The 57,671-nt window shown below is 51.4% G+C and carries 55 protein-coding genes, 2 tRNA genes and 3 rRNA genes (2 of these 60 running past the window's edge); 35 read left to right on the forward strand and 25 right to left on the reverse strand.

Annotated features, from left to right (window positions below; genetic code table 11):
• Together fmt and def are read right to left on the reverse strand one after the other, a co-directional pair.
• On the reverse strand, nt 1-192 hold the 5' portion of the coding sequence (fmt, locus tag HV314_RS02170) for a methionyl-tRNA formyltransferase (RefSeq protein ID WP_016154740.1). The gene continues 756 nt to the left of window position 1, outside the view; only the first 192 of its 948 coding nucleotides appear in the window; its start codon is at nt 190-192; its stop codon lies off the left edge, out of view.
• A gap of 14 nt (nt 193-206) precedes the next feature.
• Nucleotides 207-716, reverse strand: a complete 510-nt coding sequence (gene def / locus HV314_RS02175; protein WP_003031159.1) for a peptide deformylase — start codon at nt 714-716, stop codon at nt 207-209.
• A gap of 129 nt (nt 717-845) precedes the next feature.
• On the opposite strand from def, the gene dprA reads away from it, so the two are divergent.
• From dprA to HV314_RS02205, 6 genes are read left to right on the forward strand one after another with little or no spacing between them, the layout of a single operon-like run.
• Nucleotides 846-1,970, forward strand: coding sequence for a DNA-protecting protein DprA (dprA, locus tag HV314_RS02180; protein ID WP_181547225.1), 1,125 nt, complete (start codon nt 846-848; stop codon nt 1,968-1,970).
• Nucleotides 1,942-2,415 carry a DUF494 family protein Smg gene (gene smg, locus HV314_RS02185; protein WP_003031162.1) on the forward strand — a complete coding sequence of 158 codons (474 nt, stop codon included), beginning with the start codon at nt 1,942-1,944 and terminating at the stop codon, nt 2,413-2,415. The genes dprA and smg overlap by 29 nt, the downstream gene beginning before the upstream one ends.
• A 26-nt stretch (nt 2,416-2,441) precedes the next feature.
• Nucleotides 2,442-2,984 (forward strand): DNA topoisomerase family protein, encoded by a 543-nt coding sequence (locus HV314_RS02190; protein ID WP_016154737.1) that lies wholly within the window; start codon nt 2,442-2,444, stop codon nt 2,982-2,984.
• 4 nt (nt 2,985-2,988) lie between these two features.
• The gene (gene tsaC, locus HV314_RS02195) at nt 2,989-3,561 is read left to right on the forward strand and encodes an L-threonylcarbamoyladenylate synthase type 1 TsaC (protein WP_043018532.1); all 573 of its coding nucleotides are present in this window, start codon (nt 2,989-2,991) and stop codon (nt 3,559-3,561) included.
• Nucleotide 3,562: 1 nt separating this feature from the next.
• Nucleotides 3,563-4,384 (forward strand): shikimate dehydrogenase, encoded by an 822-nt coding sequence (gene aroE, locus HV314_RS02200; protein ID WP_047358920.1) that lies wholly within the window; start codon nt 3,563-3,565, stop codon nt 4,382-4,384.
• Nucleotides 4,381-4,638, forward strand: coding sequence for a DUF1488 domain-containing protein (locus tag HV314_RS02205; protein ID WP_181547227.1), 258 nt, complete (start codon nt 4,381-4,383; stop codon nt 4,636-4,638). Before aroE ends, HV314_RS02205 begins: the two co-directional genes overlap by 4 nt.
• Here the strand turns inward: HV314_RS02205 and HV314_RS02210 are convergent.
• Nucleotides 4,614-5,168: a gamma carbonic anhydrase family protein gene (locus tag HV314_RS02210; protein ID WP_181547229.1), complete on the reverse strand. Its 555-nt coding sequence runs from the start codon at nt 5,166-5,168 to the stop codon at nt 4,614-4,616. The two genes, HV314_RS02205 and HV314_RS02210, sit on opposite strands and share 25 nt — an antisense overlap.
• 469 nt (nt 5,169-5,637) lie before the next feature.
• Between HV314_RS02210 and HV314_RS02215 the strand changes: the two genes are divergently transcribed.
• The 5 genes from HV314_RS02215 (at nt 5,638) to rrf (ending at nt 10,840) form a co-directional block, all read left to right on the forward strand.
• Nucleotides 5,638-7,179, forward strand: a 16S ribosomal RNA gene (locus HV314_RS02215).
• Between the two features lie 71 nt (nt 7,180-7,250).
• Nucleotides 7,251-7,327 (forward strand) — tRNA-Ile (locus HV314_RS02220).
• A 108-nt stretch (nt 7,328-7,435) separates the two neighbouring features.
• Nucleotides 7,436-7,511 (forward strand) — tRNA-Ala (locus tag HV314_RS02225).
• 208 nt (nt 7,512-7,719) lie between these two features.
• Nucleotides 7,720-10,626, forward strand: a 23S ribosomal RNA gene (locus tag HV314_RS02230).
• 98 nt (nt 10,627-10,724) lie between these two features.
• Nucleotides 10,725-10,840 (forward strand): 5S ribosomal RNA (gene rrf / locus HV314_RS02235).
• The 16S, 23S and 5S rRNA genes sit together here with 2 tRNA genes alongside, the layout of an rRNA operon.
• A gap of 85 nt (nt 10,841-10,925) precedes the next feature.
• Here rrf and HV314_RS02240 read toward each other — a convergent pair.
• The 7 genes from HV314_RS02240 to HV314_RS02270 all read right to left on the reverse strand — a co-directional run bounded on the left by HV314_RS02240 (nt 10,926) and on the right by HV314_RS02270 (nt 20,324).
• Nucleotides 10,926-11,684 carry an amino acid ABC transporter ATP-binding protein gene (locus HV314_RS02240; RefSeq protein WP_016154732.1) on the reverse strand — a complete coding sequence of 253 codons (759 nt, stop codon included), beginning with the start codon at nt 11,682-11,684 and terminating at the stop codon, nt 10,926-10,928.
• A gap of 7 nt (nt 11,685-11,691) precedes the next feature.
• Nucleotides 11,692-12,795, reverse strand: a complete 1,104-nt coding sequence (locus HV314_RS02245; RefSeq protein ID WP_181548084.1) for an amino acid ABC transporter permease — start codon at nt 12,793-12,795, stop codon at nt 11,692-11,694.
• Nucleotides 12,796-12,804: 9 nt separating this feature from the next.
• Entirely contained in the window at nt 12,805-13,986 is a 1,182-nt protein-coding gene (locus tag HV314_RS02250; protein WP_049268878.1) for an amino acid ABC transporter permease, read from the reverse strand.
• A gap of 69 nt (nt 13,987-14,055) precedes the next feature.
• Nucleotides 14,056-15,081 carry an amino acid ABC transporter substrate-binding protein gene (locus tag HV314_RS02255; protein ID WP_003025295.1) on the reverse strand — a complete coding sequence of 342 codons (1,026 nt, stop codon included), beginning with the start codon at nt 15,079-15,081 and terminating at the stop codon, nt 14,056-14,058.
• Nucleotides 15,082-15,541: 460 nt separating this feature from the next.
• Nucleotides 15,542-15,763: a lipoprotein gene (locus tag HV314_RS02260; RefSeq protein WP_003025292.1), complete on the reverse strand. Its 222-nt coding sequence runs from the start codon at nt 15,761-15,763 to the stop codon at nt 15,542-15,544.
• 272 nt (nt 15,764-16,035) lie between these two features.
• Entirely contained in the window at nt 16,036-19,149 is a 3,114-nt protein-coding gene (locus HV314_RS02265; RefSeq protein WP_016157598.1) for an efflux RND transporter permease subunit, read from the reverse strand.
• 11 nt (nt 19,150-19,160) lie between these two features.
• On the reverse strand, nt 19,161-20,324 hold the full coding sequence (locus HV314_RS02270) for an efflux RND transporter periplasmic adaptor subunit (RefSeq protein WP_181547231.1): 1,164 nt from the start codon (nt 20,322-20,324) through the stop codon (nt 19,161-19,163).
• A gap of 413 nt (nt 20,325-20,737) precedes the next feature.
• Between HV314_RS02270 and envR the strand changes: the two genes are divergently transcribed.
• The gene (gene envR / locus HV314_RS02275; protein ID WP_181547233.1) at nt 20,738-21,394 is read left to right on the forward strand and encodes an acrEF/envCD operon transcriptional regulator; all 657 of its coding nucleotides are present in this window, start codon (nt 20,738-20,740) and stop codon (nt 21,392-21,394) included.
• A 46-nt stretch (nt 21,395-21,440) separates the two neighbouring features.
• Here the strand turns inward: envR and HV314_RS02280 are convergent, their stop codons facing one another.
• Both HV314_RS02280 and yhdJ read right to left on the reverse strand, forming a co-directional pair.
• Nucleotides 21,441-21,605, reverse strand: a complete 165-nt coding sequence (locus tag HV314_RS02280) for a DUF2556 family protein (RefSeq protein WP_032950338.1) — start codon at nt 21,603-21,605, stop codon at nt 21,441-21,443.
• 82 nt (nt 21,606-21,687) lie between these two features.
• Nucleotides 21,688-22,572, reverse strand: a complete 885-nt coding sequence (gene yhdJ, locus HV314_RS02285; RefSeq protein ID WP_181547235.1) for an adenine-specific DNA-methyltransferase — start codon at nt 22,570-22,572, stop codon at nt 21,688-21,690.
• Between the two features lie 272 nt (nt 22,573-22,844).
• Here yhdJ and HV314_RS02290 point away from each other — a divergent pair, with 272 nt between their 5' ends.
• The 5 genes from HV314_RS02290 to HV314_RS02310 all read left to right on the forward strand — a co-directional run bounded on the left by HV314_RS02290 (nt 22,845) and on the right by HV314_RS02310 (nt 26,751).
• Nucleotides 22,845-24,080 carry a tyrosine-type recombinase/integrase gene (locus tag HV314_RS02290; RefSeq protein ID WP_181547237.1) on the forward strand — a complete coding sequence of 412 codons (1,236 nt, stop codon included), beginning with the start codon at nt 22,845-22,847 and terminating at the stop codon, nt 24,078-24,080.
• Nucleotides 24,081-24,426: 346 nt separating this feature from the next.
• Nucleotides 24,427-24,555: a helix-turn-helix transcriptional regulator gene (locus HV314_RS02295; protein WP_232529611.1), complete on the forward strand. Its 129-nt coding sequence runs from the start codon at nt 24,427-24,429 to the stop codon at nt 24,553-24,555.
• An 8-nt stretch (nt 24,556-24,563) separates the two neighbouring features.
• Complete coding sequence (locus HV314_RS02300; protein ID WP_000754198.1) at nt 24,564-24,845, forward strand: hypothetical protein; 282 nt, start codon at nt 24,564-24,566, stop codon at nt 24,843-24,845.
• The gene (locus HV314_RS02305; protein WP_021530714.1) at nt 24,829-26,517 is read left to right on the forward strand and encodes a VapE domain-containing protein; all 1,689 of its coding nucleotides are present in this window, start codon (nt 24,829-24,831) and stop codon (nt 26,515-26,517) included. Before HV314_RS02300 ends, HV314_RS02305 begins: the two co-directional genes overlap by 17 nt.
• Before the next feature lie 9 nt (nt 26,518-26,526).
• Nucleotides 26,527-26,751 carry a hypothetical protein gene (locus tag HV314_RS02310; RefSeq protein WP_000122089.1) on the forward strand — a complete coding sequence of 75 codons (225 nt, stop codon included), beginning with the start codon at nt 26,527-26,529 and terminating at the stop codon, nt 26,749-26,751.
• A gap of 2 nt (nt 26,752-26,753) precedes the next feature.
• On the opposite strand, the gene HV314_RS02315 is transcribed toward HV314_RS02310, so the two are convergent.
• Nucleotides 26,754-27,083 (reverse strand): hypothetical protein, encoded by a 330-nt coding sequence (locus HV314_RS02315; RefSeq protein ID WP_000052065.1) that lies wholly within the window; start codon nt 27,081-27,083, stop codon nt 26,754-26,756.
• 401 nt (nt 27,084-27,484) lie between these two features.
• Between HV314_RS02315 and HV314_RS02320 the strand changes: the two genes are divergently transcribed.
• The 7 genes from HV314_RS02320 to HV314_RS02350 all read left to right on the forward strand — a co-directional run bounded on the left by HV314_RS02320 (nt 27,485) and on the right by HV314_RS02350 (nt 32,122).
• Nucleotides 27,485-28,369: a hypothetical protein gene (locus HV314_RS02320; protein WP_000217410.1), complete on the forward strand. Its 885-nt coding sequence runs from the start codon at nt 27,485-27,487 to the stop codon at nt 28,367-28,369.
• Nucleotides 28,370-28,371: 2 nt separating this feature from the next.
• Nucleotides 28,372-28,686, forward strand: a complete 315-nt coding sequence (locus HV314_RS02325; RefSeq protein WP_021530713.1) for a hypothetical protein — start codon at nt 28,372-28,374, stop codon at nt 28,684-28,686.
• A 3-nt stretch (nt 28,687-28,689) separates the two neighbouring features.
• On the forward strand, nt 28,690-28,851 hold the full coding sequence (locus tag HV314_RS02330) for a hypothetical protein (protein ID WP_021530712.1): 162 nt from the start codon (nt 28,690-28,692) through the stop codon (nt 28,849-28,851).
• A 215-nt stretch (nt 28,852-29,066) separates the two neighbouring features.
• Complete coding sequence (locus HV314_RS02335) at nt 29,067-29,384, forward strand: hypothetical protein (protein ID WP_021530711.1); 318 nt, start codon at nt 29,067-29,069, stop codon at nt 29,382-29,384.
• A 2-nt stretch (nt 29,385-29,386) separates the two neighbouring features.
• Nucleotides 29,387-29,596 carry a hypothetical protein gene (locus HV314_RS02340; protein ID WP_021530710.1) on the forward strand — a complete coding sequence of 70 codons (210 nt, stop codon included), beginning with the start codon at nt 29,387-29,389 and terminating at the stop codon, nt 29,594-29,596.
• Between the two features lie 9 nt (nt 29,597-29,605).
• On the forward strand, nt 29,606-29,812 hold the full coding sequence (locus HV314_RS02345) for a hypothetical protein (RefSeq protein WP_021530709.1): 207 nt from the start codon (nt 29,606-29,608) through the stop codon (nt 29,810-29,812).
• A 21-nt stretch (nt 29,813-29,833) separates the two neighbouring features.
• Complete coding sequence (locus HV314_RS02350; RefSeq protein ID WP_181547239.1) at nt 29,834-32,122, forward strand: phage tail tape measure protein; 2,289 nt, start codon at nt 29,834-29,836, stop codon at nt 32,120-32,122.
• Between the two features lie 77 nt (nt 32,123-32,199).
• Here the strand turns inward: HV314_RS02350 and fis are convergent, their stop codons facing one another.
• From fis to acuI, 11 genes are all read right to left on the reverse strand, one after another.
• A complete protein-coding gene (gene fis / locus HV314_RS02355) occupies nt 32,200-32,496 on the reverse strand; it encodes a DNA-binding transcriptional regulator Fis (RefSeq protein WP_000462905.1) in 297 nt (98 codons plus the stop codon).
• Between the two features lie 25 nt (nt 32,497-32,521).
• Nucleotides 32,522-33,487 (reverse strand): tRNA dihydrouridine synthase DusB, encoded by a 966-nt coding sequence (gene dusB, locus HV314_RS02360; protein ID WP_003025224.1) that lies wholly within the window; start codon nt 33,485-33,487, stop codon nt 32,522-32,524.
• A gap of 298 nt (nt 33,488-33,785) precedes the next feature.
• Entirely contained in the window at nt 33,786-34,517 is a 732-nt protein-coding gene (locus HV314_RS02365; protein ID WP_239006817.1) for a carbonic anhydrase, read from the reverse strand.
• A gap of 173 nt (nt 34,518-34,690) precedes the next feature.
• Nucleotides 34,691-35,572 carry a 50S ribosomal protein L11 methyltransferase gene (prmA, locus tag HV314_RS02370; protein ID WP_181547243.1) on the reverse strand — a complete coding sequence of 294 codons (882 nt, stop codon included), beginning with the start codon at nt 35,570-35,572 and terminating at the stop codon, nt 34,691-34,693.
• A gap of 12 nt (nt 35,573-35,584) precedes the next feature.
• Nucleotides 35,585-37,036 carry a sodium/pantothenate symporter gene (gene panF / locus HV314_RS02375; protein WP_181547245.1) on the reverse strand — a complete coding sequence of 484 codons (1,452 nt, stop codon included), beginning with the start codon at nt 37,034-37,036 and terminating at the stop codon, nt 35,585-35,587.
• Complete coding sequence (locus HV314_RS02380) at nt 37,026-37,268, reverse strand: YhdT family protein (protein WP_016154721.1); 243 nt, start codon at nt 37,266-37,268, stop codon at nt 37,026-37,028. Before HV314_RS02380 ends, panF begins: the two co-directional genes overlap by 11 nt.
• A gap of 107 nt (nt 37,269-37,375) precedes the next feature.
• Complete coding sequence (gene accC, locus HV314_RS02385; protein WP_003828838.1) at nt 37,376-38,725, reverse strand: acetyl-CoA carboxylase biotin carboxylase subunit; 1,350 nt, start codon at nt 38,723-38,725, stop codon at nt 37,376-37,378.
• Nucleotides 38,726-38,735: 10 nt separating this feature from the next.
• Entirely contained in the window at nt 38,736-39,206 is a 471-nt protein-coding gene (accB, locus tag HV314_RS02390) for an acetyl-CoA carboxylase biotin carboxyl carrier protein (RefSeq protein ID WP_003025210.1), read from the reverse strand.
• 392 nt (nt 39,207-39,598) lie between these two features.
• Nucleotides 39,599-40,198 carry a protein-methionine-sulfoxide reductase heme-binding subunit MsrQ gene (msrQ, locus tag HV314_RS02395; RefSeq protein WP_016157592.1) on the reverse strand — a complete coding sequence of 200 codons (600 nt, stop codon included), beginning with the start codon at nt 40,196-40,198 and terminating at the stop codon, nt 39,599-39,601.
• Complete coding sequence (msrP, locus tag HV314_RS02400; RefSeq protein WP_016157591.1) at nt 40,199-41,203, reverse strand: protein-methionine-sulfoxide reductase catalytic subunit MsrP; 1,005 nt, start codon at nt 41,201-41,203, stop codon at nt 40,199-40,201. It abuts the gene before it with no gap.
• 119 nt (nt 41,204-41,322) lie between these two features.
• Nucleotides 41,323-42,297: an acrylyl-CoA reductase (NADPH) gene (acuI, locus tag HV314_RS02405; RefSeq protein WP_181547247.1), complete on the reverse strand. Its 975-nt coding sequence runs from the start codon at nt 42,295-42,297 to the stop codon at nt 41,323-41,325.
• Nucleotides 42,298-42,522: 225 nt separating this feature from the next.
• Here acuI and csrD point away from each other — a divergent pair, with 225 nt between their 5' ends.
• The 8 genes from csrD to tldD all read left to right on the forward strand — a co-directional run bounded on the left by csrD (nt 42,523) and on the right by tldD (nt 54,957).
• Nucleotides 42,523-44,463 carry an RNase E specificity factor CsrD gene (gene csrD, locus HV314_RS02410; protein ID WP_016154717.1) on the forward strand — a complete coding sequence of 647 codons (1,941 nt, stop codon included), beginning with the start codon at nt 42,523-42,525 and terminating at the stop codon, nt 44,461-44,463.
• A 306-nt stretch (nt 44,464-44,769) separates the two neighbouring features.
• Complete coding sequence (mreB, locus tag HV314_RS02415) at nt 44,770-45,813, forward strand: rod shape-determining protein MreB (protein ID WP_000913396.1); 1,044 nt, start codon at nt 44,770-44,772, stop codon at nt 45,811-45,813.
• Between the two features lie 64 nt (nt 45,814-45,877).
• Nucleotides 45,878-46,900: a rod shape-determining protein MreC gene (gene mreC, locus HV314_RS02420; RefSeq protein ID WP_181547249.1), complete on the forward strand. Its 1,023-nt coding sequence runs from the start codon at nt 45,878-45,880 to the stop codon at nt 46,898-46,900.
• Nucleotides 46,901-47,389 carry a rod shape-determining protein MreD gene (gene mreD / locus HV314_RS02425; RefSeq protein ID WP_003025196.1) on the forward strand — a complete coding sequence of 163 codons (489 nt, stop codon included), beginning with the start codon at nt 46,901-46,903 and terminating at the stop codon, nt 47,387-47,389. It begins immediately after the preceding gene.
• A 7-nt stretch (nt 47,390-47,396) separates the two neighbouring features.
• A complete protein-coding gene (locus HV314_RS02430; RefSeq protein ID WP_181547251.1) occupies nt 47,397-47,990 on the forward strand; it encodes a Maf family protein in 594 nt (197 codons plus the stop codon).
• Nucleotides 47,980-49,449: a ribonuclease G gene (gene rng, locus HV314_RS02435; RefSeq protein ID WP_003828822.1), complete on the forward strand. Its 1,470-nt coding sequence runs from the start codon at nt 47,980-47,982 to the stop codon at nt 49,447-49,449. The genes HV314_RS02430 and rng overlap by 11 nt, the downstream gene beginning before the upstream one ends.
• A gap of 114 nt (nt 49,450-49,563) precedes the next feature.
• Entirely contained in the window at nt 49,564-53,364 is a 3,801-nt protein-coding gene (yhdP, locus tag HV314_RS02440) for an AsmA2 domain-containing protein YhdP (RefSeq protein WP_181547253.1), read from the forward strand.
• A gap of 147 nt (nt 53,365-53,511) precedes the next feature.
• Complete coding sequence (tldD, locus tag HV314_RS02445; protein WP_019077799.1) at nt 53,512-54,957, forward strand: metalloprotease TldD; 1,446 nt, start codon at nt 53,512-53,514, stop codon at nt 54,955-54,957.
• 94 nt (nt 54,958-55,051) lie between these two features.
• On the opposite strand, the gene aaeR is transcribed toward tldD, so the two are convergent.
• Nucleotides 55,052-55,981: an HTH-type transcriptional activator AaeR gene (aaeR, locus tag HV314_RS02450; protein WP_016157586.1), complete on the reverse strand. Its 930-nt coding sequence runs from the start codon at nt 55,979-55,981 to the stop codon at nt 55,052-55,054.
• A 184-nt stretch (nt 55,982-56,165) separates the two neighbouring features.
• Here aaeR and aaeX point away from each other — a divergent pair, with 184 nt between their 5' ends.
• The 3 genes in view from aaeX to aaeB are tightly spaced (at most 7 nt apart) and all read left to right on the forward strand, a layout consistent with a single transcriptional unit that may run on beyond the window.
• Nucleotides 56,166-56,369 (forward strand): p-hydroxybenzoic acid efflux pump operon protein AaeX, encoded by a 204-nt coding sequence (gene aaeX / locus HV314_RS02455; RefSeq protein WP_003025177.1) that lies wholly within the window; start codon nt 56,166-56,168, stop codon nt 56,367-56,369.
• Nucleotides 56,370-56,376: 7 nt separating this feature from the next.
• Nucleotides 56,377-57,309 (forward strand): p-hydroxybenzoic acid efflux pump subunit AaeA, encoded by a 933-nt coding sequence (aaeA, locus tag HV314_RS02460; protein ID WP_016154711.1) that lies wholly within the window; start codon nt 56,377-56,379, stop codon nt 57,307-57,309.
• 5 nt (nt 57,310-57,314) lie between these two features.
• Nucleotides 57,315-57,671 carry the start of a p-hydroxybenzoic acid efflux pump subunit AaeB gene (gene aaeB / locus HV314_RS02465; protein ID WP_047413941.1) on the forward strand. It continues 1,611 nt past the right edge of the window, so the window shows 357 of its 1,968 coding nt (coding positions 1-357); it begins with the start codon at nt 57,315-57,317; its stop codon lies beyond the right edge, outside the window.

A 57,671-nucleotide genomic window follows, 5' to 3' on the forward strand; every position in this document is an offset into this window, starting at 1 on the left:
GAAAACCGGTATCCCTTTTTCTTCCGCCAGCACTTTTACCGGGCTGGGCATCAGCTTTTTACCGCGTCCCGCTGGGCGGTCCGGTTGGGTAAACACGCCAACGACGTTATGTCCAGAAGACAACAGCGCGTCGAGATGACGCGCTGCAAAGTCAGGTGTACCCGCAAAAATAATACGTAGTGAGTCTGACACGTTGATTCTTGTCCTTAAGCTCGGGCGTTCAGGCGGTCGAGTTTTTCAACTTTCTGACGAATGCGTTGTTGCTTCAACGGAGACAGATAATCGATAAACAGTTTACCGACCAGGTGATCCATTTCATGTTGAATGCAGATAGCCAGCAGGCCATCGGCTTCCAGTTCAAAAGATTTGCCGTTGCGATCGAGCGCACGAATTTTTACTTTCTCTGCGCGCGGTACTAACGCACGCTGTTCGGGAATAGACAGGCAGCCTTCTTCAATACCTGTTTCGCCGTCTTTTTCCAGCAGCTCTGGGTTAATGAGTACCAACTGCTCGTCGCGATTTTCAGAGACATCAATAACAATGATGCGCTGATGAATATCGACCTGAGTTGCTGCCAGACCGATACCTTCTTCGGCGTACATCGTCTCGAACATATCATCAACGATACGCTGAATTTCTGCATTCACTTCTTCGACCGGTTTTGCGACTTTGCGAAGGCGCTCGTCCGGAATATGTAACACTTGCAAAACTGACATAGTTATCCAGAGTTGTGTTCAGGAGTTGAAAAGATTATTACCTCTATTCTAGACAAAACCCCCTCTGATTGACAGCATCAGTGACCAATCGCAAAGATTGCCAGGACTGCTTGTGGCAGGGGAACAGGGATGACCAAAATCGAAATTTGGCTACGTTTAGCACAAGTGAATGAACTGTATGGTGATGAGATGGTGCGCGTTGCCCACTGGCTCAATACTCAGCCATGTATTAACAACGTGGTACTTCATCATGCTGGGCTCTCCCCCCGCCAGGCTCGGCGCTTTTTAACCTTTCCAGATCAGACGCTGGAAAAAACGCTGCGCTGGCTTGAACAGCCCAATCACCATTTTGTGGTTGCCGACAGCGAGCATTATCCGGCACAGCTCCGTGCAATTGAGGATTATCCTGGGGTGCTTTTTGTGGCAGGAAATCCCATATGCCTTAGCTCGTTTCAGGTTGCCGTCGTCGGCAGCCGACAGCACTCCTGGTATGGCGAACGCTGGGGGCGGCTGTTTTGTGAAAAGCTGGCAGCATGCGGCGTGACGATCACCAGCGGCCTGGCCCGGGGGATTGATGGTGTGGCGCACAATGCTGCGATAAACCGAGAAAGCACGAGTATTGCGGTGCTGGGAAATGGGCTTGAGACCATTCATCCACGACAGCATGTCAGTCTGGCTAAACGACTGATTGAGGCTGGAGGCGCACTGGTGTCTGAGTTCCCATTAGATACGCTTCCTTTGCCGCGCAATTTTCCCCGACGAAATCGCATTATTAGTGGTCTAAGTAAAGGAGTCCTGGTTGTAGAAGCTGCTCAGCGTAGCGGGTCACTGGTCACTGCGCGTTGTGCACTGGAACAAGGGCGGGAGGTTTTTGCGTTGCCTGGACCGATTGGGAGTCCGGGAAGTGAAGGTCCACATTGGCTTATTCAGCAGGGAGCCACGCTTGTGACGGCCCCAGAAGAAATTCTGGAAAATTTGCAATATGGGCTGCAATGGTTGCCAGATGAACCTGAAAAATCAATTTATTCGCCAGATCACGAAGAGGTGGCATTGCCATTTCCGGAGCTCCTGGCTAACGTAGGAGATGAGGTAACACCTGTTGACGTCGTCGCTGAACGTGCCGGCCAACCTGTGCCAGAGGTAGTGGCTCAACTGCTCGAACTGGAGTTAGCAGGATGGATCGCAGCTGTACCCGGCGGCTATGTCCGATTGAGGAGGGCATGCCATGTTCGACGTACTAATGTATTTGTTTGAGACATATATCCATAACGAAGCTGAGCTGCGTGTGGATCAGGACAAACTGGAACGGGATCTTACCGACGCCGGTTTTGATCGTGAAGACATCTACAACGCGTTACTTTGGCTGGAAAAGCTTGCTGATTATCAGGATGGTCTTGCCGAACCTATGCAGCTGGCATCTGATCCTCTTTCTATACGTATTTATACCGCAGAAGAGTGCGATCGACTGGATGCAAGCTGTAGAGGGTTCCTGCTATTCCTGGAACAGATTCAGGTGCTAAACCTCGAAACACGAGAAATGGTCATTGAGCGCGTACTCGCGCTGGATACGGCAGAGTTCGATCTGGAAGACCTGAAGTGGGTGATCCTGATGGTGCTTTTCAATATTCCAGGTTGTGAAAATGCCTATCAGCAAATGGAAGAATTACTCTTTGAAGTGAATGAAGGTATGCTGCATTAATCAATCTTCATTCAGTATGAGTTGTTATGGCTAAATCAGCACTGTTTACGGTGCGTAAAAACGAGCCCTGCCCACAATGCGGGGCTGAACTGGTTATTCGTTCCGGGAAACACGGTCCGTTTCTCGGTTGTTCACACTATCCAGAATGCGATTACATCCGTCCGTTGAAATCTTCCGCGGACGGACATATTGTCAAAGTTCTGGAGGGTAAGCTTTGTCCTGCATGTGGCGCCGAGCTGGTGCTGAGACAGGGAAGATTCGGGATGTTTATTGGATGCAGCGATTATCCAACGTGTGAACACACCGAACTTATCGACAAGCCAGATGAAACAGCAATAGTCTGTCCTCAATGCCAGACTGGCCACCTGGTCCAGCGGCGTTCCCGTTATGGCAAAACATTTTACTCCTGCGATCGCTATCCGGAGTGCCAGTTTGTCATTAACTTCAAACCGTTAGCCGGAGAGTGTCCTGAGTGCCATTATCCGCTACTCATCGAAAAGAAAACCGCGCAGGGTGTGAAGCATTTCTGTGCCAGTAAACAATGTGGAAAGCCGTTCTCGGCGGAATAAAATAGTGAATAATAACCTGCCCACAGGCCCTATTGCTGCTGCGATAGCGGTTCTGAAACAAGAAAAAGTCATCGCCTATCCAACAGAAGCTGTATTTGGTGTCGGCTGCGATCCCGACAGCGAAACGGCTGTTACCCGTCTGTTGGAGCTAAAACAACGCCCAGTCGATAAAGGCTTAATTTTGATTGCGGCTAATTTTGACCAGCTTAAGCCCTATATTGACGATAGCACGCTTACAGATGCTCAACGTGAGGCTGTGTTCGCTCGCTGGCCTGGTCCTGTCACCTTCGTTTTCCCTGCGCCTGCGACTACGCCCCGTTGGCTGACCGGTCGTTTTGACTCGCTGGCCGTGCGAGTCACCGATCATCCGCTGGTGGTTGCATTGTGCCAGGCTTATGGCAAACCGTTAGTCTCCACCAGTGCTAATTTGAGTGGCTTACCGCCTTGCAGAACGGTAGAGGAAGTCCGCGCGCAGTTTGGTACAGACTTTCCCGTAGTTGAAGGGGAGACCGGAGGGCGTTTGAATCCTTCGGAGATCCGTGATGCTCTGACCGGTGAACAGTTTCGACAGGGGTAATATGAAAGAAGCCTATGCTGTTTTTGGTAATCCGATAGCGCACAGTAAATCGCCCTTTATTCATCAGCAATTTGCAGAGCAGTTGAAAATTGATCATTCCTATGGACGTGTACTGGCACCTATCAATGATTTTGTGAATGCGCTGAATGCCTTTTTTGCTGAGGGCGGGAAGGGGGCAAATGTCACTGTGCCTTTTAAGGAAGAGGCGTTTGCGCGTGCCGATGAATTAACGGAGCGGGCATCGCTTGCTGGAGCGGTCAATACTCTTAAACGACTTGAGGATGGGCGTTTACTGGGAGATAACACGGATGGTATCGGCTTATTAAGCGATCTTGAACGTTTATCTTTCATTCGCCCCGGATCACGAGTTCTGTTGATTGGTGCCGGTGGCGCATCCCGTGGGGTTTTATTACCTCTTCTTTCTCTGGATTGTGCGGTAACCATCGTTAACCGTACTGCTTCGCGCGCAGAAGAACTGGCACAAATCTTCTCCCATACCGGCAGCGTGCAGGCGGTGGGAATGGACGAGCTTGATAATTACAGTTTTGATTTAATTATTAATGCGACATCCAGCGGAATTAGCGGTGAGGTACCAGCCATTCCGACATCGCTTATTCACTCATCTGTCTATTGCTATGACATGTTTTATCAGCAAGGGAATACACCGTTCCTTTCCTGGTGTGCTGAACATGGGGCGAAACAGTATGCCGATGGTCTGGGGATGCTGGTGGGACAAGCAGCGCACGCCGTTTTACTCTGGCATGGTGTATTGCCACAGATTGAGCCCGTCATCAAAAGCATGCAACAGGAAATGTCGGTATGAATCAGGCGATCCAGTTTCCCGATCGAGAAGAATGGCGGACGGATATTAGCGTCGTTGTTTTCCCTGCGTTGGTCCATGGTATGCAGTTAACATGCGCTATATCAGGGGAGACGTTGGCGTCCCGCTTTGGCGGCTGCACGCCTGAACAATGGCTGGAAATCTTTCAACAGCATCGCTGGGACCTGGAAGAAGAGGCCGAAGCATTGATCCAGGACCAGCAGGAAGACTCTCAGGGTTGGGTTTGGTTACTCTGATTTAAATACTCATCTTTCCATTTAACGTAGTTGTTAGCAGAGTATTTTAAGCCTGCTTTCTCTTCGTCACTTAATGGACGGATTTGTTTAACCGGGCTACCCAGGTACAGATATCCACTCTCCAGGCGTTTGTTTTGCGGCACCAGGCTTCCTGCCCCAATCATAACGTCGTCTTCTACCACTACGCCGTCCAGTAAAATTGATCCCATACCGACCAATACGCGGTTGCCAATGATGCAGCCGTGTAGCATGACTTTATGACCGACCGTCACATCATCACCCACGATCAATGGATTACCTTGCGGATTAGATGTGGATTTATGTGTGACATGGAGAACGCTGCCGTCCTGAATGTTTGTACGGGCGCCGATTTGTACATAGTTGACGTCGCCACGAATCGCAACCAACGGCCAAATCCCGACGTCATCAGCCAAACGAGTATCACCAATGACGACGCTACTGGTGTCGATCATCACGCGTTTTCCGATCTGTGGGAAAAGATCCTTATAAGGACGTAATACATCAGACATGTTTACCTCAATGAAAATAGAGCAGTAATGAAGACTTTGGTTGGATTATTGAGACTGTGCAAGTGATTTAGCTATCAAAAATCAGCCAAATTGCGCAGGAATATAGCGAAAGGGGTGAAAAACAAGCACTCAGCAAAAAAGATCCAAAAAATACTTGTGCTAAAAAATGGGATCCCTATAATGCGCCTCCATCGACACGGCGGATGTGAATCACTTCACGCAAACAGCCGGTTCGGTTGAAGAGAAAAACCTGAAAATGAGGGTTGACTCTGAAAGAGGAAAGCGTAATATACGCCACCTCGCGACAGAGCGCTAAAGCGCGTCGCAACTGCTCTTTAACAATTTATCAGACAATCTGTGTGGGCACTCGAAGATACGGATTCTTAACGTCGCAAGACGAAAAATGAATACCAAGTCTCTGAGTGAACACGTAATTCATTACGAAGTTTAATTCACGAGCATCAAACTTAAATTGAAGAGTTTGATCATGGCTCAGATTGAACGCTGGCGGCAGGCCTAACACATGCAAGTCGAACGGTAGCACAGAGGAGCTTGCTCCTTGGGTGACGAGTGGCGGACGGGTGAGTAATGTCTGGGAAACTGCCCGATGGAGGGGGATAACTACTGGAAACGGTAGCTAATACCGCATAACGTCGCAAGACCAAAGAGGGGGACCTTCGGGCCTCTTGCCATCGGATGTGCCCAGATGGGATTAGCTAGTAGGTGGGGTAACGGCTCACCTAGGCGACGATCCCTAGCTGGTCTGAGAGGATGACCAGCCACACTGGAACTGAGACACGGTCCAGACTCCTACGGGAGGCAGCAGTGGGGAATATTGCACAATGGGCGCAAGCCTGATGCAGCCATGCCGCGTGTATGAAGAAGGCCTTCGGGTTGTAAAGTACTTTCAGCGAGGAGGAAGGTGTTGTGGTTAATAACCGCAGCAATTGACGTTACTCGCAGAAGAAGCACCGGCTAACTCCGTGCCAGCAGCCGCGGTAATACGGAGGGTGCAAGCGTTAATCGGAATTACTGGGCGTAAAGCGCACGCAGGCGGTCTGTCAAGTCGGATGTGAAATCCCCGGGCTCAACCTGGGAACTGCATCCGAAACTGGCAGGCTAGAGTCTTGTAGAGGGGGGTAGAATTCCAGGTGTAGCGGTGAAATGCGTAGAGATCTGGAGGAATACCGGTGGCGAAGGCGGCCCCCTGGACAAAGACTGACGCTCAGGTGCGAAAGCGTGGGGAGCAAACAGGATTAGATACCCTGGTAGTCCACGCCGTAAACGATGTCGACTTGGAGGTTGTGCCCTTGAGGCGTGGCTTCCGGAGCTAACGCGTTAAGTCGACCGCCTGGGGAGTACGGCCGCAAGGTTAAAACTCAAATGAATTGACGGGGGCCCGCACAAGCGGTGGAGCATGTGGTTTAATTCGATGCAACGCGAAGAACCTTACCTACTCTTGACATCCACGGAACTTGGCAGAGATGCCTTGGTGCCTTCGGGAACCGTGAGACAGGTGCTGCATGGCTGTCGTCAGCTCGTGTTGTGAAATGTTGGGTTAAGTCCCGCAACGAGCGCAACCCTTATCCTTTGTTGCCAGCGATTCGGTCGGGAACTCAAAGGAGACTGCCAGTGATAAACTGGAGGAAGGTGGGGATGACGTCAAGTCATCATGGCCCTTACGAGTAGGGCTACACACGTGCTACAATGGCATATACAAAGAGAAGCGACCTCGCGAGAGCAAGCGGACCTCATAAAGTATGTCGTAGTCCGGATTGGAGTCTGCAACTCGACTCCATGAAGTCGGAATCGCTAGTAATCGTGGATCAGAATGCCACGGTGAATACGTTCCCGGGCCTTGTACACACCGCCCGTCACACCATGGGAGTGGGTTGCAAAAGAAGTAGGTAGCTTAACCTTCGGGAGGGCGCTTACCACTTTGTGATTCATGACTGGGGTGAAGTCGTAACAAGGTAACCGTAGGGGAACCTGCGGTTGGATCACCTCCTTACCTTAAAGAAACGTTCTTTGTAGTGCTCACACAGATTGTCTGATGAAAATTAGCAGTAAGAAAATCTCTGCAGGCTTGTAGCTCAGGTGGTTAGAGCGCACCCCTGATAAGGGTGAGGTCGGTGGTTCAAGTCCACTCAGGCCTACCAAATTCGCATCCGTGCTGTGTTACGGCGATGCTCGCATACTTCAGTATGCTTCGCACCACCGCGCCTTGCCCGGAAACGAATTAGGGTACAGAGATTAGCATTTACGATGGGGTTATAGCTCAGCTGGGAGAGCGCCTGCCTTGCACGCAGGAGGTCTGCGGTTCGATCCCGCATAGCTCCACCATCCTTTACTGCAAAAACACAAGAAAACTTCAGAGTGTACCTGAAAAGGTTCACTGCGAAGTTTTGCTCTTTAAAAATCTGGATCAAGCTGAAAATTGAAACGACACACTGTTTCATTTCTCCGTAAACAAGAAATGAAAAGCGGTGTGTTCGAGTCTCTCAAATTTTCGCAACACTGAAGTGTTTTACGAAACATCTTCGGGTTGTGAGGTTAAGCGACTAAGCGTACACGGTGGATGCCCTGGCAGTCAGAGGCGATGAAGGACGTGCTAATCTGCGATAAGCGTCGGTAAGGTGATATGAACCGTTATAACCGGCGATTTCCGAATGGGGAAACCCAGTGTGATTCGTCACACTATCATTACGTGAATACATAGCGTAATGAAGCGAACCGGGGGAACTGAAACATCTAAGTACCCCGAGGAAAAGAAATCAACCGAGATTCCCCCAGTAGCGGCGAGCGAACGGGGAGCAGCCCAGAGTCTGAATCAGCATGTGTGGTAGTGGAACGGTCTGGAAAGTCCGGCGATACAGGGTGACAGCCCCGTACACAAAAGTGCATGTGTTGTGAACTCGAAGAGTAGGGCGGGACACGTGGTATCCTGTCTGAATATGGGGGGACCATCCTCCAAGGCTAAATACTCCTGACTGACCGATAGTGAACCAGTACCGTGAGGGAAAGGCGAAAAGAACCCCGGCGAGGGGAGTGAAAAAGAACCTGAAACCGTGTACGTACAAGCAGTGGGAGCCTCTTTATGGGGTGACTGCGTACCTTTTGTATAATGGGTCAGCGACTTATATTCTGTAGCAAGGTTAACCGAATAGGGGAGCCGAAGGGAAACCGAGTCTTAACTGGGCGTTAAGTTGCAGGGTATAGACCCGAAACCCGGTGATCTAGCCATGGGCAGGTTGAAGGTTGGGTAACACTAACTGGAGGACCGAACCGACTAATGTTGAAAAATTAGCGGATGACTTGTGGCTGGGGGTGAAAGGCCAATCAAACCGGGAGATAGCTGGTTCTCCCCGAAAGCTATTTAGGTAGCGCCTCGTGAATTCATCTTCGGGGGTAGAGCACTGTTTCGGCTAGGGGGTCATCCCGACTTACCAACCCGATGCAAACTGCGAATACCGAAGAATGTTATCACGGGAGACACACGGCGGGTGCTAACGTCCGTCGTGAAGAGGGAAACAACCCAGACCGCCAGCTAAGGTCCCAAAGTCATGGTTAAGTGGGAAACGATGTGGGAAGGCACAGACAGCCAGGATGTTGGCTTAGAAGCAGCCATCATTTAAAGAAAGCGTAATAGCTCACTGGTCGAGTCGGCCTGCGCGGAAGATGTAACGGGGCTAAACCATGCACCGAAGCTGCGGCAGCGACACTATGTGTTGTTGGGTAGGGGAGCGTTCTGTAAGCCGTTGAAGGTGTGCTGTGAGGCATGCTGGAGGTATCAGAAGTGCGAATGCTGACATAAGTAACGATAATGCGGGTGAAAAACCCGCACGCCGGAAGACCAAGGGTTCCTGTCCAACGTTAATCGGGGCAGGGTGAGTCGACCCCTAAGGCGAGGCCGAAAGGCGTAGTCGATGGGAAACAGGTTAATATTCCTGTACTTGGTGTTACTGCGAAGGGGGGACGGAGAAGGCTATGTTAGCCGGGCGACGGTTGTCCCGGTTTAAGCATGTAGGCGGAGATTCCAGGTAAATCCGGAGTCTTGTTAACGCTGAGGTGTGATGACGAGGCACTACGGTGCTGAAGTAACAAATGCCCTGCTTCCAGGAAAAGCCTCTAAGCATCAGGTAACACAAAATCGTACCCCAAACCGACACAGGTGGTCAGGTAGAGAATACCAAGGCGCTTGAGAGAACTCGGGTGAAGGAACTAGGCAAAATGGTGCCGTAACTTCGGGAGAAGGCACGCTGATATGTAGGTGAAGTGATTTACTCATGGAGCTGAAATCAGTCGAAGATACCAGCTGGCTGCAACTGTTTATTAAAAACACAGCACTGTGCAAACACGAAAGTGGACGTATACGGTGTGACGCCTGCCCGGTGCCGGAAGGTTAATTGATGGGGTTATCCGTAAGGAGAAGCTCTTGATCGAAGCCCCGGTAAACGGCGGCCGTAACTATAACGGTCCTAAGGTAGCGAAATTCCTTGTCGGGTAAGTTCCGACCTGCACGAATGGCGTAATGATGGCCAGGCTGTCTCCACCCGAGACTCAGTGAAATTGAACTCGCTGTGAAGATGCAGTGTACCCGCGGCAAGACGGAAAGACCCCGTGAACCTTTACTATAGCTTGACACTGAACACTGGTCCTTGATGTGTAGGATAGGTGGGAGGCTTTGAAGTGTGGACGCCAGTCTGCATGGAGCCAACCTTGAAATACCACCCTTTAATGGCTGGTGTTCTAACGTAGACCCGTAATCCGGGTTGCGGACAGTGTCTGGTGGGTAGTTTGACTGGGGCGGTCTCCTCCTAAAGAGTAACGGAGGAGCACGAAGGTTAGCTAATCCTGGTCGGACATCAGGAGGTTAGTGCAAAGGCATAAGCTAGCTTGACTGCGAGAGTGACGGCTCGAGCAGGTGCGAAAGCAGGTCTTAGTGATCCGGTGGTTCTGAATGGAAGGGCCATCGCTCAACGGATAAAAGGTACTCCGGGGATAACAGGCTGATACCGCCCAAGAGTTCATATCGACGGCGGTGTTTGGCACCTCGATGTCGGCTCATCACATCCTGGGGCTGAAGTAGGTCCCAAGGGTATGGCTGTTCGCCATTTAAAGTGGTACGCGAGCTGGGTTTAGAACGTCGTGAGACAGTTCGGTCCCTATCTGCCGTGGGCGCTGGAGAATTGAGGGGGGCTGCTCCTAGTACGAGAGGACCGGAGTGGACGCATCACTGGTGTTCGGGTTGTCATGCCAATGGCATTGCCCGGTAGCTAAATGCGGAAGAGATAAGTGCTGAAAGCATCTAAGCACGAAACTTGCCCCGAGATGAGTTCTCCCTGACCCTTTAAGGGTCCTGAAGGAACGTTGAAGACGACGACGTTGATAGGTCGGGTGTGTAAGCGTAGCGATACGTTGAGCTAACCGATACTAATGAACCGTGAGGCTTAACCTTACAACGCCGAAGATGTTTTGGCGGATGAGACATCGAAATTCAGCTTGATTACAGATTACATCGACAGACCCGAGAGGTGTGTTGATAAACAGAATTTGCCTGGCGGCTGTAGCGCGGTGGTCCCACCTGACCCCATGCCGAACTCAGAAGTGAAACGCCGTAGCGCCGATGGTAGTGTGGGGTCTCCCCATGCGAGAGTAGGGAACTGCCAGACATCAAATAAAAACAAAAGGCCCAGTCTTTCGACTGGGCCTTTTGTTTTATCTGTTAAACGACAGTGCTGTATCCGGCGCATGGCTTTAATGGATAACCTGCGACAAAAACGCACGCGTGCGTTCAGATTTGGGGTGAGCAAAAAACTCATCCGGTGCTGCCTGTTCAACAATCTCGCCAAGATCCATAAAGATCACCCGGTCGGCCACTGTACGGGCAAAGCCCATTTCATGGGTAACACACAGCATGGTCATGCCTGATTGTGCCAGACCTATCATGGTATCAAGCACTTCTTTTACCATTTCAGGATCCAACGCTGATGTGGGTTCATCGAATAACATAATTTTAGGTTTCATGCACAGCGAGCGTGCAATGGCCACGCGCTGTTGCTGCCCACCAGAGATTTGCCCAGGATATTTATGCGCATGTTCAGCAATGCGAACTCGCTCAAGGTAGTGCATTGCCAGAGCTTCAGCCTCTTTTTTCGGCATCTTTTGTACCCAGATTGGTGCCAGCGTGCAGTTTTGCAGGACCGTCAAATGAGGAAAGAGATTAAAGTGCTGAAAAACCATGCCAACTTCTTGTCTGACACGCTCAATATTGCGGATATCTTCATTGAGTTCGATCCCATCCACTACAATACGTCCTTGCTGATGCTCTTCCAGATGGTTGATACAGCGGATAGTTGTCGATTTACCCGAACCGGAAGGTCCGCATAATACGATGCGTTCTCCTTGCTTTACCTTCAGGTTGATGTTTTTCAGGACGTGAAACTGTCCGTACCATTTGTTGACGTTTTCCAGCGTAATCATCGCGTCGGTAGACGGCATTAATAATTGGCTCATAAATTCCTCAGTGCGGTGTACGCTCGGTGTTAAAAATTTTTTCCAGATGTTGGCTGTAACGCGACATGCTAAAACAGAAGATCCAGTAAATCAGTGCAGCGAAAACATATCCTTCCGTCGACATACCCAACCATGAAGGGTCCACAGTTGCCTGCTGCACGCTACTGAAGAGATCAAACAGGCCGATGATGATGACCAGACTGGTATCCTTAAACAGGGCGATAATCGTGTTAACCAGACCCGGAATAACCAGCTTGAGGGCTTGCGGAAGAATGACCAGCCCTTGCGTTTTCCAGTACCCTAACGCCAGTGATTCAGCGGCTTCATACTGACCTTTTGGTAGGGCCTGTAACCCTCCGCGAACCACTTCTGCGACATACGCCGACTGGAAAAGAATCACGCCGACCAGCGCCCGGATAAGTTTGTCGATACTGGTCCCTTCGGACATAAACAGAGGAAGCATGACCGAGGACATAAAAAGGACGGTAATCAACGGCACACCGCGCCAGAACTCAATGAAAATGACGGATAAAATCCGCACGACTGGCATATGAGACCGGCGTCCAAGCGCCAGTAAAATACCCCACGGAAGCGCGCCCGCAATCCCCACGGATGCAATGATAAGCGTCAGTGTTAATCCGCCCCACTGTCGGGTTTCTACGCGCTCAAGTCCGAAAAAACCACCGTACATCAACCACCAGACCACCACGGGATAAACGACGGCCCAGACGGCGATATAGCGGCCACGGTGGGGAATAGATTTCCAGAACATAGGGACGATAGAGGCCAGGCCAATGATCAGGGCCAGATTTACGCGCCAGCGCTGATCGTGGGGATAAAGTCCATACATGAATTGCCCAAAGCGTTCATGAATGAACACCCAGCAAGCCCCTGCTTTGGTGCAGTCTGCGCGGGTTGAACCGACCCAGTTGGCCTGAAAGAATACCCAGTTCAGCAGTGGCGGAAGAAATGACCAAATCAGCCAAATGCACAGCAGCGTGAGCAGGCTATTTGACCAACTGGAGAACAGGTTTTTACGCATCCAGAGTAGACTGCGGCTTGCCGGGTTACTGTTCTGACGCGAGGGGTGAGACAGCAGTGCTTTTGTCATCATGGCTCCTTAGCGCTCAATCAGTGCAATACGGCGGTTATAAATATTCATCAGCAGAGAAATGCTCAGGCTGATGATCAGGTACACCGACATCGTGATGGCAATAGTTTCAATGGCTTGCCCTGTTTGATTGAGTACCGTGCCGGCAAACAATGAAACCATATCCGGGTAGCCAATGGCGGCTGCAAGTGAGGAGTTTTTGACGATATTCAGATACTGGCTGGTTAATGGGGGAATGATGACGCGCAGCGCCTGTGGGATGATCACCTGGCGCAGTGTCACCGGATTTGGTAGACCCAGCGAGCGTGCTGCTTCATGTTGGCCATAAGGAACGGCCTGGATTCCCGCTCGAATAATTTCTGCAATAAACGCCGAGGTATACACTGAAAGCGCCAGCGTCAGGGCAGCCAGTTCGGGAATAAGCACCATACCGCCACGGAAGTTAAAACCGCGAAGGGCGGGGATATCCCAGTGAAGCGCTGCGCCAAACAGCCACTGTGAGATCATCGGTAAAAGCACGATCAGCGCCAGAGCCGTGGGCCAGGTCCGGCGTAGCTGACCGGTTTTAGTCTGGTGCATTCTGTTGTAGCGAAATAGCCCGATAGTGACGACGATAGTGATAATTACAGCGCCGCAAAAGGCAAAAAATCCTTCTCCTATTTGCGGTGCCGGAATATAGAGCCCCCGGTTACTCAGAAACATCAAGTCCAGCGCGTTAACGGCCTGACGTGGGCCGGGCAGGTTACGTAATACGGCGAAATACCAAAAGAAGATCTGCAGCAGCGGCGGTATATTACGGAACGTTTCGATGTAGATCGTCGAGAGCTTTCGTAATAACCAGTTATCTGACAGGCGTGCCAGTCCGAGAAAGAAACCGAGAATTGATGCGAAAACAATGCACAGTGCAGAAACCAATAGCGTATTGAGCAGGCCAACGATAAAAACACGGCCATACGTATCGCCTTGCTCGTAATCGATCAGATGCTGGACAATACCAAATCCGGCGCTGCGATCGAGAAAAGAGAATCCCGAGGTAATACCGCTATTATTCAGGTTATTTATCGTGTTATGGATGAGATAGACCGCAATGCTGATGACTGCAATGACGGCAAGTATTTGAAATAACCAGGCGCGGACCGCAGGGTTAGAAAAGGATAACGATCCTTTTACGATTGAGCGGCGATGGAACATAAGAAAACCTCGGTAACTATGACTCTGGACTGAGCGCCGCAGTCGCGGCGCCCGTTACATCACTACGTATTAGCGCACCGGTGGCGCATATTGAATGCCACCGTTATTCCAGAGGTTGTTCTGTCCACGTTTGATCTTCAGTGGGCTTTCCGATCCCACGTTACGCTCAAAGATCTCCGAGTAGTTACCTACCTGCTTGATAATGTTGTAAGCCCATTTGTTATCAAGCTTCAGATCCTTACCATAATCCCCTTCTTTGCCTAACAGGTGTGCCATATCCGGCGTTGCAGGATTAGCCGCTTTTTCATCGACGTTTTTCGAGTTAACGCCCATTTCTTCCGCATTCAGCATGGCGAACAGCGTCCAGCGAACAATGGAGAACCACTCATCGTCTCCACGACGTACAACAGGTCCCAGCGGTTCTTTAGAAATAACTTCTGGCAGGACAATCCATTCCGCAGGATTACTCAGCTTGATTCGCAGGGCGTACAACTGAGACTGGTCGGAAGCCAGCGTGTCGCAGCGTCCAGATTCCAGAGCTTTAGCTGATTCATCCGAGCGGTCAAAAGTGACAGGGGTGTACTTCATGTTGTTGGCTTTAAAGTAGTCAGCCACGTTCAGTTCGGTATCTGTTCCTGCCTGGATACAAACCGTTGCGCCATCCAGCTCTTTAGCACTCTTGAGACCCGCTTTATTGTGGGTAAGAAAACCAATGCCGTCGTAATACGTTACGCCAGTGAAAGACATTCCCATTCCTGCGTCACGAGAGGAGGTCCAGGTGGTATTACGAGAGAGCATGTCGACTTCACCAGATTGTAGTGCGGTAAAGCGTTCCTTGGCGGTGAGCGGGGTATATTTTACTTTGCTATCATCGCCAAATACGGCGGAGGCAACGCCACGACATACGTCGACATCAATACCTGAGAACTTACCGCTTGCATCGGCATAAGAAAAGCCAGGCAACCCGTCACTGATCCCACACTGCACAAAACCTTTTTTCTTTACGGCATCAAGTGTTGCGCCGGCATGTGCCTGATTTGCAACCGCAAGCAGCACGCCGGCCGCAGCCAGGCTGGCTATTATCATCTTTTTCATAGAGCATCCTGTGTGGAGGAATTATTGTTATGGAAACGTTCTGAAAACGTCTTTTACCTGTCTGTGGCTATGGCCATACTCTTTTAAGCAAAGGTAGTGCCAGGTTTTTGCGCACGATTATTCGACGCAATATCCAGAGTGTAGACAGGAAAAAATAAATGCAGCGCCCTGAAGTGGTGCAAAATTGAAACGTAAGCCACATTTCGGCGCAAAAAATTTAAAAATCAAACCGGACGCGTGATAACGATTTCGTACGTTAATATTGATGACGTGAGAATAATGAAAAGAAAGCGCGCTGTTACGAAGAACTGGAAAAATGCTAATTTCAAATCGTGGATATGTGAGGAAAATCTATAATAATTTTATTATACGTTGAGTGCTATATACCAACGTTTTGTCTTATATGAAGATTTAATTCTTATTGCAAAAAGCGCGGTACCCACCGCGCTTTTAAGAAGATTTATTTGGTCAAGGCGACTATCCCAAGCGTCAGCCCGGCAACGGCTGCTGCGCCACCGGCGATGGCACCGGCTGTTTCCCAGTTATCCTGCGTGGTGCCTTTCATACAGGTATTGGTATGAACCAGGCGCCCCTGATCGTCGTATACAGGTACGCAAGGAGAATCGTGTGCACAGCCGGCCAGGAATGCGGTAAGCAATGCAACGGATATTAATCTTTTCATGGTGTTACCTCAAAAATAAGCGTTTCGCTAATTGAGCAAAGACAAACGCTAAGCCATCTGCGAACTCGGCGATTATTTTACCACTCCTTAAAAAAATACTGACATGAGGAATAATCTCAATTCATGTGGATTGTAAAAATAATGGATAAAAAGAAAGGTGATTCGCGATTTTTTCAGGAAGGGTTTATTAGAAACAAATGGCTATCTTATTAATAAATAAAGAAGGGCATCTTAGGTGAAAAAGGCGTCCGAAGACGCCTTTATTTTACAAATTAAACATTTCGCCGACTAAAACGCCGTCTGACGACAACGAAGAAGACGGGGACGAAGAAGATTGCCAACAATGTCGCGGTCAGCATGCCTCCCATTACGCCTGTACCAACCGCATTCTGCGCCCCGCTACCTGCTCCGTGGCTGATAACCAGAGGCATAACCCCCAGAATAAACGCCAGAGATGTCATCAGGATTGGACGAAGACGCATGCGTGACGCCTCCAGTGTGGCTTCAATCAACCCTTTACCTTCTTTATCCATCAGGTCTTTGGCAAACTCCACGATAAGGATAGCGTTTTTGGCGGAAAGACCGATGGTAGTCAGCAGACCTACCTGGAAGTAAACGTCGTTATTCAGACCGCGTATGGACGCCGCCAGAAGCGCACCGACCACGCCGAGCGGTACAACCAACATGACTGAAAATGGAATAGACCAGCTCTCATACAATGCGGCGAGACACAGGAAGACGACGATTAACGAAATAGCGTATAACGCAGGTGCCTGATTGCCGGAGAGCCGTTCCTGATATGACATTCCCGTCCAGTCATAGCCGATACCGGTTGGCAGCTGTGCTGCCAGGTTTTCCATGAGCGCCATGGCTTCACCGGTGCTTCGACCCGGCGCGGCCTCTCCCAGTATTTCCATTGATGGCATACCGTTGTAACGCTCCAGGCGGGGTGAACCATAAATCCAATGCGACGAACTGAACGCAGAGAATGGCACCATTTCACCATTCCCACTACGTACGTAGAGATTGTTGATGTCGTTGGGTAACATACGGAACGGCGCGTCAGCCTGAACGTATACCTTTTTCACTCGGCCATGATCGATAAAATCGTTCACATAGGTGCCGCCAAGGGCCGTGGAAATCGTTTGGTTTATATCCGACAGACTTACGCCTAACGCCTGGGCTTTTTCCTGATCAATATCCAGCTTAAATTGCGGGGTATCTTCCAGACCGTTAGGGCGCACGCGCACCAGCAAATCTGGATGTTCTCTCACCATACCCAGCAACTGGTTCCGGGCTTTCGTCAGTTCTGTATGACCGAGGTTAGCCTGATCAATTAACTGAAAATCAAAGCCGGTCGCGGTACCCAGTTCAAGAATGGCAGGCATATTGAACGGGAACACCAGTCCATCTTTGATCTGGCTGAACGCCCTGGTCGCGCGTTCAACAATAGCCGTCACGCCGTTTTCATCGCCCGAACGCTCTTCCCATGGTTTGAGGCTAATAAAGACGATACCGGAGTTCTGTCCCTGGCCGCTAAAGCTGAAGCCATTAACGGTGAACACCGATTTTACGTTCGCTTTTTCCTGGTTCAGGTAGTAATTCTGAATCTGATCCAGCACCTGCTGTGTGCGCGTCTGTGTCGCACCGGCAGGAAGTTGCACCATTGTCATAAAGACCCCCTGATCCTCTTCGGGCAAGAAGGAGGTAGGGAGGCGTAAAAACAGAACAGCCATTCCGCCGACGATAAGAACATATAGCAACAAGTAGCGTCCGGTTTTGCGCAGAATACCGCTGATACTATTGCTGTAATGCCCGACGCTTTTATCGAACAGGGCGTTAAACCATCCGAAAAAACCGCCTTTCTTTTCAACATGTCCGGCGGAAACGGGTTTTAGCAGCGTTGCACAAAGCGCTGGCGTAAGAATGAGGGCGACCAGAACAGAAAGCGCCATCGCTGAAACAATGGTCAGAGAGAACTGGCGGTAAATGGCGCCGGTCGAGCCGCCAAAGAACGCCATGGGGATAAATACCGCCGAGAGCACCATCGCGATCCCGACCAGTGCGCCCTGGATCTGTACCATGGATTTCTGCGTCGCCTCTTTGGGCGGCAGTTTCTCTTCCGCCATGACGCGTTCGACGTTTTCTACTACCACGATGGCGTCATCGACCAGCAGGCCGATGGCCAGCACCATTCCGAACATCGTTAGCGTGTTGATGGAGAATCCGAATGCGGCGAGGATCGCGAATGTTCCCAACAGCACGACAGGCACTGCGATAGTTGGAATCAGCGTGGCGCGCAGATTTTGCAGGAACAGGTACATCACCAGGAAGACGAGGATGATGGCTTCAAACAGCGTTTTCACCACCTCGTTAATCGAGATTTTTACAAATGGTGTAGTGTCATAGGGGTAAACCACTTGCAAACCTTGCGGGAAGAAAGGTTGTAACTCAGCCAGCTTTGCTTTGACGCCTGCGGCAGTATCCAGCGCGTTTGCACCGGTCGCCAGCTTAATGCCCAGACCTGTTGCGGGCTGACCATTAATTTTCGTCACCATGTTATAGTTTTCGCCGCCGAGTTCGATGCGGGCTACATCTCTGAGGTGAACCATTGAGCCATCCTGGCCCACCTTCAGCGTTATGCGACCAAACTCTTCCGGCGTTTTCAGGCGTGTCTGAGCAATAATGGAGGCATTAAGTTGTTGACCCTGGACGGATGGTGCGCCTCCCAGTTGGCCTGCGGCAATCTGATTGTTTTGCGTTCTCAGTTGATTGATAACGTCCAGCGGAGTCAACTGATATTTGTTCATTGCGTTGCTGTCGAGCCAGATGCGCATTGCGTACTGTGCACCAAACATCTGGACATCGCCGACACCTGCTGTTCGGCTTATTGCGTCTTTAACGTTAGACGCCACATAGTCGGAAATATCATCCTGCGTCAGATTGTTATTATCGGAGACAAAACCCGCCACCATCAGGAAACCGCTACTGGATTTCTCGACGCTGATCCCCTGCTGCTGTACTTCCTGTGGCAGTAAGGGCATCGCTAACTGTAATTTGTTTTGCACCTGGACCTGTGCGATATCCGGGTCAGTACCTGACTCGAAAGTCAGAGTAATGGTGACGCTCCCGGAGGAATCGCTGGTGGAGGACATATACATCAGGTTATCGATACCGTTCATATTCTGTTCGATAACCTGCGTAACCGTGTCTTGTACCGTCTGCGCATCCGCACCTGGGTAGGTGGCAGAAATAGCGACCGCAGGAGGTGCAATGGTCGGATACTGTGCAACGGGCAGTTGCATGATTGCCAGAGCCCCTGCCATCATCAGAATGATGGCCAGAACCCAGGCAAAAATAGGGCGATTGATAAAAAAGTTAGCCATGTCCGGTTACCTTATTGCGCAGTTTTTGCGGCTGGAGTTTCGGTATCGGTGGTTGCTTTAACCTTTACGCCGGGACGCGCTTTCTGCAATCCGCTGACGATAACCTTATCGCCAGGCTGTAAGCCCTCGCTGATTAACCACTTATCACCTATCGCCTGTGTAGCAACGACGGTGCGAGCCTCGACCTGACTCATGTCATTGACAACCATCACCGTTGCATCGCCGCGTGGCGTACGCGTTACCCCTTGTTGGGGAACGAGAATGGCATTCGGCTGGACGCCTTCATCAATACGAGCACGCACAAACATGCCCGGCAGCAGCGTGTGCTGTGGGTTAGGGAATACGGCCCTGAGGGTGATGGATCCGGTACTTTCATCAACGGTGACATCAGAGAACTGCAACGCACCTTTCAGCGGGTACGACTGACCATTTTCCATCACCAGTTCGACGGTACTGCTGGCGCTGTCTTTATGCAGGCTCCCTTGCTCAACGGACTGTTTAAGGCGCATAAAGTCATTACTGGACTGTGTTACGTCGACGTAAATAGGATCAAGTTGTTGCACGGTAGCAAGCTCAGTTGCCTGGCCATTCGTGACTAATGCGCCTTCGGTGACGTTAGATTTACCGATACGTCCGCTAATGGGCGATGTCACTTTGGTGTAGGCCAGGTTGATACGAGCGCTTTCGACCGCCGCTTTTGCCGCGATAACGGAGGCATCGGCCTGGCGAGCATCAGCAATGGCCTGATCGTACTCTTGCTGGCTGATGTACTTAGTGCCAACCAGCGGGACATAACGTTTTACCGTTAAATGTGCGATAGCTGCTGCCGCTTCACTCTTTGCCAGTTCGCCTTTGGCGCTGTCGTAGTCGGCCTGGTAAGTCGCAGGATCGATCTGATAAAGCGACTGACCGGCTTCAACATCGCTTCCCTCGGTGAAATTCCGTTTAAGTACAATCCCGCTGACCTGAGGACGGACTTCAGCAATACGAAATGCTGTTGTGCGCCCAGGTAATTCGGTCGTCACGGCTAAAGGCGCCTTTTCGACGACATGGACAGTCACCTGCGGCTCTGCGGGGTGAGCTTGTGTTTCTCCCTGATCGTTACAACCGGCGAGTAATACAGCGGACATGATGATGAATGAGGGCAGGAGTGAAAACCTGGCATTTTTCGTCATTTCTATTCCTTAAAAAACCGAACGCTCGTTATTAACCGGGTAACGCAGAGGCGATAACGCGCACAAGTGAAAATAATGGTTGGCTATCCTACAAATTATTAGCTTGCGATGTAAGCAATACTTATTTATGGGCGCGATACACGGCACGTAAAAACAAAAAAGGATTTATCTTCGGTTGTTTCATTATGGTTTTAATAGTAATGCAATGATGCGCATAAACACATATTGAAATAAGTATTTGGTTGGTGAATATATTGGTGGTTGTTATTTGTTTTGTTTATTCGTGTGCAATATCCATAATTAACTGTTTTAGAACTCGTCTAAATAAACGCTAAGTGATACATTTGTTCCGTTTAGCAAATATTACATAAGAAAGTTAATCATTCTCTACCTTACCTCAGACAGTCGAAACCATGGCCAGAAAAACGAAAGCTGATGCCCTCAAAACACGACAGCACCTGATAGAAACAGCGATTATGCAGTTTGCCGTGCGTGGTGTTAGCAATACGACGTTAAACGACATTGCGGATGCCGCCAGCGTGACGCGGGGGGCGCTCTATTGGCATTTTGAAAATAAGACGCAATTGTTCAATGCGCTATGGTTACAACAACCTTCATTACGCGATCTTATTCAGGATAAGCTTATTGGTCGTTGGGGGGATAATCCTTTACAGCGACTGCGTGAAAAGTTTGTGGTGGGATTGCAATATATTGCACAGAATCCTCGCCAGCAGGCATTAATGCAAATTTTATATCATAAATGTGAATTTCATAACGATATGATATCAGAACAGACCATTCGCAATAAAATAGGTCTCAGTCATCAAAGCATTCGTGATTCACTGCAAAAGTGCGTGGATGAAAATCTGATTGCTACCAGTCTGGATTTAGATGTCATCATCATTATTCTGCACGGTAGCTTTAGCGGGATAATAAAAAACTGGTTAATGAATCCAGTGAGTTATGATTTGTATGGGCAAGCGCCAGTATTAGTTGATAACGTATTAAAAATGTTAAGCCCAGACGGCTGTGTAATGCAATTAATGCAGAGTGAAAATCAGCCAGGGTAGTTTTAGCCGCCAGGGCCTGACGGCTGTCGACGTATTTTTCGTCGTGCTATTCGAGGTCGACGCAGTTGACCAGCTTGAGGGGGTTCACAGAATTCATATTCCGGCACTTATCGTGCTCCGTTGTCATCAGCTCTATCCACTGAATGAGCAGCGCATCAAAGAGAAAAATGAAGACCGCAAAAACAACCAGCCACCAATACTTGCGAATCATTACCAAACCCTGTGTATTCATGCCCAAGCGTGCAGGGAATATACACGAAATCTGCAAGCTGAAAAGCAGACTTACAATGCCTTTACTTTGCTGAAAGATCGCCGCTCTTTGCTGTTAATCGACTCTTTTTAGACAGATTTTTTGTCTTCCGCTTTTTCACCTTTGCAAGTTCATTCTCTGAAAAATGCGAACCAATGCTCATTCTTCTGAGCCCCATTTTTACGTACTCGGCATTGATTTCAATCCCGACAAACTTGCGACCTAATTCCACGGCAGTGGCACCGGTAGTGAAGCTACCGGCAAACGGATCCAGCACGCTGTCATCTGGACTGGAGGAAGCCAGAATGATGCGTTCAAGGAGGACTTTGGGTTTTTGAGTCGGGTGATTTTCGTATTCGTCCATCAGATAACGAACGCGTGGAAACTCCCAGACATTGCCTGGTACTTTTTTCTGGTTGTAAGGTTGGGGCGGGTTCTTTCTGTAGTCTATCAGTGCACGTTTAGCGCCCGTTTTGGCTTCAACCAAAATATCATCACGATTAAACGTGTAGTTTTTCTGATCTTTTACCATCATCAGAAGCGGTTCATACATCGAACCAAAGTGATTTTTGGCCTGCACCCCGGAGCTATCGTATGACCACACGATACGGCTCTTGATGGTAAAGAGCTGGCGGCATTTGAGATCGATGTACGGCATGTTCTCCGTACTGTTCATGATGTACATGGTGCCGTGTGATTTGAGAATGCGATGGCACTCGTCAATGCACTCAAACAGCCATGCCAAAAATGCCTCTTCGTCCCAGGATTCCACCATCCCGTCAAAGTCTTTACCGATGTTATAAGGTGGGTCGGCGAAAATGAGATCGACGCTTTCTGACGGCAGCTTTTTCAGTTCGGTCAGAGCATCACCCAGGATTATCTTTTTAGATTCATCGCCAAAATAGACAGGTTCACATCTTGCGTTCATCGCCAAAGCCTCCCGTGTGACGTTAATAAAAAAGGCGCTTCCCCATGCCGAGTAGCGCCTTTTAAAACAAACATTTCGCTGATTAGTATCAGTTCATGCCGTATTGTAAAATACAGAGTCATTATACGTAATTTATTATCACTCTAGATAATTTGTATTCATCATAAATAATTGATGCAGAACGAGATATTTATTTTTTATTGGCTCGCATTGTATCATCAGTTATCAGTTACTCCCTGCATACAGTTGTCAAAAAGGTTGTCATTAACTCTATGGCCGAAAATAAACTCTCAGATGTTCAATTGCGTGCGTTAACCCGCAAAGTCATCGAAAAACCTTTTGATGTTGCTGACGGTGGCAGCCTTTCTGTTCGCGTTACACCATCAAGGCGCAAAATCCTTGATGGCGAGAAGAGACCGGCCAATAACATCCAATGGTTGTTCCGTTATAAGAATAAGCATAAAAGCGCCAATACTTTGACGCTAGTGCTGGGCAAGTATCCTGCCTTATCTCTTGCTGAGGCGAGGGTGAAACGCGACCAATGCAAACGGTGGCTTGCTCATAATCTAGATCCTAAAGACCAGTTTGACCAAGAGTCAGCAAAAACCATGAAACCTGTCACTATCAGGGAAGCATTGGAACGCTGGATTAATGAGTACGCGGCGGAAAACCGGGTCAACTTTGAAAGGCATAGACGTCAATTCGAAAGGCATATTTACCCTTTCATTGGCGAAGTACCACTTGAACAGTGCTCCAAAGCAAGATGGATGGATACATTTAACAGAATCAAAAAAGTCGCACCGGTAGCAAGCGGCTACATATTAGGTAACTGCAAGCAGGCGTTGATTCACAACCGTAGGCTGCACGACGTTTACAGTGATGTGCTGGAGGATATCAAAGTCACTGATGTTGGAAGAAAGCAGGCAAAACGTGATCGTGTTTTAACTTCTGAAGAACTAAGTGATCTATGGAATGAGCTGCAAAACGAATATGCGTTCCTACCTTATTACAACGCACTATTGAAATTGCTAATCGTATTTGGTGCAAGAACACAAGAGATTCGTCTTTCAACATGGTCGGAATGGAACGTGAAAGAGTGGCTTTGGACAGTGCCGCGAGAACATAGCAAGGGAGGGGAGAAAATCATACGCCCCGTGCCCGAATCCATACAGCCATTTATTTTACAGCTACGCCAAAATAATCTTGATAGCGGAATGCTGCTTGGTGAAATGAAGAAACCCGAGGCTGTAAGCCAGTGGGGACGCATCTTATACAGCCGATTAGGACATTCAACGCCATGGACATTGCATGACCTGCGACGCACTTTTGCCACCAGCCTAAATAACTTGGGAATAGCACCGCATGTGGTGGAGCAATTGCTTGGCCACTCAATGCCAGGAGTGATGTCGGTGTACAACCGTAGCAAGTACATCCCGGAAAAACGGTTAGCACTGGACAAATGGATAAAATATTTAGAAAAAATAAACTCTTTAAAATCAGGCTATTAAAAATAGACGATTATATAGAATTATGTGCCGTTATTTGTGGTTAACTTTATGAATTTAAAGGGTATTTACAGGGCGATACAAGTTGCGTAACCTGTGTTTGTAGCATGAAAAACCCCGGCGAGCCGGGGTTTCAAAAAAGGTGGGGTCTGGCCAACTTTGGCGAGGCAACCAGAACCCCTAAAAACCAAAACAGCCGGTGTGGCAGTAATGGCGGGTTATGAAATAACCCTCAGTAATTCTAAATCATTACATGCTTTATATCCATACCGGCCCGAGTTTGAGGGCTTTATCGATGGATCAATTACTCACCACTAAGCAAGTCATTGCATTAACCACCTTATCCAGAATGACAATCTGGAGATACGTTCAGGCTGGCACTTTCCCAAATAGTATTAAACTTGGGCCACAACGCGTGGCTTGGAAACGCAAAGATGTTATGGAATGGCTTGAAAGCCGCCAGCAAGTACAGTGCTGAGGTGGCTTATGAAGAAAACAACCGTAAATCAGGCTATCAGTCGCTATAACAGCCTGTTGCGTAACCCACAGCGCCAGTTAACCGTTGGCGAACTTACCGCCCAGCGTATGGCGGCAGCACAATTATTGTTGCAAGCATGCATTCGCGAAGGTGTAAACCGCCCGTGGACTATTGTTTCACGTCACGCCGCTATGGCTGATAGCCTGGTGCCGTTTCGCATCAGCGATTCTGAATCATGGGCGATGTATCTGGAGTTAAAACGCGGGGTGCGATATGAGAAACGCGCCTAATGTTAAGCTATTACCTAAAGACCCTTTTACGGAAGCAATTATTTTTGCCGGTTCTGACGCTTGGAGCCATGCCAAGGGCTGGGAAGAAGGAATGGGTAAACAAGTTGCCGGTGACACTACTCCTCCTGTCTATCTTGGGCCAAGACAACTGGATGATTTAGATAATCTACGAATTATCGACGATGGTCGCCGGTCTGCGCGGGTATATCTGGCTGGTGATATTAAGCAACTTCAAATCAGCACTATTGCTGACAAGCTGGCAGTGGCTGGAGTTAAGGAAGCCCGTTTATTTAAAGGCATTACTGACCGTGAACCGGAAAAATGGAACATGGACAGGCTTAGAGACGCCGCCCTACGCGGTGAAAGCCTGGTGGGCATGCTGCGCAAAGAAGAACGAGCAACCGCCGCAGCAACTGTAAAAGACATTCACGATATGGCTCCTGTATTAATGACAACCTGGCCAAATATTGGAAGCAATGGCCAGCCTTTAAACACACGCCCTAATGTTGAACGTCTATTAGATAACTACAGCATTTCTGCAAAATATAATGAGATTAGCAAGGACGTTGAGGTTTTAGTACCTGGCGTTAGTGGCGGTTCAGATGCTCGCGATAACTGCGCTGTGAGTGAAATTTTAAGCCTCGCCGCACTGAACCGGTTACCAATGAGTAATATTGAAGGTCATATCAAAACTATCGCTGTGCGCAATACTTATAATCCTGTCAGGGATTTCATCAATCAACGTGAATGGGATGGACGAAGCCGATTTGCAGACCTGCTGAATACTATCAGCACGCCAGATGACTACAGTCGCGATCTGCTGGCCATGCTGGTGCGTCGTTGGTTGCTGTCTGCCGTGGCGGCTGCTTACTTAGAAGCGGGTTTCTGGTCCAAAGGCGTGCTGGTTTTCCAGGGCGAGCAGTCACTGGGTAAAACAGCATGGTTTAAAGCGCTTCTGCCCCCTGACAATCGCAACCTGGTTAAGGTGGGAGCAACTATTGACCCCGGCAATAAAGACAGCGTGGCCAGCGCAATTAGTCACTGGCTTGTTGAGCTAGGCGAATTGGATGCGACGTTTCGCAAGGCGGATATTGCCAAGCTCAAAGCATTTATCAGCCAGGACCGTGATGACCTGCGCCGCCCTTATGACCGGCTTGAATCGAAGTACCAGCGCCGCACCGTTTTTTTTGCGTCAGTGAACCCCAAACACTTCCTGGCGGATGACACCGGGAACGTTCGCTGGTGGACTATTCCTGTAACTGCCGTTAACTACGAGCATGGCATAGACACACAACAATTATGGGCCGAAGTTCTTTCCTGGTTTGAAGCAGGTGAACGCTGGTGGCTGGACCGTGATGAAGAAGCCATGCTGGAAGTCGTGAACGAACAGCACGGGCAAACTGACCCGATTGAAGAAATGATATTGGCGCGTTTTGATTGGAACAGTGATCGCCTGGCTGCATATATAGAAATGACTGCAACGGATGTTCTGTTGTCTATTGGGCAGGATCGGCCAACAAAATCCCAGGCAACGCAGTGCGGTAACATTCTGCGAAAACTGACAGGAAGGGATGCACGTAGAACAAGTAAAGGGCGTTTTTACCTAATGCCACCGAAAGTTTTTGGACAGCAAGACCATCGCTATTTTGATGGGCCTAACCACCAGTTTTGAGGTAATACTATGAGTTATCGCGCATATATCATTGCTTTTGACCCGGAACACGGCACCTACACCGAAACCGAAATTATGGAGGGTTTCGCCACTGAACAGGAAGCGGTAGACCATGCTCGCAATAGGCTGCCAGAAGTGCAGCAGGAACTGGCCAAGTTGGGTGAAAACCTGCTATGCAGCTACCGCATAAGGGTAGTGGATTCCGCTGAAATCTTGCCGTTCATCCGATCATAACATCACAACAGTTGTTGCCCATTACCCTGGCGAATGCCGGGGCTTTTTTTATTTTCAAAGTGACGCCTAGGTGTCATTAATTTATAAGGTGTCATGGTAGGTGTCATTGTTCTCAAGCCATAACCCGCAAGGGTTGCGACATTACTAATGACACCTATGACACCTATGACAGCATTTTTAAAGAAAATAACGACCACTGTAATAATGTAACAGTGGTCGTTATACTTTATAGAAATGGGTGTCATGGTGTCACAGGTGTCATTCATTACAGTATCTTGTTTGTATTTTTCTTTAATAATCAGCGTGTTTCCCGCTATGACACCTAATGACACCTTTCCAACATAACGCCGTCATGGTGACATTAGGTGTCATCGCCATCTGCTGCCAAAAAAGTCAAGGTACTTCCGAGGGGGGTACAGCCTGCGGGGGCATTGGTCCCGCGTAATTCGCGTTGTGCGTGCCCATTCAAAACAGGCTTTATAATTATCCTTTGACAAATCAATAACTTACTCGAGTGTTATCAACTATGTACAACAAACCGCATCAAAACTGGAAGTAAAGCGAACACAAAAAACAACTGTTTTAGAAAATTTAATGCATTAAAAACAGATGGTTATTTTATATAAACAAACCGAACACCATAGCCACAATGTGATGACAAACCCCAAGAAGAAACGACCACAGCCATAAGTAACAATCGCTCCATATTCAAGACAAAACCGGAGCGACACAAATGACAGTTTTATCTCAACTTATCAACGACGCGTTGAACCACCAGGGCGGCCACATTCGCACTGATGGCAACGGTGACATTACTCAATTCATCCCTGTGGAACCTGCAGCAGTTCGCTACCTGTCCATGAATGACGTGCTGACCCCGAAAGGCGGCAAGCAGACCACCTTCAACGCTGTTCTGGCTGAACGTTCACTGGTGGCACAGGCAGGCGCTAAAATCATCCGCATCCCTGGCCCTATGACCACGCCTCCGACTGGCAACACCGGCGCTACTGTTGGCCGTGAAGTTGCTGACCGCTTCGTTGTCGTTCGCCCTGGTGCGTTCGCCAAAGTGTCTGACGGCGAAGAAATCACCATGAGCGGCCTGCCTTACCTGGTATCAGCGTTCAACCACAACAACGCACCAGCTTACGGCGTTGGCTACACCCTGAGCCGCAAGCAACTGAAACACGACTTCGCAGACGATACCACGCTGGTAGTGGTCAACACCGCCATTGAGCGCGGCATAGCTGACCTTGCTGACTTCGTACTGCTGAACCACCTGGAAAGCGTAGCGGAAACCCTTACCAGCCCGTCATTCACAGCAGTGGCACAGAAGATTGCAGCCAAAAACCTGCGCTTTGACGAAGTGAAGGCCATCGTTGGCGGCGAATGCACCGGCCTGGAACTGCAAGACGGCATTTTGCGCGCCTATGGCGTGCGCGCTGAAATCAGCGGCCAGACTTCCAGCACAATCATTGGCGCTTTCGGCAATGCAGCCGTTGCCCTAGATGATGAAATCCGCGTCACCGCCCGCCGCGTGCTGAATGGTGCCGTTGAAATCGTTGTGTGGGTGAACGCATCCGCACTGGTGCCTGACTCAACCGTATTCTGGCAGGCTTAATTATGTGGTGGGGCAGAAATAAAGTGGCAGCGGAGCGTGCTGCCCTGCCGGGTGAAATCCTGGCAGCCATTGAAGGCGTGGTGATGTATACCCGCCACGGTGACGAAAACAACCCGCGCATCGTAGTGCAGCCGGTTGGTTGGTCCGGGTTCCTCTACAGCGACGAAGCCGCAGAAAAGTGGATTCGCAGAGCTTACCCGGAACTGACGCAATACCAGATTGAACGTGCTGTGAATTACCTGGCCTCACTGGTACGCAGCCATCACCGTGACAGCCGCTCGGAAGCACAGCGTGAGCGTTGGATGACAAGGTTTTAAGCCATGAAAAGAGAAACACGCCAGCACGTAACAGTACGCATAGCCCCTGACTTGGTGCGCCTGGTTGAAAAAGAGCAAAACAAACTGGAACGCAGAACGGGCATCCGCCCTTCACGCAGCCAGGTGATTGAAAAGTTTTTGAGTATCGGGCTGAACGGCAAATAACGGCCAAGAATACAGGTTTCTCCGGTTCCCTGTGCCCCAAATAATCGGCCCAAATTAATCATTCATCGTTCCTCAGACGGTGAGTGCTGGACCAGGTTGGTGGTCATCCTGGAGGTGAAAAACCACAATAACCCTCACGCTGGTTGCGCCGTACCGGATACCTGAAAGCGGAGCAATCATTCTTACATCAACAATCATTTTTAGCGGGCAAGACTATGAAAAATCACGACCTGTACGAATCCATGAAAGAAGAAGCGCGCTTAATCCTTAGCGAAACCAAACGCTTTCAAATCATTTCTGAGAAGAACCCTATCAGCTACGAAGCAGCCGACCTGCTGGCAAGCCTTCGCAACCGTTTAAACGCATTCGAACACATGACCGATGAAGCGGGCCGCATCATGCGTGACGAAGCGGAAAGCAACGCATCCACCCTGGAGCGCAAGAAATGGAAGCCATCCAGCCGCCTCAGCGTGGGTGAGCGCGCCAAGCGCCAGGCGGTGAAGCGCGGGGCTATCCTTGTGCGGAGTGCATAAGAATGGCTACTGACAACAATATTTATGATGCTGTTCTGAACATCATCGGCGTCGCTGACAAGATGACGAACAACAACGCAAGCCAACTGACCGACGCGCAGAAGGTAGCACTAAAAAACCTTAGTAACGCGATGAAATCCTGGAAAGGTATCACGTTTGGAATGCGTGATATCACAGCCAGTGACAAACCAATTGAAAGTAAAACTGCATAAGGGGCAACCATGCTGGACCGTATCCATACAAAATCGGAAGGAATGAACCCCTGGCCTGAACTGGTGGATGCGGTTCTGCCAAAAGTTCTGGCGTGCAACACAGCGGAGGAAATGCAGGAACAGCGAGACTACCGCACCGAATGCGCCCTGCAACTGGCTGCTGCCGCCTTGCGGGCTGCTGGTGAACACACCCTGGCAGAAAATTTACTTAATTAATTCTTTGAGAGCAAAATTATTATGGCCAATAAGAAGCTGAATGCCACAATAACCATTGGCGGAGCCGTTTCCGGCAGCCTCCGTGGTGCGTTTGGTACGGTGGAGAAATCCACCATAAAGATTGGCGCAGCGATTAAGCACATGTCGCGCGAACAGCGCCAGCTTAACGACGCTATGAAGCGTTACGGGCAGGATGGAACAATGGTCGGGCGCATGAAGGAGCGTTACCAGGCCATTGTTGGCCAAGTGGAACGCCTTCGCGCTGCGCAAGAGCGTTTAAACAGAGTGCAACGCGCCAGTGCGGAAAACCTGGCGAAGCAGGCACAGCTACGCGGGCAGATTATCGATACCGTTATGGCTGGCGCTGCCGTTGCCGCACCCATCAAGATTGCTGCCGATCGTGAACAGCACGCCATTGGCATTGCCAAACAACTGGACGGCGCACGCGATGCAGCGGGCAACCTGACGGCGAAGTTTTGGGAAATGCGCAAGGCCGTTGCTGACCTTGGGCACGAAATTCCACTGGCCACAAACGACCTGTTTGACATGGCCACAGCAGGGCTGCGCATGGGCGTAGCTGGCGACCAAATCCTGGGGTTCACCCGGAACGTGGCCAAACTGGCCAGCGCCTTGGAACTGAACCCGGAAGAAGTCGCAGACAATATGGGCAAAATCCAGAATGTTTATCGACTTACTCAAGCTGAGCTTGTGCGCCTTGGTGATGCTATTAATTACCTGGACGACCAAAACACCGTTAAAGGCGGTGAGCTTATCGACTTCCTACAGCGTGTTGGTGGTTCCGCCTCCCTCGCCAAACTCACTGCCAACGATATGGCAGCAATCGGCACCACGCTGATTTCTATGGGTGAAAGCGCAGACACTGCCGCAACGTCAGTGAAGGCGCTTGTTTCCAAGATGACGCTGGGCAGCAAATCCACGAAATCTGCGCGCGAAGCGTTCAAGGAATTGGGTTATTCCGCGCAGGAAGTGGCGAAATCCATGCAACTGGATAGCGTCAAGACCATCGAAAACTTCATGAAGACGGTGAACAAGCTGCCAGATTACAAGAAATCCGGCATCCTAGTGTCCATCTTCGGGCAGGAACACGTTGGTTCTATCTCCAAACTGGCGGCCAACATGGACAAGTTTGGCGAGGCGTTGCACCAGGCTAATGGCGAAATGTCCAAAGGCAGTGTGCAGAAGGAATTCCAGAACACCGTCAACACCACCAACGCGCAGATGGTTATCCTTCGTAACCGCACAGCTGACGTGGCTGACAATATCGGCACCGTCCTGCTGCCGACCGTCAATGACGCAGCCAAAGGCATTGGCCGCATCACAACTGTTGTGGCGAAATTCGCAGCGGAACACCCCGGCCTGACCAAAGCCGTTGTGGGCACAGCGATGGCGCTAACTTCCCTGCGAGTGGCCACCCTGGCGGCGCAGTTCGGCTTCACGTTCCTGAAAGGTGGCGTGTTGCAGATGTCCAGCCTGTTTGCCCGCATGAACGCATCTGCCGTTCTGGCCAGCACTCGTGGCCTGCCTGCGGTGGCTACCGGAATTCGTGCCGTTGGTGCGGCGTTCATATCCACTGGCGTGGGTGCTGCCGTAGCTGGCCTGGCGCTGGCAGGTTATCAGATTTACCGCCATTGGGCTGGTGTGAAGGCTTTCTTTGGCGGAGTGGGTGAAGGCATCAAATCCGGGCTGGAACCGCTTAGCGACGCTCTGAGCCGCCTTTATGAACGCATGGGGCCGCTGAAACCTGTCATTGATGGTGTGGGTGCTGCGGTTAAGACGGTTTTCAACTGGTTCACGTCATTGACCGAGCCGGTCAAGTACAGTGGCGAGGAACTGGATAAGGCCGGTAAAATGGGGATGACGTTCGGTAAGACCCTGGCGGCTGGCATCGAGATTGTGACCGCACCGATCACGTTCCTGATTGATAAGATTCTGTGGGTGTCTGACAACATCGGCAACCTGACCAACAAGGCACTGGAGTTTAAAAACGCCGTGTCTGATGTTGCTGGTGGTGCGTGGCAGAAAACCAAAGATTTCTTTACCGCACCATTCCGCGACGATGTACAGCAGCCAGCAGCAACCACTGCCTCTGGTGCTGCCCTGCCGTCACCTGCACTGGCCAACCGCTCTGGTGGCACTACGGTGCATAGCAACGACCAGTACCACATCAGCGTGAAGGCAGAACCTGGTATGAATGAAGATGCATTAGCCCGGAAGGTGATACAGCAACTACGACAGCAACAAGCAGTAAGGCAGCGAAGCATGATGATAGATGGCGCGCAAACACCATAAGGGTTGTCAGTACGGTTGCAACAAAAAGTAAAGGGGCTGAAATAGCCCCTTTAATTTCATGCCGTTACAGCTTGACTTTAGTTCATGCCGTATTTTTTCAGTTTTTTACGCAGCGTACCACGGTTGATGCCCATCATCAGGGCAGCACGGGTCTGGTTACCGCGGGTGTATTGCATCACCATGTCCAACAGGGGCTGTTCTACTTCAGCCAGTACCAGCTCATAGAGATCGTTAACATCCTGACCATTCAATTGAGCAAAATAGTTCTTCAGTGCCTGTTTAACCGAGTCACGCAGGGGCTTTTGAGTTACCTGATCCTGAGAGTTAACGGTAGAAACGGTCAGTACGTCAGAATTTACGCGTTGTTCGAACATAGTTCTGTCAGCTCTTTATTTCTGTTTACGCAAAATTTTCGAAGTATGCCTCCAACGCCGCCAGCTGTTCGCTGGAATCTTCAATGGCGTTGAATGTGCGCCGAAACTGGTCATCCGGAGCGTGTTCCTGGAGATACCAGGATACGTGTTTACGCGCAATTCGGTACCCTTTTGCCTGACCATAAAAGTCGTGCAGTTCCCGAACGTGCGCACAAAGCAAGCGCTTCACCTCTGCCAGAGGCAGCGGGGGCAGCAGCTCCCCAGTGTCCAGATAATGCTGGATTTCCCGAAAGATCCAGGGTCTTCCCTGAGCTGCACGTCCTATCATCAGGGCATCCGCCCCCGTATAGTCGAGTACAGCTCTGGCTTTATGCGGGTCAGTAATGTCGCCATTCGCGATAATCGGAATGGAAACTTTCTGCTTAACTGCCCGAATACTGTCGTACTCAGCATCTCCATTGAACAAACAGGCGCGGGTGCGTCCATGAATGGTCAGAGCCTGAATGCCACAGTCTTCAGCCAGTTGGGCAATCTCTACGCAGTTACGGTGTTCCGGAGCCCAGCCGGTGCGAATCTTGAGTGTGACAGGAACGTCCACTGCATTGACGACCTCGGTTAGTATTGATTTCACTAGATCCGGGTACTGCAAGAGGGCTGAACCTGCGAGCTTGCGATTCACTTTTTTAGCCGGACACCCCATATTGATATCAATAATCTGGGCGCCGCTTTCCACGTTAATACGTGCGGCATCGGCCATCTCAACAGGGTCGCTACCGGCAATTTGCACCGTGCGAATTCCTGGCTCATCAACGTGCACCATCCGTAAACGAGACTTGTCACTTTCCCAAACCTGCGGGTTAGAAGACATCATCTCGGATACCGTCAATCCTGCTCCCATCTCATAGCACAGCGTCCTGAATGGTCTGTCAGTGATGCCAGCCATAGGTGCTGCGATCAGGCGATTTCTGAGCTGGTATTGTCCGATGCGCATGAGTTAAGAAATGACCATACTGTGACTGCAAGGCGGCGTATATTACGCATTTTTCGCACGAGATGAAAGGCCAAACTTTGACCAATCCACTGAGGTGGATCAATGAATTGCCGTAAATATGAACGCATGAAAATATTTAATCATATAAATCATTGCATTATAAAGATGTGTCGATTTTATATACACATATAATTTTGCGTAACTTCTCATTTTTTCTTCAGCGGCAGAAGGTGCTGGCAAGATATTCTGCTGAATTAATCAGCAAATTGTCTCGCCATTGTGTGATCTCTACCTCATTTTAGTACAGGATCTCGATATCTCCTGAATGGCTGTCGATGATCTTGCGTTCATTTACTGGCTGCGGTGGACGATTGTTCGCAGGCCCAACAATGTAGTGAAATTTATCCAGTTGTTCGGCGGAAAGGGCAACCGGCGTTTTCAGGACAGTCCAGCTGACGCCTTCAGTACAGGGAGGTGTAGTTAGCGAACCGCTATAGCGCCAGTAGGTTTTATTGTCGGATAAAAGTTGGTTGATATCGACTGGCGAGAAGATGGGCATACTGTTGTCCTCCATGGTGGGAAATGACTCCCACAGATTTTGAATCGCCTGGTTAGGTTCGCCGACGTCAAACATGACCGCCACGATAGTGACGTCTCCGTGTTGGTTTTTGTGGACTAACTGCAACTCCAGCGGATAGGTTTTACCGTTGAAGGTATGTTCGCTCGGGGCGTGAAAATCTAATTGTTTTAGATAATAAATCTTTCCATCAACTTCAATGGAGTTTGAGGTATAGCTACTCATTGTTGCCTGCAGAGTATGGTTAATGCTCTGAAATCTTGTCGGACCATCAACATATTGCATGTTGAGTGAAGGAAGTCCAAGTTTACGAGTTTTGGCGGTCTGGATATCAATGGGTGATTGATTTATTCCGGTCTGGCACGTTGCATACTCTTTGCTGATTTCTCCCCACTGTGCGGGACCAGATTCTCCGCTATAACCCCATGGCGCGGCCAGCGCGGTCAGTGGCATCAGGTATGCTGTCAGTAAAGTTGTGATAAATAGGTTGAAGCGCATACGTTTACTCAACGAAAATCAATATAAATATTAACAAAATCAATAAATTATTATATCGCTGGAGAACGTCTCAGTATGCTGGTCAATTGTCTGAAAATGGCGTGGTCAGGCAACCACGCCGGAAGGGATTATTTTTTCTGACCGGTAATGCGGCACCACTCTTCTTTCTCGACAACCGGATCGAGCGTAAAGAGTTCGGCATAGGCCTCACAGACGCTTTCCGCCTGGCTGGCAAGAATGCCAGAAAGCCCCAGTAAACCGCCCTCAACGGGCAGTACGCTGATTAACGGTGCCAGTTCACGTAATGGGCCTGCGAGGATGTTTGCGACCACCACGTCGGCTTTCATCGCCTCTGGCTGGTCTTTCGGCAGATAGAGCTCCAGACGCTCAGAAACGCCATTACGCTGGGCGTTATCACGGCTGGCCTGAATTGCTTGCGGATCGATGTCTACGCCGATGGCTTTTGCCGCACCCAGCTTCAGTGCCGCAATGGCAAGAATGCCGGAGCCGCAGCCGAAGTCGATAACCGTTTTGCCGTTAAGATCGAGACCGTCCAGCCATTGCAGGCATAGGGAGGTGGTGGGGTGAGTGCCGGTACCAAACGCCAGACCCGGGTCCAGCATCACGTTGACGGCATTCTCATCCGGGACATCGCGCCAGCTTGGGCAAATCCACAAACGTTCACCAAAGCGCATCGGGTGGAAGTTATCCATCCATTCGCGTTCCCAGTCTTTGTCTTCGAGCTGTTCGATTTTATGCGCGAAGTCTGCACCCAGCAGCGGATGCTGCTCCAGGATGGCAACCACTTCTTTCATGTCGGTTTCTGCATCGAACAAGCCGATAACGTCGGTATCTCCCCACAGGCGAGTCTCGCCCGGCAGAGGCTCAAATACCGGCGTATCATGCGTGTCCTGGAAAGTAATGGAAACGGAGCCCGCTTCCATCAGCGCATCGCTCAACTCTTCAGCGTTGGCACCGGTCGTGTTCAGTTTCAGTTGGATCCATGGCATGGCAAAACTCTTTTATTTATCAGTAGTCAATATGGCGGCTTGCGGGACGGCAGAACCGAAACAGTTGCCGATCAGGAAAGCCAGCAAGCTTATCAGTAACGAGGGCACAATCGGGTGGAAACCCAGGTACTGAATGTTAAATGTAGCGAGTACGGCATAAAGAACGCCGCCGATAATCATCGCGCTCAAAGCGCCCGCGGCGTTTGCCCGTTCCCAGTACAGGCCCAGTACCAGCGGCCACAGGAAGACAGCTTCCAGCCCGCCAAACGCCAGCAGGTTAAGCCAGATAATCATCTCTGGTGGCTTCCAGGCGGCCAGTAGCAGTAACGCGCCGAGCAACAGGGTAATTACTGCCGACATGCGCTTCAGCCGGGTTTCGTTTTTCAGCTGTTCCGGACGCAGGTTCAGGTACAGATCCTTAATGATCGTAGCGGAACTTTGCAGCAATTGGGCATTGATCGTCGACATGATCGCGGCCATGGGGGCCGCGAGGAAGATCCCAGCAGCTACCGGCGGCAACACTTTGACCATTAGCGTAGGGATAACCAGATCCGGCACTGTCAGATCAGGGATCACCGCACGCCCCAACGCACCCGCCAGATGCATACCAAACATCAGGATCGCCACTACGATGGTGCCGATGATAATGCCGCGGTGTACAGCTTTGCTGTCTTTATAAGAGATGCAGCGTACTGCTGTATGCGGCAGCCCAATTACGCCAAAGCACACCAGTACCCAGAATGAGGTCATGAACGTGGGTGACAGAATGTCATCCGCGCCTTGCGGCGAGACCAGTTTAGGGTCGATAGTTTGCAGGGTTACCACCGCATTGCTGAGGCCACCGGCAGCATGAACGACGCCGACCAGCAGAACAATAGTACCAATCAGCATCACCATACCCTGCATGGTGTCGTTCAGTACGCTGGCGCGAAAACCGCCGAACGCCGTATACAATGCGATACTGACGCCAAAAATAAGCAGACCGGTTTCGTAAGGTATACCCGCAGCGGTTTCAAGCAAACGTGCGCCGCCAATAAACTGTACGGTCATTGCTCCGACAAACGCGACCAGCAGGCTAAGGCTTGCCAGCCACACAAGCAGGCGACTCTGGTAGCGGGCAAACAGCATATCGTTGAGGGTAACGGCATTATAACGGCGCGCCAGAATCGCGAATTTCTTACCCAGAATCCCCAAAGAAAGCCAAACGGCGGGCAACTGGATCATCGCCAGCAGCACCCATCCCAGCCCGTATTTGTAAGCGGCGCCAGGACCGCCAATAAACGAACTGGCGCTAATGTAGGTTGCCGTTAGCGTCATGGCTAATACGACCCCGCCCATCGAGCGGCTGCCGAGGAAATATTCATTCAGGAAAGTGCCGGTCGATCTCTTACGCATGGCGTAAACGGAAAGACCGAAGACCACCAACAGATAGGCGACCAGCGGCAAAATAACTTCAAGCTGCATCGTCATCCTCCAACGGAATGTCGCGATAGATAAACTTCACCATCGCCCAGCACAGCACGATGAAAACCAGCGGCGTTAGCAGGCAGGCCATTTCGAACCAGTGTGGTAAGCCGGTAAAACCGAGCGTGGAATCTGGTAAGTAAGCGGCCACTAACCATGTGGCAAGATATAAAAGGGTCAGCCACAGCGCCCAGCGCGCCTCTTTATGGGCCTGAACAAAACGAGCGTCCATTTTTTGTCCCTTGTGGATAAAGAAAGCGGGGATTGTACCTTATGGCACGTGCGGGAGGGGAGAAAAACAAAAGGCCGGAATTTCCGGCCTTTTCAGTTAACGCACGCTTACTTTTCCTGAAGTCCGAGTTTTTTCTCCAGATAGTGGATATTGGTTCCACCGTGCTGGAAATGCTCGTCATTCATGATGCGGATCTGCAGATCAACGTTGGTTTTAATACCGTCGATGATCAGTTCCTGCAATGCGTTTTTCATACGGGCGATCGCTACGTCGCGGTTTTCGCCATAGCAGATCAGCTTACCGATCATTGAGTCATAGTACGGAGGTACGGTGTAGCCTGCGTAAATATGAGACTCCCAGCGCACACCAAAGCCACCCGGCGCGTGGAAACGCGTGATTTTACCCGGGCTTGGCAGGAAGGTGTTCGGGTCTTCGGCGTTGATACGGCATTCTACCGCATGGCCTTTAACCACAACTTCATCCTGCTTGATGGACAGAGGTTGTCCCGCAGCGATGCGCAGCTGCTCTTTGATCAGGTCAACGCCGGTGATCATTTCGGTTACCGGGTGTTCAACCTGAATACGGGTGTTCATTTCAATGAAGTAGAACTCGCCGTTTTCGAACAGGAACTCGAAAGTACCTGCCCCGCGATAGCCGATATCAACGCACGCTTTGGCGCAACGCTCGCCGATGTAGCGACGCAGTTCCGGAGTAATGCCCGGTGCTGGTGCTTCTTCGACGACTTTCTGGTGACGACGTTGCATGGAGCAGTCACGTTCTGCCAGATAAATCGCGTTACCCTGACCGTCTGCCAGCACCTGAATTTCGATGTGACGTGGGTTTTCCAGGTACTTCTCCATGTAAACCATGTCGTTGTTGAAAGCCGCTTTCGCTTCCGCTTTGGTCATGGAGATGGATTGTGCCAGTTCGGCATCGCTGCGCACGACGCGCATACCGCGACCGCCGCCGCCGCCGGAGGCTTTGATAATAACGGGATAACCGATGCGCTTCGCATGAGCGCGGTTAGCGTCCATATCGTCGCCCAGCGGGCCGTCAGAGCCTGGGACTGTCGGTACGCCAGCTTTCTTCATCGCGGTAATTGCGGACACTTTGTCGCCCATCAGGCGGATGGTGTCGGCTTTCGGGCCGATGAAGATAAAGCCGGAACGTTCTACCTGTTCAGCAAAGTTGGCATTCTCAGAGAGGAAGCCATAGCCCGGGTGAATTGCCACTGCGCCGGTGATTTCAGCAGCGCTAATGATAGCCGGGATGTTCAGATAGCTTTTTACGGACGGAGCCGGGCCAATACAGACCGTCTCATCCGCCAGCAATACGTGTTTTAAATCGCGATCCGCGCTTGAATGCACAGCGACAGTCTTGATGCCCAGCTCTTTACAGGCACGCAGAATACGCAGGGCGATCTCACCGCGGTTGGCGATAACAATTTTATCCAACATGTTCGCCTCGTTATTCGATGACGACCAGCGGCTCGTCAAATTCTACCGGTTGACCGCTTTCTACCAGAATCGCTTTCACTACGCCGGATTTGTCGGCTTCGATCTGGTTCATCATTTTCATGGCTTCAACGATGCACAGGGTATCGCCCGCATTCACTTTCTGGCCGATTTCGATGAACGCTTTCGCATCTGGGCTCGGGGTGCGGTAGAACGTACCAACCATTGGGGAGCGTACGATGTGACCACTGATTTCCGCTGCTGCCGGAGCTTCCATACTTGGAGAGGCAGTTTGTGCGACAGCGTTAGACAAAGCTGGCTGCTGCATCACTGGTGCAGCATAAGCCTGTTGCATCATTGGAAAACTTGCAGCTGGCGCCGCACGGCTGATGCGTACAGACTCTTCGCCTTCAGAAATTTCCAGTTCGGAGATGCCTGATTCTTCAACCAGCTCGATCAGTTTTTTAATCTTACGAATATCCATGAGTGGGTTCCGTACTCTTTGTTTAGTGAGATTGTGACAAGCGTTTTACCGCCGTCTGTATAGCATTTTTATAACAGTGAGTGACAAGATGCCACGCATCTCAGGCATTGCACTGGGTGCGGTTGCCATTAAGTGAGATTGCCAGACTTGTTAGTCATTGTGCGGCTATCTTCTGCCATTTTCGGGTAAAAGACAAAATATACCTTCAACATGCGAATGTCACCCTTTCAGCGCTCTAAAAACGCTACCGGGGATAGCAAAGTCGCACATTATAACTATTTCGTAGCAATTGGCAGCTAAATACTGGTCTTATCAGGGAAGATAATCAACCGTTAACATGTAAAGAAAATCGGATCGTCCACATTTTGTAACGCACTGCACATAACGTGAAACTACCGCCACCACTGGCGAAACTTCTTGTAACGGCAGGCTAACAACACCACAGCGAGTGCTGCATAAATAATCGGTTGAGGGGAGATAATTTTTACCGACCACAGATAATGTATGGGTGCCAGGATCGCCACAAGATAGACGAAGTTGTGCAAATACTGCCAATTTTTGCCCAGTTTTCGCTGAGCCGACTGGGTGGAGGTTAACGTGAGGGCGAATAATATGCCCCAACTGGCAATGCCCAACATCAAATAAGGTCGCGTGATTAATTCCCGTCCTAACAGCGCCAGATTATGAATGCCCAGTTCGAGGAGTGCGTAGCTGGTTAAATGCAACGTTGCCCAGGCGAAACACCATAGCCCTAACAGGCGCCGTGTGCGTATCAATAATGGCTGTTTAGCGTAGCGCGCGAGGGGAGAGACCAGTAAGGTCGCCAGCAAGAATTTCAGAGCTGTCCTACCGGTAAAGTGCTGGATATCTTTGACCGGGTCTGCGCTCAGACCACCGTGATTCACCGCCCAAAATAGCCAGACAAACGGTAAAAAGCCGGCAAGATGCAGGCAAACTTTCAGTCCAGTAATGTGCTTTGCAGTCAGGCGCACTTAAAAATTCTCCTGCAGATTAAGACCACGGTACAGCGAAGCGACCTCGTCGGCGTAACCATTAAACAGCAGCGTGGGTTGGCGCTGAACGTCCAGAATACCGCCTGCGCCAATAAAACGCTCAGTGGCCTGGGACCAGCGCGGGTGATCGACATGCGGATTCACGTTGGCATAAAATCCATATTCATTGGGGGCGGCCAGATTCCAGGTTGTCGGGGGGCGTTCGCGGGTTAGTTTAATACTCACGATCGACTTAATGCCTTTAAATCCGTATTTCCACGGCACAATTAAGCGAATGGGCGCGCCATTTTGTGGAGGAAGCGCTTTTCCATAAACCCCCACGGTAAGCAGGGTGAGTGGATGCATTGCTTCATCCAGACGCAGTCCTTCAACATAGGGATACTTCAGCCCGCCGCCAATAAAGCGATCTTTTTGTCCGGGCATCTCATCCGGTGCGTAGATCGTTTCGAAGGCGACATATTTTGCGTTGCTGGTGGGTTCAACCTGCGCCAGCAGTTTATGTAACGGAAAACCAATCCACGGCACGACCATTGACCAGGCTTCCACACAGCGCATCCGGTAAATCCGTTCTTCCAGTGGGAAACGGGCGGTCAGCGCATCGTGATCGAGGGTGAGTGGTTTTGCCACCTCACCACTGATTTTTAACGTCCACGGATCGGTTTTCAGACTGCCAGCATTGGCTGCCGGATCCGCTTTATCGAGACCGAACTCATAGAAGTTGTTGTAGCCAGAAACTTTATCCGCTGGCGTTAAAGGAAGCGAATTTTGCCAGGCGGCGGGTTTACTGAAATCAAGCGGCTTACCCGCGGGCGCGGGCGGGCGGTCATTCCCCTTAAACCAGCTAAGAAGGTCAGCCTGCGCAGAGAGGGGGAAAGACAACGCGGCGGCGCTGATTCCTAATGCTTTCAGTACCTGGCGGCGTTGCATAAAAAAAGCCGACTCGTCAGTGACGTCGGCTTCTGTAAATGGACGTAATTTCTTCATAACAGACTCCCGGCTTACGCGTCATAACTGACAGGGGACGCGTAGTTAATATGGCAGGGAGTCTGTAGATATGCCGCGAAATTTCGTTAATTAAGTGTAAATTTCTGCGCCAGAGCTTGTTACTTCACCTTCACCAGCGTACGACCTTGCACCTGGTTATTGATGATGGCATCGGCAAACTTCGGCGCATCTGCCAGCGTAATCTCCGTGGCGGCCTGAGCATAGAAAGAGTCCGGTAGATCCTTAACCAGACGCGCCCAGGCTTCTGCCCGGCGTGCCGGCGGGGTCATCACCGAGTCCACCCCTTGCAAACGAACGTTACGCAGAATAAATGGCATCACCGTCGTCGGCAGAGCGAAACCGCCAGCCAGACCGCAGGCGGCAACGCAGGCACCGTAGTTCATCTGTGCCAGGACTTTTGCCAGAACTTTGTCGCCAACGGTATCAACCGCACCAGCCCACAGCTGTTTTTCCAACGGGCGAGATTCAGCAAATTCATCGCGGCTAAGGATACGGTTAGCGCCCAGGCTCTTCAGGTAGTCGTGAGTGCTTTCGCGACCCGAAACCGCCGCAACCTGATAACCCAGCTTATGCAGTAATGCCACGGCCGTGCTGCCCACGCCGCCGCTGGCGCCGGTGACGACAATCTCACCGTCTTGCGGGCGAATACCTGCATCTTCAAGCGCCATGACGCACAGCATGGCGGTAAAGCCAGCGGTACCGATGACCATGGCTTTACGTCCGTCCAGCCCTTGTGGCAGCGCAACCAGCCAGTCGCCTTTCACGCGTGCGCGTTCGGCCAGTCCACCCCAATGATTTTCACCCACGCCCCAGCCGGTCAGTAAAACTTCCTGACCTGCATGAAAACGGGGATCTTCGCTTGCGCGCACGGTACCGGCGAAATCGATACCAGGAATCATCGGAAAATTGCGAATGATTTTACCCTTGCCGGTGATAGCCAGGGCGTCTTTATAGTTCAGGCTTGACCAGTGGACATCCACCGTCACATCGCCTTCCGGTAGCTGATTTTCGTCGAGGGGTTGAACGGATGCGAGGGTTTTTCCGTCCTGCTGTTCTAAGATCAAAGCCTGCATAACCTGTCCTCAATTCGTATAGTGGATTGGAAAATTATTAATGAAGACTATACTCGCTAATCAAAACATGATGCCGATTCCGCGCAATAAATTGCCAGATATACCTAATTTGGTAGTATGCCCACACTGTTTGTATAAATGGACGGATTTTGCGTTCAGTTTTGCATTTTCGCGCCGCTTTATCACTTTCATGCCTGTTTCATAACTGTCGGAGTTAACACAAGGATGCGATTAACGACGAAATTTTCAGCTTTTGTGACGCTGCTTACAGGGTTAACGATCTTCGTAACTCTGATCGGTTGCTCGCTGAGTTTCTATAACGCGATTCAATATAAGTTCACCACCCGTGTTCAGGCGGTGGCGACAGCGATTGATACGCACCTTGTCTCCCGCGATGTCGTTGCGCTAACCCCGCAAATCGATGAACTGATGGTTTCGGTTGATATCGTGCGCGTCGAACTGCTACAGGGCGAACACGTGGTGTATGACCACTCCCGAACCAGTAGCTACCGCCCGGCGGGGACGAACAATCTGTATCGTGATGTCACCGTCCCGTTGGTCAAACACCCGGGCATGTCGCTGCGTCTGGTTTATCAGGATCCAATGGGCAACTATTTCCATTCGCTGATGACTACCGCGCCACTCACGTTGGCGATTGCTTTCATTATACTGATGCTCTTTTTGTCTGTGCGCTGGCTTCAGCGTCAGCTTTCAGGTCAAGAGTTGCTGGAGATTCGTTCAACGCGCATTCTTAACGGCGAACGTGGACCGAACGTGCGGGGGACTGTTTATGAATGGCCTGCGCGTACCAGTAGCGCGCTCGATATGCTGCTGACCGAAATTCAAAGTGCCCGCGAGCAACGTAGCCGACTGGATACGCTGATTCGTTCCTATGTGGCGCAGGATACAAAAACCGGGTTAAGCAACCGCCTGTTCTTTGATAACCAACTGGCAACGCTGCTGGAAGATCAGGAAAAAGTGGGATCGCATGGCGTCGTGATGATGGTACGCCTGCCGGACTTTACGCTGCTGCGCGATAGCTGGGGAATTACCCTTGCGGAAGAACAAATTTCAACGCTAATCAATTTGTTGTCGACTTTTATGACGCGCTATCCGGGCGCGTTGCTGGCGCGCTACCACCGTAGCGATTTTGCCATCCTGTTGCCACACCGCACGCTGAAAGAGGCGGAAAGTATTGCCGGGCAATTATTAAAAGCGGTAGATGCGCTTCCGGCTAATAAAATGATCGACCGTGCCGATATGGTTCATATTGGCATTTGTGTTTGCCGCAGCGGTCAGTCGACGGAACAAGTGATGGATCACGCCGAAGCCGCCACGCGGAACTCGGTATTGCAGGGTGGGAACAGTTGGTCGGTCTATGATGACTCACTACCGGAAAAAGGTCGGGGTAACGTACGCTGGCGAACGCTGATCGAACAGATGCTCAGCCGGGGTGGACCAAGAATTTATCAAAAGCCTGCGGTAACCCGTGAAGGACGGGTGCACCACCGGGAGCTGATGTGCCGTATTTTTGATGGCAGCGAAGAGGTTATTTCGGCGGAATATATGCCGATGGTCCTGCAGTTTGGCCTGGCAGAAGAATATGACCGCCTGCAAATCAGCCGTCTGATCTTACTGTTGGGCTATTGGCCGCAGGAAAACCTGGCGATGCAGACAACGGTTGAATCGCTAATTCGCCCACGTTTTCAGCGCTGGCTACGTGATACGCTGATGCAGTGCGAAAAATCATTACGCAAACGCATAATTATTGAACTTGCTGAGGCAGATGTCTGTCAACATATCAGCCGGTTACAGCCCGTCATCAGATTGATGAATGCGCTGGGTGTGCGAATTGCCGTTACGCAGGCGGGTTTAACGCTGGTGAGCACCAGTTGGATCAAAGAGCTTAACGTTGAGTTATTGAAGCTGCATCCAAGCCTGGTGAGGAATATTGATAAGCGAACCGAAAACCAGCTCCTGGTGCAAAGCCTGGTGGAGGCTTGTTCTGGAACACCAACGCAGGTTTACGCCACGGGCGTTCGTTCGCGTAGCGAGTGGCATACGCTGACGGAACGCGGAGTTGCGGGTGGGCAAGGGGATTTTTTTGCCGCATCACAGCCACTTGACACTAACGTGAAAAAATATTCGCAAAGATACTCGGTTTAACCTGCCGTTTAATTCGTTTTCACGTAGAATAACGCGCGCTGTGCCTTCTGGGGGTGTGCTTGTCTGCTCGCCAGGTTGTAACAGCAAACATGCAGGTGAATGACCTTTGACAGGTTGCAAACAAAAGCGAGGAGTGCTGCTGATTTATTCAGCCCTGATGGACTCAGGCCGATTTTGTAACAAAGGAAACGAACTGCACTAATTTTCACCGTAGCAGATGATTTTTGCGCCTTGTCGCTGCTGCGTGTGGTTGGTAAAGTAAGCGGATTTTGTTTTCCGCCCCAGCTTTCAGGATTATCCCTTAGTATGTTGAAAAAATTTCGTGGCATGTTTTCCAATGACCTGTCCATTGACCTGGGTACCGCGAATACCCTTATTTATGTAAAAGGACAAGGCATCGTATTGAATGAGCCTTCTGTTGTGGCCATTCGTCAGGATCGTGCCGGCTCGCCAAAAAGCGTAGCCGCAGTGGGCCATGACGCGAAGCAGATGCTGGGTCGTACACCGGGCAATATCGCTGCCATTCGCCCAATGAAAGACGGCGTTATCGCTGACTTCTTCGTGACTGAAAAAATGCTCCAGCACTTTATCAAACAAGTGCACAGCAATAGCTTCATGCGCCCAAGCCCGCGCGTACTGGTATGTGTACCGGTTGGAGCAACTCAGGTTGAACGCCGCGCGATCCGTGAATCCGCTCAGGGCGCAGGCGCCCGTGAAGTATTCCTGATCGAAGAGCCGATGGCGGCTGCGATCGGGGCGGGTCTGCCAGTTTCTGAAGCAACCGGTTCTATGGTTGTGGATATCGGTGGTGGTACAACTGAAGTTGCCGTTATCTCCCTGAACGGCGTGGTTTATTCCTCTTCTGTACGTATTGGCGGTGACCGCTTCGACGAAGCCATCATTAATTATGTTCGTCGTAACTACGGTTCTCTGATCGGTGAAGCCACCGCAGAACGTATTAAACACGAAATCGGTTCCGCTTATCCGGGCGACGAAGTGCGCGAGATCGAAGTTCGCGGCCGTAACCTGGCAGAAGGTGTTCCACGCGGCTTTACCCTGAACTCCAACGAGATTCTGGAAGCCCTGCAGGAACCGCTGACCGGTATCGTGAGCGCGGTGATGGTTGCACTGGAACAGTGTCCGCCAGAACTGGCGTCTGACATCTCCGAACGCGGCATGGTACTGACCGGTGGCGGTGCTCTGCTGCGTAACCTTGACCGTCTGTTAATGGAAGAAACCGGTATTCCAGTTGTTGTTGCTGAAGATCCGCTGACCTGCGTGGCGCGCGGTGGCGGCAAGGCGCTGGAAATGATCGATATGCACGGCGGCGACCTGTTCAGCGAAGAGTAATCGGATGCAGGTAGGGTAGCCCGCGGGTTGCCCTTCCGCTCTGATACGAGAATACGCATAGACTATGAAGCCAATTTTTAGCCGTGGCCCGTCGCTACAGATTCGCCTTATTCTGGCGGTGCTGGTGGCGCTCGGCGTTATTATTGCCGACAGCCGCCTGGGTACGTTTAGTCAAATCCGAACGTACATGGATACCGCCGTCAGTCCTTTCTACTTTATCTCAAATGGTCCTCGTGAATTACTCGACGGCGTTTCGCAAACGCTGGCTTCGCGTGACCAACTCGAACTTGAAAATCGGGCGTTGCGTCAGGAACTGCTGCTGAAAAACAGCGAGCTGCTGATGCTGGGGCAATATAAACAGGAGAACGCGCGTTTGCGTGAGCTGCTGGGATCGCCGCTGCGTCAGGACGAACAAAAGATGGTGACGCAGGTCATCTCGACGGTTAATGACCCTTACAGCGATCAGGTGGTGATCGACAAAGGGAGCGTTAACGGGGTCTACGAAGGTCAGCCGGTTATTAGCGACAAAGGCGTTGTGGGTCAGGTCGTAGCGGTGGCTAAACTGACCAGCCGCGTGCTACTAATTTGCGATGCGACGCATGCTCTGCCCATTCAGGTACTGCGTAACGATATCCGCGTGATCGCTGCCGGTAACGGCTGCACCGACGATCTTCAGCTCGATCACCTGCCGGCCAACACCGACATTCGCGTTGGCGATGTGCTGGTTACCTCGGGTCTGGGGGGACGTTTCCCTGAAGGCTATCCGGTTGGTGTTGTTTCTTCCGTTAAGCTGGACACTCAGCGTGCTTATACCGTGATTCAGGCACGCCCGACCGCAGGTCTGCAGCGTCTGCGTTATCTGCTGCTGTTGTGGGGTGCCGATCGTAACGGCGCAAATCCGATGACGCCAGAAGAAGTGCACCGCGTTGCCAATGAACGTCTGATGCAAATGATGCCGCAAGTTCTGCCTGCACCAGATGCCATGGGGCCGCCTGCGCCAGTGCCAGCTCCCGCAACAGGCGTGACTCCAGCGCCTGCGGGTACCACGCCGCCACAACCTGTTCCGCGTAAGCCGGGAGGACAGTAAGTGGCAAGCTATCGTAGCCAGGGACGTTGGGTGATTTGGCTCTCGTTCCTTATTGCACTGTTGCTGCAAGTCATGCCCTGGCCGGACGATATTCTGGTTTTCCGGCCAAACTGGGTACTGCTCATCTTGTTGTACTGGATCCTGGCGCTGCCGCATCGCGTAAATGTGGGCACGGGGTTTGTGGTGGGTGCCATACTGGATCTCATCAGCGGCTCCACGCTTGGCGTGCGCGCATTGTCGATGAGTATCATTGCTTATCTGGTCGCGCTGAAATTCCAGCTATTCCGTAACCTCGCGCTCTGGCAACAGGCGCTGGTGGTCATGTTGTTATCACTGGTCGTGGATATTATTGTTTTCTGGGCCGAGTTTTTAGTGATCAATGTCTCTTTCAGACCCGAAGTGTTCTGGAGTAGTGTAGTGAATGGTGTGCTTTGGCCATGGCTATTCTTACTGATGCGTAAAGTCCGTCAGCAGTTTGCGGTGCAATAAGGTTGATATGAATACTCTGTATCTTGCTTCAGGTTCTCCACGTCGTCAGGAGCTGCTCGCTCAGCTTGGTGTTACCTTTGAACGGCTGGTGCCTGGGATTGAAGAACAGCGACACCCGCAGGAGAGCGCGCAGCAGTATGTTTCGCGTCTGGCACGCGAAAAAGCGCAGGCTGGCGTGGCGCTGGCGCAGCGCGATTTGCCGGTATTGGGTGCGGATACCATTGTTATCCTTAATGGCGAAGTGCTGGAAAAACCACACGACGCCGCCCATGCCGCAGTAATGCTGCGCAAACTGTCGGGCAAAACGCATCAGGTCATGACCGCCGTGGCATTGGCCGACCGCCGGCACAGTCTGGACTGTCTGGTGGTGACGGAAGTGACGTTCAGAGCACTAACCGATAAGGACATCGCGGGCTATGTTGCCAGCGGTGAACCAATGGATAAAGCAGGTGCATACGGTATTCAAGGGTTGGGTGGCTGTTTTGTCAGGAAGATCAATGGCAGCTATCACGCCGTAGTCGGCTTACCGCTGGTAGAAACGTATGAGTTGCTGACCAATTTTAACGCACTGCGTGAGAAAAGGGATAAACATGACGGCTGAATTGTTGGTAAACGTAACGCCATCGGAAACTCGGGTTGCTTACATTGATGGTGGTATTCTGCAGGAAATTCATATTGAACGTGAGGCGCGACGCGGAATCGTAGGCAATATCTACAAAGGTCGTGTAAGTCGTGTACTTCCGGGTATGCAGGCGGCTTTTGTAGATATTGGACTGGATAAAGCCGCATTTCTTCACGCTTCAGACATCATGCCGCACACCGAATGCGTGGCGGGTGAAGAACAAAAACAGTTCACCGTGCGCGACATTTCTGAACTGGTGCGCCAGGGCCAGGATCTGATGGTGCAGGTGGTAAAAGATCCGTTGGGTACTAAGGGCGCACGCCTGACGACGGACATCACGCTTCCTTCCCGTTACCTCGTCTTTATGCCGGGTGCTTCGCACGTTGGCGTTTCCCAACGTATCGAAAGCGAAACCGAACGCGAACGCCTGAAAAAAGTGGTGGCGGATTACTGCGATGAACAGGGCGGATTCATCATTCGCACAGCGGCGGAAGGCGTCTGCGAGGAGGATCTGGCCTCGGATGCTGCCTACCTGAAGCGCGTCTGGACTAAAGTTATGGAGCGTAAAAAGCGCCCGCAAACGCGCTACCAGATGTACGGCGAACTGGCGCTGGCGCAGCGCGTGTTGCGTGATTTTGCGGATGCCCAGCTTGACCGGATCCGCGTTGACTCTCGTCTGACCTATGAAGCGTTGCTGGAGTTCACAGCGGAATATATCCCCGAGATGACCAGCAAGCTGGAACATTACAGCGGGCGCCAGCCCATTTTTGATCTCTTTGACGTTGAGAATGAAATCCAGCGCGCGCTGGAACGCAAGGTTGAACTGAAATCCGGCGGCTATCTGATCATCGATCAAACTGAAGCAATGACCACCGTCGATATCAATACCGGAGCGTTTGTTGGGCATCGTAATCTCGACGACACTATCTTTAATACTAATATTGAAGCAACGCAGGCCATTGCTCGTCAGCTGCGTCTGCGTAACCTCGGCGGCATTATCATTATCGATTTTATCGACATGAATAATGAAGATCACCGTCGACGGGTACTGCACTCTCTGGAACAGGCGCTGAGCAAGGATCGCGTAAAAACCAGCATCAACGGTTTTTCACAGCTGGGCCTGGTGGAGATGACGCGCAAACGCACGCGTGAAAGCGTGGAACATGTGCTGTGCAACGAGTGTCCGACCTGTCATGGGCGCGGTACGGTGAAAACCGTGGAAACTGTATGCTATGAAATCATGCGCGAAATCGTGCGGGTACACCATGCATATGACTCCGATCGTTTCCTGGTTTATGCATCTCCGGCAGTGGCTGAAACCCTGAAGGGTGAAGAGTCACATGCGTTGGCGGAAGTGGAAATCTTTGTCGGCAAACAGGTTAAAGTACAAGTCGAACCGCTGTATAACCAGGAGCAGTTCGACGTTGTCATGATGTAATCTGGCCTGGTAAACGCCCAATGGCGATACCTTGCAGGCCGGAGAAGGCGTTCACGCCGCCATCCGGCAAGACGGTTTTGTGAGTCACATTTTTTGGTAGACAAGGAGAGGCGCGTGAGGCGATTGCCGGGGATATTACTGCTCACTGGAGCCGCATTCGTTGTCATCGCAGCGCTGCTGGTCAGTGGGCTGCGCCTTGCGCTGCCTCATCTTGATAGCTGGCGTCCGGCCATCCTTGACAAGATTGAATCCGCTACCGGTCTGCCCGTCTCCGCCAGCCAACTTTCCGCTAGCTGGCAAAATTTCGGCCCTACTCTTGAAGCGCGTGATATCCATGCGCAGCTTAAAGATGGCGGTGAATTTTCGGTAAAGCGCGTTACATTAGCGCTGGATGTCTGGCAAAGCTTGCTGCACATGCGCTGGCAGTTTCGCGATCTCACCTTCTGGCAGTTGCAGCTGCGTACCAACACCCCCATCCAGCGCAGCGAAAGCGGTGATGGAATTGAAGCCGGCCACCTGAGCGATCTCTTCCTGCGTCAGTTTGATCATTTCGATCTACGCGACAGCCAGATTAGCTTTTTAACCCTCTCAGGCCAGCGTGCAGAACTGGCGATCCCGCAGCTTACCTGGCTTAACGGTAAAAACCGACATCGCGCTGAAGGCCAGGTCAGTCTCTCCAGTTTGACCGGGCAGCACGGTGTTATGCAGGTTCGAATGGATCTGCGTGATGACAACGGGCTGTTGAATAACGGTCGGGTCTGGCTGCAGGCCGACGATATCGACGTCAAGCCGTGGCTGGGTAAATGGATGCAGGATAATGTCGCGTTGCAAACCGCGCGTTTTAGCCTGGAAGCATGGATGACGATCAGAAAAGGTGTCGTTTCCGGCGGCGATGTCTGGCTGAAAAAAGGTGGGGCAAGTTGGCTGGGAGAGAGTCGTACGCACACGCTCTCCGTCGATAACCTGACGGCGCACATCAGCCGCGAGCAGTCGGGCTGGCAATTCTCCATTCCCGATACCCGTATCACGATGGATGATAAACCCTGGCCAAGCGGGGCGTTAACGCTGGCCTGGATCCCTGAACAGGAAGTCGGCGGCGAGAATAACAAACGCAGCGACGAGCTACGCATCCGCGCCAGCAATCTGGAGCTGGCCGGGTTAGAAGGGCTGCGTCCGATGGCGGCCAAGTTATCGCCTGCGCTGGGTGATATCTGGCGGGCCACGCAGCCGAGCGGCAAAATAGATGTGCTGGCGCTGGATATCCCGTTACAGGCAACAGAAAAAACTCGCTTCCAGTCCTCGTGGACCAATCTGGCCTGGAAACAGTGGAAGCTGCTGCCAGGGGCAGAACATTTCTCCGGTACGCTCGCGGGCAGCGTTGAAAACGGGGCGCTCACTGCTTCCATGAAGCAAGCTAAAATGCCGTATGAAACCGTCTTTCGCGCACCGCTGGAAATAGAGGATGGCGTAGCGACGCTAAGCTGGCTGAAGAATGATAAAGGTTTCCAGTTAGATGGGCGCAACATTGATGTTAAAGCGAAAGCGGTACACGCACGCGGTGGTTTTCGCTATCTGCAGCCCGCCAATGATGAGCCATGGTTGGGCATTCTGGCAGGTATCAGCACCGACGATGGCTCTCAGGCCTGGCGTTACTTCCCGGAAAACCTGATGGGCAAAGAGCTGGTTGATTACCTCAGCGGCGCTATTCAGGGCGGCGAAGCGGATAACGCCACGTTGGTGTATGGCGGCGACCCGCATCTGTTCCCGTATCTACACAATGAAGGGCAGTTCCAGGTACTGGTGCCGCTTCGCAATGCGAAGTTTGCTTTCCAGCCCGACTGGCCCGCGCTGACTGACCTTAATATTGAACTGAACTTCATTAACGACGGCCTGTGGATGAAGACCGATAGCGTTAATCTGGGCGGTGTGAAGGCCAGTAATCTGACGGCTAACATCCCCGACTATGCCAAAGAAAAACTGCTGATTGATGCCGACATCAACGGGCCGGGCAAGGCGGTCGGACCTTATTTTGATGAGACGCCATTGAAGGATTCACTCGGCGCTACGCTTGAGCAGTTGCAGATTGACGGCGATGTGAATGCTCGCTTGCATCTTGATATTCCGCTAGACGGCTCGCTGGTTACCGCCAAAGGTGACGTCAACCTGCGTAATAACAGCCTGTTTATTAAACCGCTCGACAGCACGCTGAAGAATTTGAATGGTAAATTCAGCTTTATCAACGGCGATCTGAAGAGTGAGCCGATGACCGCGAACTGGTTTAATCAGCCGCTGAACGTCGACTTTTCCACGACCGAAGGGGCGAAAGCCTATCAGGTAGCCGTGAATCTGCAAGGTGACTGGCAGCCAAGCCGCATGGGGATTTTACCGACGCAGGTCAACGACGCGTTGAATGGTAGCATAGCGTGGAATGGCAAGGTAGGAATCGATCTTCCGTATCATGCCGGGCCGACCTACAACGTTGAGTTAAAGGGCGACCTCAAGAATGTAAGTAGTCACTTACCTTCTCCGCTGAATAAGACGGCCGGTGAGGCGTTGCCGGTGAACGTTAAGGCCAACGGCAATCTGCGCAGCTTTGATCTGACCGGCAACGCTGGCAGTAAAAATCATTTTAATAGCCGCTGGCTGCTGAATCAGAAACTGACGCTTGACCGCGCAATCTGGGCGTCGGAAAGCCGCACCGTGCCAGCGTTACCCGATCAACAAGGCATAGAGCTTAATCTTCCCCCTATGGATGGCGCGCAATGGCTGGCGTTATTCCAGAAAGGCGCTGTGGATAACGTGGGCAGCAACGCTAACTTCCCGCAGCGCATCACGGTGCGTACGCCATCGTTATCCCTGGGCGGTCAACAGTGGAATAATTTGAGTATCGTTTCTGAGCCTGCGAGCAATGGCTCCACCGTGCAGGCGCAGGGCCGTGAAATTAACGCCACGCTGGCTATGCGCAATAATGCGCCGTGGCTGGCCAATATTAAGTATCTTTATTACAACCCAAGCGCGGCAAAACCGTCACAAAATAGTACGCCAGCCTCGCCGTTCTCAGCCATCGACAACGTCAGCTTCCGTGGCTGGCCGGACCTTCAGCTGCGCTGTGCCGAGTGCTGGATGTGGGGACAGAAATACGGGCGCATTGACGCCGATGTAGCGATTAAAGGCGACACGCTGACCTTGAGTAACGGTCTGTTGGATACGGGTTTTGCCAGACTGACCACCGACGGCGTGTGGGTGAATGCGCCGGGCAAGGAGCGAACGTCGCTGAAGGGTAAACTGAGCGGCAATAAAATTGACTCCGCAGCCGGTTTCTTTGGCGTATCAACGCCGATTCGCAATTCTTCATTCAACGTGGAGTATGATCTGCATTGGCGTAATCCGCCGTGGGATCCTGATGTAGCCTCGCTGAATGGTATTTTGCGTACCCGGCTGGGCAAAGGCGAACTTACCGAACTCAGTACCGGACATGCGGGGCAACTGTTACGTCTGCTAAGCTTCGATGCGTTACTGCGTAAACTGCGCTTTGATTTTAGCGACACCTTCAGCGAAGGCTTCTATTTCGACTCGATTCGCAGCACGGCGTGGATCAAAGATGGCGTGATGCATACCGACGACACGCTGGTGGACGGTCTGGAAGCCGACATTGCGATGAAAGGTTCAGTGAACCTGGTACGCCGGGATCTGGACATGGAAGCCATCGTCGCACCAGAAATTTCTGCCACCGTAGGGGTTGCCGCCGCGTTTGCCGTCAACCCGATTGTTGGTGCGGCGGTGTTTGCCGCCAGTAAGGTGCTGGGGCCGCTGTGGAGCAAAGTCTCGATTCTGCGCTATCGCATCACCGGTCCGGTCGATAAGCCGCAAATTAACGAAGTTCTGCGTCAGCCGCGCAAAGAAAGCCAGCAATGATTTGACGGGGGCGAGTAATTGCCCCAATCTCAGTACATAGTATTGCCGGATGGCGCAGCGCTTATCCGGCCTACAGCAGCCTAACAACGTAGGCCGGATAAGGCGTTTTTTCCGCTATCCGGCAGAATTAAATGAGTAATCAAAACGATGAGTCTGAACCTGGTAAGTGAACAATTGCTAGCGGCAAATGGCCTGAAACATCAGGATCTGTTTGCCATCCTGGGCCAACTGGCCGAACGCCGTCTTGATTACGGCGATCTCTATTTTCAGTCGAGCTATCACGAATCCTGGGTTTTAGAAGACCGCATCATTAAAGATGGTTCTTACAATATCGATCAGGGCGTTGGCGTGCGCGCCATCAGCGGCGAGAAAACAGGGTTTGCCTATGCAGACCAGATTAGCCTGTTGGCGCTGGAACAAAGCGCTCATGCCGCGCGTACTATCGTGCGTGACAACGGTGACGGCAAAGTAAAAACGCTGGGGGCCGTGGAGCATCAGGCGCTTTACACCTCGGTTGATCCGTTGCAGAGCATGAGCCGTGAAGAAAAACTCGATATCCTGCGCCGCGTAGACAACGTGGCCCGTGCCACCGACAAACGCGTCCAGGAAGTGACCGCCAGCCTGACCGGTGTTTATGAACTGATCCTGGTGGCCGCGACTGATGGTACGCTGGCCGCTGACGTCCGCCCGCTGGTACGTTTGTCCGTAAGCGTACAGGTCGAAGAGGATGGTAAGCGTGAGCGCGGCGCCAGCGGTGGCGGCGGTCGTTTTGGCTATGACTATTTCCTTGGCGACCTCGATGGTGAAGTCCGTGCCGACGCGTGGGCGAAAGAGGCCGTACGCATGGCGTTAGTCAATCTGTCCGCGGTAGCAGCGCCTGCTGGTACGCTGCCGGTGGTACTCGGCGCTGGCTGGCCTGGCGTTCTGCTGCATGAAGCGGTCGGTCATGGTCTGGAAGGTGATTTTAACCGCCGTGGCACCTCGGTATTCAGCGGTCACATGGGTGAGCTGGTGGCATCAGAACTATGTACCGTTGTGGATGATGGCACAATGGCGGACCGTCGTGGTTCCGTGGCTATCGATGACGAAGGGACACCGGGTCAGTACAACGTGCTGATCGAAAACGGCATTCTGAAAGGCTACATGCAGGACAAACTGAATGCGCGCCTGATGGGCGTAGCGCCAACGGGTAACGGTCGCCGTGAATCTTACGCGCACTTGCCGATGCCGCGTATGACCAACACCTATATGCTGCCGGGGAAATCCACGCCGCAGGAAATCATCGAATCCGTTGAATACGGTATTTATGCGCCTAACTTTGGCGGCGGTCAGGTGGATATCACCTCCGGGAAATTTGTATTCTCGACGTCCGAAGCGTATCTGATTGAAAACGGTAAAGTGACCAAACCGGTGAAAGGCGCAACGCTGATTGGCTCCGGTATCGAAGCGATGCAGCAGATTTCGATGGTGGGTAACGACCTGAAACTGGATAACGGGGTTGGCGTTTGCGGTAAAGAAGGACAGAGCTTGCCGGTGGGCGTGGGCCAGCCGACGCTGAAGGTGGATAACTTGACCGTAGGTGGCACCGCGTAACGACCCGGTCGCCGGATAGCGCTCAGCGTATCCGGCCTGGAATGTGTGCTGGCACTGAATGTAGGCCCGGTAAGCAAAGCGCTACCGGGCTTTTTTATTTCTCTTTGCCCCGGCCGTACATCCCCTGAAACAGCTGCGCCACATCGACAAAATAATCCGTCAGATAGTTAATCACCACCTGGACCTTGAGCGGTAGTTTGTCTTTTTCGGTATACAGCGCATAGACCGGACGTGGATCCGACTGGTAGCGGGGCAGCAGGATCTCCACTTCGCCACGATTGATCTCATTGATCACCCACATCAGCGGCACATAGGCAATGCCCGCGCCTGCGGCCAGCCAGCGCACCAGCGTCATCGGATCGTTAGTCACGAAGCGCCCTTCTGGGATCAGGCGGGTAGAGATCCCCTCCGGAGCGATAAGTTCGAATTCATTATCCGGGCGCACGCTGTATTCCAGCCACGAGTGGTTGCTGAGATCGGCGGGTTTTTCCGGCACGCCAAACTGAGCGAGATAGCTTTTAGCGGCGCAGACCACCATCGGCATGGTTCCCAGGCGACGTGAAAACAGGCTGGAGTCCTGCAACGCGCCGACGCGAATAACCACGTCCAGACCGTCGGCGATTAAATCCGGTGCCGGGATGCCTGTTACCAGATTTACCGTCAATCCTGGATACTCTTTCAGCATCGTTGCGGTCAACCCAGCGAGGACATTTTGTGCCATGGTTGAAGAACAGCCAATGCGCAAGGTGCCGATGGGCGTGTTGTTAAAGGCATAAAGCTGTTCGTGAACATCCTGTGCTTCGTGCAGCATCCGGCGGCAACCCTGATAATAAATTTTACCGGCTTCAGTTAGCCCAATGCTGCGTGTGCTGCGGTTTAGCAGCTTGACCTGTAGCTCATCTTCCAGTTTAGAGACCGTCTGGCTTATCGATGAAACGCTCATTTGTAACTGTCTTGCGGCGGCGGTGAAGGAGCCCAGTTCGACAACTTTGGCAAACACCGACATACGTTTTAATCGTTCCATTGTTCACTCTGACTTAAAAGTGATTTAGATCACATAATATAGATAACAGCATAACAGTTACGTTAATATATTATTATTCAAATAACAGCTATGTCGCTCTCGCCTGGCTCATCCTTGCCCTTCTCTGCGGTGACATACGCTAGAAAATCTATCACCTGCACTCTCTTAAGCTACCAAGGTCAACATGAGTCTGTTTCCCGTTATCGTGGTGTTTGGTCTGTCCTTCCCACCGATTTTTTTCGAATTACTTTTGTCACTGGCGATTTTCTGGCTGGTGCGCCGGGTACTGGTTCCAACTGGCATCTATGATTTTGTCTGGCACCCGGCTCTGTTTAACACCGCGCTGTATTGCTGCCTGTTCTATTTAATAACGCGCCTGTTCGTTTGAGGTTGAAGTGAAAACACTAACAAGAAAACTCTCCCGTACGGCCACGACTCTCGTACTGGTCATTCTGGCCTTCATCGCCATTTTCCGCGCATGGGTGTTCTACACCGAGTCGCCGTGGACGCGTGATGCGCGCTTCAGCGCCGACGTTGTGGCAATAGCCCCGGATGTCGCTGGGCTTATCACTAACGTCAACGTTCATGATAATCAACTGGTGAAGAAAGACCAGGTTCTGTTTACCATCGATCAGCCGCGCTATAAAAAAGCACTCGAAGAAGCGGAAGCAGACGTCGCCTACTATCAGGTGTTATCACAGGAAAAACGCCAGGAGGCCAGCCGTCGTAATCGGCTGGGCGTGCAGGCTATGTCTCGTGAAGAGATTGACCAGTCAAACAATGTCCTGCAAACCGTATTACACCAGCTTGCGAAGGCGCAGGCGACCCGCGACCTGGCGAAATTAGATCTGGAACGTACCGTCATTCGCGCGCCAGCAGATGGCTGGGTGACTAACCTGAACGTCTACAGCGGCGAATTTATTACTCGCGGCTCTACGGCGGTGGCGTTGGTCAAACAGCATTCTTTTTATGTGCTGGCCTATATGGAAGAAACCAAGCTGGAAGGCGTCCGCCCTGGGTATCGCGCAGAGATCACCCCGCTGGGCAGTAATCATGTGCTGAAGGGCACCGTTGATAGCGTGGCGGCTGGCGTAACGAATGCCAGCAGCACTCGGGACGCAAAGGGTATGGCGACCATTGATTCCAATCTTGAATGGGTGCGCCTGGCGCAGCGTGTACCGGTGCGAATTCGTCTTGATGAGCAGCAGGGCACCCTGTGGCCTGCGGGGACTACGGCTACCGTCGTCATTACCGGTAAGCAGGATCGCGATGCAAGCCGGGAATCCTTCTTCCGTAAAATGGCGCACCGCCTGCGCGAGTTTGGCTAATCGTGATGGGCATTTTCTCTATTGCCAACCAGCATATCCGCTTTGCGGTAAAACTGGCGTGCGCGATTGTACTGGCGCTGTTCGTTGGCTTTCACTTCCAACTTGAGACCCCGCGCTGGGCAGTGCTGACCGCCGCCATTGTGGCGGCTGGCCCGGCCTTTGCCGCTGGCGGAGAGCCCTATTCTGGTGCTATACGCTATCGCGGCATGCTGCGTATTGTCGGGACATTTATCGGCTGTATTGCTGCACTGATCATTATCATCAGCATGATCCGCGCCCCGTTATTGATGATCCTGGTGTGTTGTATCTGGGCCGGTTTTTGTACCTGGATCTCGTCGCTTGTGAAGATCGAAAACTCCTAT

The sequence above is a fragment of the Citrobacter sp. RHBSTW-00887 genome (assembly GCF_013728095.1).
GTDB classification, from domain to species: Bacteria; Pseudomonadota; Gammaproteobacteria; order Enterobacterales; family Enterobacteriaceae; genus Citrobacter; species Citrobacter braakii.

Bases quoted from the DNA above. Each gene is read 5' to 3' on its own strand.
- HV314_RS02380 (WP_016154721.1), bottom strand. From the start codon at position 37,268: ATGGACGCTCGTTTTGTTCAGGCCCATAAAGAGGCGCGCTGGGCGCTG.
- HV314_RS02280 (WP_032950338.1), bottom strand. From the start codon at position 21,605: ATGATTCGCAAGTATTGGTGGCTGGTTGTTTTTGCGGTCTTCATTTTT.
- HV314_RS02325 (WP_021530713.1), top strand. From the start codon at position 28,372: ATGTGGTGGGGCAGAAATAAAGTGGCAGCGGAGCGTGCTGCCCTGCCG.
- HV314_RS02365 (WP_239006817.1), bottom strand. From the start codon at position 34,517: ATGCCACTGACCGCGCTGGCCGCGCCATGGGGTTATAGCGGAGAATCT.
- HV314_RS02335 (WP_021530711.1), top strand. From the start codon at position 29,067: ATGAAAAATCACGACCTGTACGAATCCATGAAAGAAGAAGCGCGCTTA.
- HV314_RS02265 (WP_016157598.1), bottom strand. From the start codon at position 19,149: ATGGCTAACTTTTTTATCAATCGCCCTATTTTTGCCTGGGTTCTGGCC.
- acuI (WP_181547247.1), bottom strand. From the start codon at position 42,297: ATGCAGGCTTTGATCTTAGAACAGCAGGACGGAAAAACCCTCGCATCC.
- mreC (WP_181547249.1), top strand. From the start codon at position 45,878: ATGAAGCCAATTTTTAGCCGTGGCCCGTCGCTACAGATTCGCCTTATT.
- HV314_RS02295 (WP_232529611.1), top strand. From the start codon at position 24,427: ATGACAATCTGGAGATACGTTCAGGCTGGCACTTTCCCAAATAGTATT.
- HV314_RS02205 (WP_181547227.1), top strand. From the start codon at position 4,381: ATGAATCAGGCGATCCAGTTTCCCGATCGAGAAGAATGGCGGACGGAT.
- rng (WP_003828822.1), top strand. From the start codon at position 47,980: ATGACGGCTGAATTGTTGGTAAACGTAACGCCATCGGAAACTCGGGTT.
- yhdJ (WP_181547235.1), bottom strand. From the start codon at position 22,572: ATGAACGCAAGATGTGAACCTGTCTATTTTGGCGATGAATCTAAAAAG.
- HV314_RS02305 (WP_021530714.1), top strand. From the start codon at position 24,829: ATGAGAAACGCGCCTAATGTTAAGCTATTACCTAAAGACCCTTTTACG.
- HV314_RS02345 (WP_021530709.1), top strand. From the start codon at position 29,606: ATGCTGGACCGTATCCATACAAAATCGGAAGGAATGAACCCCTGGCCT.
- prmA (WP_181547243.1), bottom strand. From the start codon at position 35,572: ATGCCATGGATCCAACTGAAACTGAACACGACCGGTGCCAACGCTGAA.
- envR (WP_181547233.1), top strand. From the start codon at position 20,738: ATGGCCAGAAAAACGAAAGCTGATGCCCTCAAAACACGACAGCACCTG.
- HV314_RS02240 (WP_016154732.1), bottom strand. From the start codon at position 11,684: ATGAGCCAATTATTAATGCCGTCTACCGACGCGATGATTACGCTGGAA.
- HV314_RS02250 (WP_049268878.1), bottom strand. From the start codon at position 13,986: ATGTTCCATCGCCGCTCAATCGTAAAAGGATCGTTATCCTTTTCTAAC.
- accB (WP_003025210.1), bottom strand. From the start codon at position 39,206: ATGGATATTCGTAAGATTAAAAAACTGATCGAGCTGGTTGAAGAATCA.
- csrD (WP_016154717.1), top strand. From the start codon at position 42,523: ATGCGATTAACGACGAAATTTTCAGCTTTTGTGACGCTGCTTACAGGG.
- HV314_RS02260 (WP_003025292.1), bottom strand. From the start codon at position 15,763: ATGAAAAGATTAATATCCGTTGCATTGCTTACCGCATTCCTGGCCGGC.
- aaeX (WP_003025177.1), top strand. From the start codon at position 56,166: ATGAGTCTGTTTCCCGTTATCGTGGTGTTTGGTCTGTCCTTCCCACCG.
- panF (WP_181547245.1), bottom strand. From the start codon at position 37,036: ATGCAGCTTGAAGTTATTTTGCCGCTGGTCGCCTATCTGTTGGTGGTC.
- mreB (WP_000913396.1), top strand. From the start codon at position 44,770: ATGTTGAAAAAATTTCGTGGCATGTTTTCCAATGACCTGTCCATTGAC.
- def (WP_003031159.1), bottom strand. From the start codon at position 716: ATGTCAGTTTTGCAAGTGTTACATATTCCGGACGAGCGCCTTCGCAAA.
- HV314_RS02430 (WP_181547251.1), top strand. From the start codon at position 47,397: ATGAATACTCTGTATCTTGCTTCAGGTTCTCCACGTCGTCAGGAGCTG.
- smg (WP_003031162.1), top strand. From the start codon at position 1,942: ATGTTCGACGTACTAATGTATTTGTTTGAGACATATATCCATAACGAA.
- msrP (WP_016157591.1), bottom strand. From the start codon at position 41,203: ATGAAGAAATTACGTCCATTTACAGAAGCCGACGTCACTGACGAGTCG.
- HV314_RS02245 (WP_181548084.1), bottom strand. From the start codon at position 12,795: ATGACAAAAGCACTGCTGTCTCACCCCTCGCGTCAGAACAGTAACCCG.
- HV314_RS02300 (WP_000754198.1), top strand. From the start codon at position 24,564: ATGAAGAAAACAACCGTAAATCAGGCTATCAGTCGCTATAACAGCCTG.
- dusB (WP_003025224.1), bottom strand. From the start codon at position 33,487: ATGCGCATCGGACAATACCAGCTCAGAAATCGCCTGATCGCAGCACCT.
- accC (WP_003828838.1), bottom strand. From the start codon at position 38,725: ATGTTGGATAAAATTGTTATCGCCAACCGCGGTGAGATCGCCCTGCGT.
- HV314_RS02340 (WP_021530710.1), top strand. From the start codon at position 29,387: ATGGCTACTGACAACAATATTTATGATGCTGTTCTGAACATCATCGGC.
- HV314_RS02320 (WP_000217410.1), top strand. From the start codon at position 27,485: ATGACAGTTTTATCTCAACTTATCAACGACGCGTTGAACCACCAGGGC.
- HV314_RS02290 (WP_181547237.1), top strand. From the start codon at position 22,845: ATGGCCGAAAATAAACTCTCAGATGTTCAATTGCGTGCGTTAACCCGC.
- HV314_RS02350 (WP_181547239.1), top strand. From the start codon at position 29,834: ATGGCCAATAAGAAGCTGAATGCCACAATAACCATTGGCGGAGCCGTT.
- HV314_RS02190 (WP_016154737.1), top strand. From the start codon at position 2,442: ATGGCTAAATCAGCACTGTTTACGGTGCGTAAAAACGAGCCCTGCCCA.
- aaeR (WP_016157586.1), bottom strand. From the start codon at position 55,981: ATGGAACGATTAAAACGTATGTCGGTGTTTGCCAAAGTTGTCGAACTG.
- dprA (WP_181547225.1), top strand. From the start codon at position 846: ATGACCAAAATCGAAATTTGGCTACGTTTAGCACAAGTGAATGAACTG.
- aroE (WP_047358920.1), top strand. From the start codon at position 3,563: ATGAAAGAAGCCTATGCTGTTTTTGGTAATCCGATAGCGCACAGTAAA.
- HV314_RS02270 (WP_181547231.1), bottom strand. From the start codon at position 20,324: ATGACGAAAAATGCCAGGTTTTCACTCCTGCCCTCATTCATCATCATG.
- HV314_RS02255 (WP_003025295.1), bottom strand. From the start codon at position 15,081: ATGAAAAAGATGATAATAGCCAGCCTGGCTGCGGCCGGCGTGCTGCTT.
- tldD (WP_019077799.1), top strand. From the start codon at position 53,512: ATGAGTCTGAACCTGGTAAGTGAACAATTGCTAGCGGCAAATGGCCTG.
- HV314_RS02210 (WP_181547229.1), bottom strand. From the start codon at position 5,168: ATGTCTGATGTATTACGTCCTTATAAGGATCTTTTCCCACAGATCGGA.
- HV314_RS02330 (WP_021530712.1), top strand. From the start codon at position 28,690: ATGAAAAGAGAAACACGCCAGCACGTAACAGTACGCATAGCCCCTGAC.
- HV314_RS02310 (WP_000122089.1), top strand. From the start codon at position 26,527: ATGAGTTATCGCGCATATATCATTGCTTTTGACCCGGAACACGGCACC.
- fis (WP_000462905.1), bottom strand. From the start codon at position 32,496: ATGTTCGAACAACGCGTAAATTCTGACGTACTGACCGTTTCTACCGTT.